Source organism: Methylogaea oryzae, from assembly GCF_019669985.1.
In the GTDB taxonomy this organism is placed as follows: domain Bacteria; phylum Pseudomonadota; class Gammaproteobacteria; order Methylococcales; family Methylococcaceae; genus Methylogaea; species Methylogaea oryzae.
In genome coordinates this window covers 636275-693580 of sequence record NZ_AP019782.1, presented here as the reverse complement: position 1 = coordinate 693580, position 57306 = coordinate 636275, and the positions used below count along the sequence as shown (strand labels likewise).

The 57306-nt window shown below is 63.8% G+C and carries 54 protein-coding genes (2 of these 54 only partly in view); 8 read left to right on the top strand and 46 right to left on the bottom strand.

Annotation, left to right across the window (positions count from 1 at the left end):
* Nucleotides 1-83, bottom strand: the start of a protein-coding gene (gene amrS, locus K5607_RS03470) for an AmmeMemoRadiSam system radical SAM enzyme (RefSeq protein WP_054772877.1). The gene continues 1036 nt to the left of window position 1, outside the view; the window shows 83 of its 1119 coding nt (coding positions 1-83); its start codon is at nt 81-83; the stop codon falls past the left edge of the window.
* 91 nt (nt 84-174) lie between these two features.
* Here amrS and amrB point away from each other — a divergent pair, with 91 nt between their 5' ends.
* Together amrB and amrA are read left to right on the top strand one after the other, a co-directional pair.
* Nucleotides 175-963 carry an AmmeMemoRadiSam system protein B gene (gene amrB / locus K5607_RS03465; RefSeq protein ID WP_054772876.1) on the top strand — a complete coding sequence of 263 codons (789 nt, stop codon included), beginning with the start codon at nt 175-177 and terminating at the stop codon, nt 961-963.
* A 17-nt stretch (nt 964-980) separates the two neighbouring features.
* Entirely contained in the window at nt 981-1535 is a 555-nt protein-coding gene (amrA, locus tag K5607_RS03460) for an AmmeMemoRadiSam system protein A (protein ID WP_054772875.1), read from the top strand.
* Between the two features lie 2 nt (nt 1536-1537).
* On the opposite strand, the gene K5607_RS03455 is transcribed toward amrA, so the two are convergent.
* The 13 genes from K5607_RS03455 to rpoE all read right to left on the bottom strand — a co-directional run bounded on the left by K5607_RS03455 (nt 1538) and on the right by rpoE (nt 12602).
* Nucleotides 1538-2227 carry a hypothetical protein gene (locus K5607_RS03455; RefSeq protein ID WP_221048201.1) on the bottom strand — a complete coding sequence of 230 codons (690 nt, stop codon included), beginning with the start codon at nt 2225-2227 and terminating at the stop codon, nt 1538-1540.
* 69 nt (nt 2228-2296) lie between these two features.
* Nucleotides 2297-3055: a pyridoxine 5'-phosphate synthase gene (gene pdxJ, locus K5607_RS03450; RefSeq protein WP_221048200.1), complete on the bottom strand. Its 759-nt coding sequence runs from the start codon at nt 3053-3055 to the stop codon at nt 2297-2299.
* Nucleotides 3042-3770 carry a DNA repair protein RecO gene (gene recO / locus K5607_RS03445; protein ID WP_054772873.1) on the bottom strand — a complete coding sequence of 243 codons (729 nt, stop codon included), beginning with the start codon at nt 3768-3770 and terminating at the stop codon, nt 3042-3044. Before recO ends, pdxJ begins: the two co-directional genes overlap by 14 nt.
* A 16-nt stretch (nt 3771-3786) precedes the next feature.
* The gene (gene era, locus K5607_RS03440) at nt 3787-4668 is read right to left on the bottom strand and encodes a GTPase Era (protein ID WP_054772872.1); all 882 of its coding nucleotides are present in this window, start codon (nt 4666-4668) and stop codon (nt 3787-3789) included.
* Nucleotides 4669-4800: 132 nt separating this feature from the next.
* Nucleotides 4801-5493: a ribonuclease III gene (rnc, locus tag K5607_RS03435; RefSeq protein WP_054772871.1), complete on the bottom strand. Its 693-nt coding sequence runs from the start codon at nt 5491-5493 to the stop codon at nt 4801-4803.
* Between the two features lie 4 nt (nt 5494-5497).
* Nucleotides 5498-5875, bottom strand: a complete 378-nt coding sequence (locus K5607_RS03430) for a DUF4845 domain-containing protein (RefSeq protein ID WP_162232288.1) — start codon at nt 5873-5875, stop codon at nt 5498-5500.
* 48 nt (nt 5876-5923) lie between these two features.
* Nucleotides 5924-6715, bottom strand: coding sequence for a signal peptidase I (gene lepB, locus K5607_RS03425; protein ID WP_221048199.1), 792 nt, complete (start codon nt 6713-6715; stop codon nt 5924-5926).
* A 16-nt stretch (nt 6716-6731) separates the two neighbouring features.
* On the bottom strand, nt 6732-8534 hold the full coding sequence (gene lepA / locus K5607_RS03420; RefSeq protein ID WP_054772869.1) for a translation elongation factor 4: 1803 nt from the start codon (nt 8532-8534) through the stop codon (nt 6732-6734).
* Nucleotides 8535-8552: 18 nt separating this feature from the next.
* Complete coding sequence (locus K5607_RS03415) at nt 8553-9953, bottom strand: DegQ family serine endoprotease (protein WP_054772868.1); 1401 nt, start codon at nt 9951-9953, stop codon at nt 8553-8555.
* A gap of 58 nt (nt 9954-10011) precedes the next feature.
* Entirely contained in the window at nt 10012-10446 is a 435-nt protein-coding gene (locus K5607_RS03410) for a SoxR reducing system RseC family protein (RefSeq protein WP_054772867.1), read from the bottom strand.
* Nucleotides 10446-11411, bottom strand: coding sequence for a MucB/RseB C-terminal domain-containing protein (locus K5607_RS03405; protein WP_221048198.1), 966 nt, complete (start codon nt 11409-11411; stop codon nt 10446-10448). Before K5607_RS03405 ends, K5607_RS03410 begins: the two co-directional genes overlap by 1 nt.
* A gap of 20 nt (nt 11412-11431) precedes the next feature.
* On the bottom strand, nt 11432-11977 hold the full coding sequence (locus K5607_RS03400; RefSeq protein ID WP_221048197.1) for a sigma-E factor negative regulatory protein: 546 nt from the start codon (nt 11975-11977) through the stop codon (nt 11432-11434).
* 25 nt (nt 11978-12002) lie between these two features.
* Entirely contained in the window at nt 12003-12602 is a 600-nt protein-coding gene (gene rpoE, locus K5607_RS03395; RefSeq protein ID WP_054772864.1) for an RNA polymerase sigma factor RpoE, read from the bottom strand.
* Between the two features lie 185 nt (nt 12603-12787).
* Here rpoE and nadB point away from each other — a divergent pair, with 185 nt between their 5' ends.
* Nucleotides 12788-14410 (top strand): L-aspartate oxidase, encoded by a 1623-nt coding sequence (gene nadB, locus K5607_RS03390; RefSeq protein WP_221048196.1) that lies wholly within the window; start codon nt 12788-12790, stop codon nt 14408-14410.
* A 96-nt stretch (nt 14411-14506) separates the two neighbouring features.
* Here the strand turns inward: nadB and hxlAB are convergent, their stop codons facing one another.
* From hxlAB to K5607_RS03305, 17 genes are all read right to left on the bottom strand, one after another.
* Nucleotides 14507-15676: a bifunctional 3-hexulose-6-phosphate synthase/6-phospho-3-hexuloisomerase gene (gene hxlAB / locus K5607_RS03385; RefSeq protein WP_221048195.1), complete on the bottom strand. Its 1170-nt coding sequence runs from the start codon at nt 15674-15676 to the stop codon at nt 14507-14509.
* Between the two features lie 99 nt (nt 15677-15775).
* A complete protein-coding gene (locus K5607_RS03380; RefSeq protein WP_221048194.1) occupies nt 15776-16879 on the bottom strand; it encodes a DUF3530 family protein in 1104 nt (367 codons plus the stop codon).
* Nucleotides 16880-16886: 7 nt separating this feature from the next.
* Nucleotides 16887-18305, bottom strand: coding sequence for a dihydrolipoyl dehydrogenase (lpdA, locus tag K5607_RS03375; RefSeq protein WP_054774461.1), 1419 nt, complete (start codon nt 18303-18305; stop codon nt 16887-16889).
* A 37-nt stretch (nt 18306-18342) separates the two neighbouring features.
* Complete coding sequence (locus tag K5607_RS03370; RefSeq protein ID WP_221048192.1) at nt 18343-19632, bottom strand: 2-oxo acid dehydrogenase subunit E2; 1290 nt, start codon at nt 19630-19632, stop codon at nt 18343-18345.
* 9 nt (nt 19633-19641) lie between these two features.
* Entirely contained in the window at nt 19642-22323 is a 2682-nt protein-coding gene (gene aceE / locus K5607_RS03365; RefSeq protein WP_343222965.1) for a pyruvate dehydrogenase (acetyl-transferring), homodimeric type, read from the bottom strand.
* A 10-nt stretch (nt 22324-22333) separates the two neighbouring features.
* Nucleotides 22334-23338, bottom strand: coding sequence for a GTP 3',8-cyclase MoaA (moaA, locus tag K5607_RS03360; protein WP_054773180.1), 1005 nt, complete (start codon nt 23336-23338; stop codon nt 22334-22336).
* 74 nt (nt 23339-23412) lie between these two features.
* Entirely contained in the window at nt 23413-23766 is a 354-nt protein-coding gene (locus K5607_RS03355) for a YqcC family protein (protein ID WP_054773179.1), read from the bottom strand.
* Complete coding sequence (locus tag K5607_RS03350; RefSeq protein WP_054773178.1) at nt 23766-24737, bottom strand: YVTN family beta-propeller repeat protein; 972 nt, start codon at nt 24735-24737, stop codon at nt 23766-23768. Before K5607_RS03350 ends, K5607_RS03355 begins: the two co-directional genes overlap by 1 nt.
* Nucleotides 24738-24761: 24 nt before the next feature.
* Nucleotides 24762-25298 carry an SRPBCC family protein gene (locus K5607_RS03345; protein WP_221048191.1) on the bottom strand — a complete coding sequence of 179 codons (537 nt, stop codon included), beginning with the start codon at nt 25296-25298 and terminating at the stop codon, nt 24762-24764.
* A 70-nt stretch (nt 25299-25368) separates the two neighbouring features.
* Entirely contained in the window at nt 25369-26790 is a 1422-nt protein-coding gene (gene sbcB / locus K5607_RS03340) for an exodeoxyribonuclease I (RefSeq protein ID WP_221048190.1), read from the bottom strand.
* Nucleotides 26791-26798: 8 nt separating this feature from the next.
* Nucleotides 26799-27008 carry a (Na+)-NQR maturation NqrM gene (nqrM, locus tag K5607_RS03335; protein WP_221048189.1) on the bottom strand — a complete coding sequence of 70 codons (210 nt, stop codon included), beginning with the start codon at nt 27006-27008 and terminating at the stop codon, nt 26799-26801.
* Between the two features lie 80 nt (nt 27009-27088).
* Nucleotides 27089-28312 (bottom strand): NADH:ubiquinone reductase (Na(+)-transporting) subunit F, encoded by a 1224-nt coding sequence (nqrF, locus tag K5607_RS03330; RefSeq protein WP_221048188.1) that lies wholly within the window; start codon nt 28310-28312, stop codon nt 27089-27091.
* Nucleotides 28313-28322: 10 nt separating this feature from the next.
* Entirely contained in the window at nt 28323-28931 is a 609-nt protein-coding gene (gene nqrE / locus K5607_RS03325) for an NADH:ubiquinone reductase (Na(+)-transporting) subunit E (RefSeq protein ID WP_054773177.1), read from the bottom strand.
* Nucleotides 28931-29617 (bottom strand): NADH:ubiquinone reductase (Na(+)-transporting) subunit D, encoded by a 687-nt coding sequence (locus K5607_RS03320; protein WP_054773176.1) that lies wholly within the window; start codon nt 29615-29617, stop codon nt 28931-28933. The genes nqrE and K5607_RS03320 overlap by 1 nt, the downstream gene beginning before the upstream one ends.
* A gap of 3 nt (nt 29618-29620) precedes the next feature.
* Complete coding sequence (locus tag K5607_RS03315) at nt 29621-30529, bottom strand: Na(+)-translocating NADH-quinone reductase subunit C (protein ID WP_054773175.1); 909 nt, start codon at nt 30527-30529, stop codon at nt 29621-29623.
* Nucleotides 30522-31727 (bottom strand): NADH:ubiquinone reductase (Na(+)-transporting) subunit B, encoded by a 1206-nt coding sequence (locus tag K5607_RS03310; protein WP_221048187.1) that lies wholly within the window; start codon nt 31725-31727, stop codon nt 30522-30524. Before K5607_RS03310 ends, K5607_RS03315 begins: the two co-directional genes overlap by 8 nt.
* A complete protein-coding gene (locus K5607_RS03305) occupies nt 31727-33082 on the bottom strand; it encodes a Na(+)-translocating NADH-quinone reductase subunit A (protein WP_221048186.1) in 1356 nt (451 codons plus the stop codon). The genes K5607_RS03310 and K5607_RS03305 overlap by 1 nt, the downstream gene beginning before the upstream one ends.
* A gap of 420 nt (nt 33083-33502) precedes the next feature.
* Here K5607_RS03305 and K5607_RS03300 point away from each other — a divergent pair, with 420 nt between their 5' ends.
* Nucleotides 33503-34336 carry a hypothetical protein gene (locus K5607_RS03300; RefSeq protein WP_054774939.1) on the top strand — a complete coding sequence of 278 codons (834 nt, stop codon included), beginning with the start codon at nt 33503-33505 and terminating at the stop codon, nt 34334-34336.
* Nucleotides 34337-34363: 27 nt separating this feature from the next.
* On the opposite strand, the gene K5607_RS03295 is transcribed toward K5607_RS03300, so the two are convergent.
* The 7 genes from K5607_RS03295 to K5607_RS03265 all read right to left on the bottom strand — a co-directional run bounded on the left by K5607_RS03295 (nt 34364) and on the right by K5607_RS03265 (nt 46246).
* Complete coding sequence (locus tag K5607_RS03295) at nt 34364-35350, bottom strand: response regulator (protein ID WP_221048185.1); 987 nt, start codon at nt 35348-35350, stop codon at nt 34364-34366.
* Nucleotide 35351: 1 nt separating this feature from the next.
* The gene (locus K5607_RS03290; protein WP_217995128.1) at nt 35352-36542 is read right to left on the bottom strand and encodes an EAL domain-containing response regulator; all 1191 of its coding nucleotides are present in this window, start codon (nt 36540-36542) and stop codon (nt 35352-35354) included.
* Nucleotides 36543-36615: 73 nt separating this feature from the next.
* A complete protein-coding gene (locus K5607_RS03285) occupies nt 36616-40107 on the bottom strand; it encodes a response regulator (RefSeq protein WP_221048184.1) in 3492 nt (1163 codons plus the stop codon).
* Between the two features lie 65 nt (nt 40108-40172).
* Nucleotides 40173-41591 (bottom strand): vWA domain-containing protein, encoded by a 1419-nt coding sequence (locus tag K5607_RS03280; protein ID WP_221048183.1) that lies wholly within the window; start codon nt 41589-41591, stop codon nt 40173-40175.
* Nucleotides 41592-41722: 131 nt separating this feature from the next.
* Nucleotides 41723-42772, bottom strand: a complete 1050-nt coding sequence (locus K5607_RS03275) for a hypothetical protein (protein WP_054773917.1) — start codon at nt 42770-42772, stop codon at nt 41723-41725.
* A gap of 4 nt (nt 42773-42776) precedes the next feature.
* Nucleotides 42777-43253: a DUF2914 domain-containing protein gene (locus tag K5607_RS03270; RefSeq protein WP_221048182.1), complete on the bottom strand. Its 477-nt coding sequence runs from the start codon at nt 43251-43253 to the stop codon at nt 42777-42779.
* Between the two features lie 272 nt (nt 43254-43525).
* Entirely contained in the window at nt 43526-46246 is a 2721-nt protein-coding gene (locus K5607_RS03265; protein WP_221048181.1) for an ABC transporter substrate-binding protein, read from the bottom strand.
* A 119-nt stretch (nt 46247-46365) separates the two neighbouring features.
* Between K5607_RS03265 and K5607_RS03260 the strand changes: the two genes are divergently transcribed.
* The gene (locus tag K5607_RS03260) at nt 46366-47253 is read left to right on the top strand and encodes a CPBP family intramembrane glutamic endopeptidase (RefSeq protein ID WP_221048180.1); all 888 of its coding nucleotides are present in this window, start codon (nt 46366-46368) and stop codon (nt 47251-47253) included.
* Here K5607_RS03260 and K5607_RS03255 read toward each other — a convergent pair.
* The 8 genes from K5607_RS03255 to arsS form a co-directional block, all read right to left on the bottom strand.
* Complete coding sequence (locus K5607_RS03255) at nt 47207-47881, bottom strand: TIGR04282 family arsenosugar biosynthesis glycosyltransferase (protein ID WP_221048179.1); 675 nt, start codon at nt 47879-47881, stop codon at nt 47207-47209. The genes K5607_RS03260 and K5607_RS03255 overlap by 47 nt on opposite strands.
* Complete coding sequence (locus K5607_RS03250; protein ID WP_221048178.1) at nt 47862-48557, bottom strand: TIGR04283 family arsenosugar biosynthesis glycosyltransferase; 696 nt, start codon at nt 48555-48557, stop codon at nt 47862-47864. The genes K5607_RS03255 and K5607_RS03250 overlap by 20 nt, the downstream gene beginning before the upstream one ends.
* Before the next feature lie 3 nt (nt 48558-48560).
* On the bottom strand, nt 48561-50081 hold the full coding sequence (locus K5607_RS03245) for a dihydrolipoyl dehydrogenase family protein (protein ID WP_221048177.1): 1521 nt from the start codon (nt 50079-50081) through the stop codon (nt 48561-48563).
* An 80-nt stretch (nt 50082-50161) separates the two neighbouring features.
* On the bottom strand, nt 50162-52087 hold the full coding sequence (locus K5607_RS03240) for an HD domain-containing phosphohydrolase (RefSeq protein ID WP_221048176.1): 1926 nt from the start codon (nt 52085-52087) through the stop codon (nt 50162-50164).
* 7 nt (nt 52088-52094) lie between these two features.
* Nucleotides 52095-52544, bottom strand: a complete 450-nt coding sequence (locus tag K5607_RS03235) for a response regulator (protein WP_054774724.1) — start codon at nt 52542-52544, stop codon at nt 52095-52097.
* Nucleotide 52545: 1 nt separating this feature from the next.
* The gene (locus tag K5607_RS03230; protein WP_221048175.1) at nt 52546-53718 is read right to left on the bottom strand and encodes a sensor histidine kinase; all 1173 of its coding nucleotides are present in this window, start codon (nt 53716-53718) and stop codon (nt 52546-52548) included.
* Nucleotide 53719: 1 nt separating this feature from the next.
* A complete protein-coding gene (locus K5607_RS03225) occupies nt 53720-55615 on the bottom strand; it encodes an ATP-binding protein (protein WP_221048174.1) in 1896 nt (631 codons plus the stop codon).
* Nucleotides 55612-56586, bottom strand: coding sequence for an arsenosugar biosynthesis radical SAM (seleno)protein ArsS (gene arsS / locus K5607_RS03220; RefSeq protein WP_221048173.1), 975 nt, complete (start codon nt 56584-56586; stop codon nt 55612-55614). The genes K5607_RS03225 and arsS overlap by 4 nt, the downstream gene beginning before the upstream one ends.
* Nucleotides 56587-56765: 179 nt before the next feature.
* Here arsS and K5607_RS03215 point away from each other — a divergent pair, with 179 nt between their 5' ends.
* The 3 genes in view from K5607_RS03215 to K5607_RS03205 are tightly spaced (at most 42 nt apart) and all read left to right on the top strand, a layout consistent with a single transcriptional unit that may run on beyond the window.
* Nucleotides 56766-57047 (top strand): hypothetical protein, encoded by a 282-nt coding sequence (locus K5607_RS03215; RefSeq protein WP_054774576.1) that lies wholly within the window; start codon nt 56766-56768, stop codon nt 57045-57047.
* Between the two features lie 42 nt (nt 57048-57089).
* On the top strand, nt 57090-57302 hold the full coding sequence (locus K5607_RS03210) for a hypothetical protein (RefSeq protein WP_054774577.1): 213 nt from the start codon (nt 57090-57092) through the stop codon (nt 57300-57302).
* On the top strand, nt 57299-57306 hold the 5' end (the start) of the coding sequence (locus tag K5607_RS03205) for an SPFH domain-containing protein (protein ID WP_054774578.1). Its footprint extends 1216 nt past the window's final position; the window shows 8 of its 1224 coding nt (coding positions 1-8); its start codon is at nt 57299-57301; its stop codon lies beyond the right edge, outside the window. Before K5607_RS03210 ends, K5607_RS03205 begins: the two co-directional genes overlap by 4 nt.

Sequence of the window (57306 nt, the reverse complement as noted above, 5' to 3'; positions counted from 1 at the left end):
TCGCACTGCACGCGGCCGTCGTCCAGCGCGTGCCAGTAATGGGTAGGAAAGGTTTCCGGCGGTTGGTAAAGCGTTTCGGCCATGGATGGTTCCCCCGATGGGTTTTATGCTGACCACTGCTATGCTGTGTAGGACAGCATAGCGGCTTTTGCCGGTTTTACCCTGGAGGCCTCCATGACCAGCACCCGCCATCCCGCCGTCGCCGGCAGCTTTTATCCGGCCGACGCAGCAGAACTCCACCGCATGTTGCAAGGCTTTCTCGCCGTTGCGCCGACCGACCCGCTGGGACCGCCCAAAGCCATCATCGCGCCCCACGCCGGCTACGTCTACTCCGGCCCGGTGGCCGCCAGCGTTTATGCCCAGCTGAGGGCCGCCGCGGATCGCATCAGCCGGGTGGTGCTGCTGGGGCCATCGCACCGGGTGGCTTTTCGCGGCATCGCCGCCAGCAGCGCCGATTATTTCGCCACGCCGCTGGGCTCGGTGCCGCTGGATCGCGCGGCGCTGGACACCCTGTCCGACCTGCCCTTCGTGCACATCCTCGATCAAGCCCACGGCCAGGAACACAGCCTGGAAGTGCACCTGCCGTTTTTGCAGGAAGTGCTGAAGTGCTTTTCCCTGGTGCCGCTGGTCGCGGGCGACGCCCCGCCCGAACAAATCGCCGCGGTACTGGAACGGCTGTGGGGCGGCGAGGAAACCCTTATCGTCGTCAGCTCCGATCTCAGCCATTACCACAGCTATACGGAGGCACAGCACATGGACAGCGCCACCTCCGCCGCCATCGCCCAATTGCGCTACCAAGACCTGGACTACCAAGACGCCTGCGGCCGCGTGCCGGTGAGCGGCTTGCTCTATGCCGCGCAACGCCGGGGGTTGCGCTGTAAAGTCCTGGACTTGCGCAACTCCGGGGACACCGCCGGGCCCCGCGACCAAGTGGTCGGCTACGGCGCCTATGCCTTTCACTGAAACGGAAGGAACGCCCCATGCTGAATAACGAGCACCGCCGCTATCTGCTGGATCTGGCGCGCCGTTCCATCGCTTACGGCCTGTCCCACCACACGCCGTTGCCGGTGGACTTGGCGAACCTGCCCCCGGAATTGCGGCGGCTGGCCGCTTGTTTCGTCACCCTGGAAAAAGACGGCGATTTGCGCGGCTGCGTCGGCATGCTGCAGGCGGAGCGCCCCTTGGCGGAAGACGTGGCGGACAACGCCTATGCGGCGGCTTTCGCCGACCATCGTTTCGCGCCGCTAGCGGCGGACGAGTTGGACCGGCTGGACATCCACATTTCCATCCTGGGCGAACCCAGCGCCATGGCGGTGGCGTCGCAGCAGGAACTGATCGCCCAGTTGCGGCCCGGCGTGGACGGTTTGATATTGCAGGAAGGCGGACGACGCGCCACGTTTCTACCGTCGGTGTGGGAGTCATTGCCCGACCCGCGCCAATTCGTGGAGCGATTGCAGCAGAAAGGGGGATGGCCGAGGGACTATTGGTCGCCGCAGTTCAAGGCGTACCGCTACGAAACGGAACAATTCCCGTAAGCTTAGCGATCGTCCACCGTGAACGAACGCCCCCGGGTGATGAGGGGACGCGTACCGACGAAGCCCGGCGGCAACCGGCGCTGGCGCCGAGCGCAATAGAGCCAATAACTGCCCACCAGCAAGCCGGCCACGCTGACGGAAGCGATGCTGAAATAGAACAGATTCTTAGCGAAAGCCAATCCATCGAAGCCGCCGCTCTCTTCCGGAGCCGCCGCAGCCGCCGTGGGGATACCGCCGCGGATCATCATGGGATCGGCAACCACCGCCTGGGAATTGGCGCCGTAGCTGGCCAATATGCGCAATTCCTGGCGCAATTCGTCCAACGCCTGCAAATCGGCGGCCGTTACCTGACCGTGTTGGATGCTGCTTTCGATGGCCTGCAACTTGCCTTCGATGGAACCGGAAACCAGGTCCACCACTTTCTTTTGCAGCTGTTCGGCTTCCTGATTGAGCACGGCGACGCGCGGCTTGGCCGCCGGCGCGGCAGCCGCGGCTTGCGCCTCGTAATGGGACAGCAGCAAACGGGCGAACAGCGCGAGCAATACGGAAACGACAACCAACGCCACCAGGAACGTCACTACCAAAGTGGCGCCGGTATTCTGGTCGCGGTTGTTCATGGGCACGGAAAATATCCACTCCCGCCGCACTAAGCCGCCCATCTGCGTCGTCTTTTCGTTACCCGATCGCCGCATCCTGTCTCTGCCTGCCCTACGCGCCGTTAATGGCTGGGTTGCCAACTATGACAAACCGTCGGCCCCAGGTCAACGATTGTCGATTCTCGCGCCGCGCATCAATCGCTTCATGTCGCGCACGGCGAGATCCAAGCCGGAAAAAACCGCCTGGGCGATGATGGCGTGGCCGATATTCAATTCCACCATTTGCGGGATGCGGGCGATGGCTTCCACGTTGGCGTAATTCAAGCCGTGGCCGGCGTTGACCGACAAGCCCGAACCTTCGGCCTGCTCCGCCGCCGCCTTGATGCGCAGCAATTCCGCCCCGCGCGCGGTGTCGCTTGCCGCGTCGGCGTAATGGCCCGTGTGCAGTTCGATCACCGGCGCGCCGGTTTTGGCGGCGGCGTCGATCTGGACGGGATCGGCGTCGATGAACAGGGAAACCTCGATACCGGCACCACCCAGCCGTTCCACCGCCGCCCTGACCCGGTCGAACTGGCCGGCCACGTCCAAGCCGCCTTCGGTGGTCAGCTCCTCGCGTTTTTCCGGCACCAGGCAGCAGGCGTGTGGCCTGACGCGGCAGGCGATGTCCACCATGGCTTCGGTCACCGCCATTTCCAGGTTCAACTTGGTCTGCAGCGTTTCCCGCAGCAGGTCGATGTCCCGGTCCTGGATATGGCGGCGGTCTTCGCGCAAATGGGCGGTGATGCCGTCGGCGCCGGCCTGTTCGGCCGTCAGCGCCGCTTGCAGCACTTGCGGATAGAGGGTACGGCGCGCTTGGCGCAGGGTAGCGACGTGGTCGATATTGACGCCGAGGCGAATCAGGGGACGAGGTTCAAGTCGATTCATGTTTTTGGCTGTAACGGAATAATTCTCGGCTTTTCAACGGCCGGCCGGCCAGGTGATGGTGGATGACGCGCCGCAACAGGCCCTTGGCTTCGCGGCGGCAATCCGCGTCGTCCAGGCGGCCTTCGCGCAGGGCGATAAGGGTAGCGCCCCTCAGGGTCGCGCCGGTCCCGCCCGCCGCCAGCGGCCCTTGCTCGGGATCGTAGCGGTAAAGGCGATCCGGCTCGATGTCGAGCCCACGGTCCGCGTCGCAGTGCAATTGTAGCCCGTAGCCCAGCTCCTGGAGCAGCTCCAGCTCGAAGCTGCGCAAAGCGTATTCCTTGTCGTCGCCCCCGGCCAGCTCCGCCAACGCCGCGCCATAACACTGGAACAGCCGGGCGTGGGGATCGTGCTTATGCAAAAAGGCTTGCAGCAGCTCGTTGAGGTACAACCCGCAATAGAGCGCGATGCCTTGCAAGGGAGCGGTCGGTTCCGGCGATTCCACCCCGGTCAGCAACGGCATATCGCTCTTGCCGCTCCACGACAACAGCACGGCGCGGAACGGCGGCATGGCGTCGATCCGCGCGCTCTTGCCGCCGCGCACTCCCTTGGCCAGCAAAGACACTTTGCCGTAGTCCCTGCTGAAGGCGTCCAGTATCAGGCTGGTTTCCCGGTACGGGCGGCGATGCAGTACGTAAGCCGGTTGCAGTTGAACGCGGCTGGACTGGAACGCGGACACTGCCGGCCGCCGTCGGTCAGGATTGGTAGCCCAGGCTGGCCAGGGCCCGTTCGTCGTCGGCCCAGCCCTTGCGTACCTTGACCCACAACTGAAGGAACACTTTGTGCTCGAGGAACGGCTCCAAATCGTGGCGGGCGCGTTCGCCGATTTTTTTCAGCATGGCGCCGTCCTTGCCGATGACGATGGCTTTCTGGCCGTCGCGCTCCACCCAGATCAGGGCGGAAATACGCACCAACTTGCCCTCCACCTTGTATTGCTCGATCTCCACCGTGGCGGCGTGGGGCAGTTCCTGGCCCAGGCAGCGAATGAGCTTCTCGCGGATGATTTCGGCGACGAAGAAGCGCTCCGGCCGGTCGGTGATTTGGTCCTCCGGGTAAAACGGCTCGCGTTCGGGCAGCAGGGCCAACAGGCGCTGTTCCAGAGCGTCCAGGTTGTCGCCCTGCAGCGCGGACAGGGGAACGATATCGGCGAAGTCGAAACGCGACGCCACCTCCTCCAGGAACGGCAGCAGCAAGGCCTTGTCCGCCAGTTTGTCCACCTTGTTCACCACCAGTATCACCGGCGCTTCGACGCCCTTGAGCAAACCGAGGATATGATCCTCCTCCTCGCCCCAAGCCAGAGCCCCCACCAGCCACACCACCACGTCCACGCCGGCCAACGCGCTGGCCGCCGCCCGGTTCAGATAGCGGTTCATGGCCTTCTTGCCGTAGCTGTGCAAACCGGGGGTGTCGACGAAAATCATCTGCCCCTGCTCGACGGTTTTCACGCCCTGGATCAGGTGCCGGGTGGTCTGCGGCTTGCGCGAGGTGATGCTGAGCTTTTGCCCCAGCACATGGTTGAGCAAGGTGGACTTGCCCACATTGGGTTGGCCGATGAGGGCCACGTATCCGCATTTCATGATTGTAAAACCTGATTGTCGATAAAGCCGGGAAGGTGATGGTCGAGCACGGAAACGCGCGGCGCCATCGACGCCGCTCCCGTCGCCGTTTCGGAGCGGCCGGCCACCGCCCCGGCCCCTGCCGGGAAAACGTTATAGAGGCTTTCCCGCCTCGTCGGCCAACCGATCAAGAATTTTCTGCGCCGCCTGCTGCTCGGCATTCTTGCAGGAAGGGCCGCTGGCAACCGCCGGCTCGCTGCAGGCGGCGACCCGGCACTCCACGGTGAAAACCCGCCGGTGCGGCGGCCCCTCGGCGGACAACTGACGGTATTCCGGCAAGGCCATGGCCCGTGCTTGCAGCCATTCCTGCAGGCGGGTTTTCGGGTCCTTGCGCCAACTGTCCAAGGACAAGCCGGCCAGCTTGTCGGCGTATAGGCGCAACACCCACTGCCGGCAAGCATCCATGCCTTGATCCAAATAGAGAGCCCCCAGCATGGCCTCGAGGGCATCGGACAACACGGAATCCAGGCGATAGCCGCCGCTTTTCAGCTCGCCGGCCCCCAGGACCAAATAATCGCCGAGGTCGAAGTCGCGCGCCAAGCCGGCCAGGGACGACTGGTTGACCAAACCGGCGCGCAATCGCGTCAGCACGCCTTCGTCGGCCTGGGGAAAACGCTGGTACAAAGCCTCCGCGATGAGGAAGCCGAGGATGGAATCGCCCAGAAACTCCAAGCGCTCGTTATTCGCGCCGCGGGCGCTGCGGTGGGTGAGCGCCTGCTGCAGCAGGCGCTGGTCGTGAAAGCGCAGATCCAGCTGCTTGCACAGCCGCTCCGGGCTCTGAATCACGGGCTTACTCCGCGCCGACCTCGAAGGCATCGTTGAAATGCGCCACCACGTCCAAATTGCCGAACAAATGCACGGTTTGATCGTAGGTGATTTCCACTTTCACGTAACCGCCGTGCTTGGTGACGGAGATATTCTCCGGCACCAGTATCCTGACGTTGTTGACTTCCAGCCGCTTCTGCAGCAGCGAGATGATCATGTCGCGGGTATTGTTGGTGAGATCGGGCTGGGCTTTCACCGACTCCATGGCGGTCTTGATGGTGGCGTGCTCGGTATAAATCGGGCCGATCTTAAACGCCAGCGTCAGAAAGAAGACCCCCAGGCCCAGGGTCAGCACCATGCCCGGAAAGGTCATGCCTTGTTGCTTATACGGTGAATTCTTCATGCGTCCTCCCTCGTTTAATGGACCCCACATGCCCTGGGGCTAGCGGATTCAGTGCAGCACATTGCCCAGGCGCTCGAAAGCGATGCCGTGGTTGTCCCAATCCCAGTTCATCCAAATCAGGAAGGCCTTCCCCACCAGATTCTCCTCCGGCACCGTGCCCCAATAACGGCTGTCGTTGCTGTTGTCGCGGTTATCGCCCATAACGAAGTACCGCCCGGCCGGCACCACGAACTCCCCTTCCACCGTGGGCTGCTCTTCCCGGATCAGTATATCGTGGCTGACGCCGATTAAATCTTCTTCCAAGCGCAAATTGCCGGTCATGCTCTGGCCGCTGCCCACCCCGGTGTAGGTGCCCAGGGGCGTCTGCCGCACCGCTTGGCCGTTGACGTACAGTTGCTTGTGGAAGTAAGCGATACGGTCGCCCGGCAAGCCGATAACGCGCTTAATGTAATCCATGCGCGGGTCCTTGGGATAACGGAACACCACAATGTCGCCCCGCTGCGGCTCACCCACCTCGTAAACCTTGGTTCGCAGCACCGGCAAGCGGATGCCGTAAGCGAATTTGTTCACCAGGATGAAATCACCGATCAACAAGGTCGGCATCATGGAAGCGGAGGGAATGCGGAACGGCTCCACCAGGAAGGAGCGCAGCAACAACACGATCAAAATGACGGGGAAAAACGAACGGGCATAGTCCACCGGCCACGGCTCCGCGATCTCCTCTCCCGTAGCGGAGGACGACGGCGCCCAGCCCAAGCGGAGCATCAGCTCGTAGCCCCCCCAAACCAATCCGGTCACGGCCGTGGCCAGCACCAGAAACAAGGAAAAGTCGACATGCATCTCTAAACCCAACCCCTTAGTCTTTATTGACCCGCAGCACGGCCAAAAACGCTTCTTGCGGAATCTCCACCCTGCCAACCTGCTTCATGCGTTTTTTGCCTTCCTTTTGCTTTTCCAACAGCTTTTTCTTGCGCGACGTATCGCCGCCGTAACATTTGGCCGTCACGTTCTTGCGCATGGCGCTGACGGTGGAGCGGGCGATGATCTTGGCGCCGATGGCGGCCTGGATGGCCACCTCGAACATCTGCCGCGGGATCAGCTCCTTCATCTTCTCCACCAGGTCGCGGCCGCGCGGCTGGCTGATGTCCCGATGCACGATGAGGGACAAGGCGTCCACTTTCTCGCCGTTGATCATGATGTCCAGTTTCACCAGGGGCGCGGACTGGAAGCGCAGGAATTCGTAGTCGAAAGAGGCATAGCCGCGGCTCACCGACTTGAGCCGGTCGAAGAAGTCCAGCACCACCTCGCTCAGGGGCAGCTCATAGGACAAGGCCACCTGCCCGCCGGTATACGCGAGCTTGCTCTGCACGCCGCGCTTCTCGATGCACAGGTTGATGACCGCGCCCAGATAATCCTGCGGCACCAGGATATTGGCCATGATGATGGGCTCGCGGATATCGGCCATGACGTTGGGCGGCGGCAGCTTGGCCGGGTTGTCGATATGGATCACCTCGCCGGCGGTGGTTTCCACCTCGTAGATCACCGTGGGCGCGGTGGTGATCAAGTCCAGGTCGTATTCCCGCTCCAACCGCTCCTGGATGATCTCCATGTGCAGCATGCCGAGGAAACCGCAGCGGAAACCGAAGCCCAAGGCCTGGGAGGTTTCCGGTTCGAAGTTAAGGGCGGCGTCGTTCAGGCGCAGCTTGTTGAGCGCCTCGCGCAGGTTTTCATAATCGTCGGAGCTGACCGGGAACAGGCCGGCGAAAACCCGCGGCTGCACCGTCTGGAACCCGGGCAGGGGCTCGGCGGCGGGATTATCGGTGGCGGTGAGGGTATCACCCACCGGCGCGCCGAAAATGTCCTTGATGCCGGCCACCACGAAGCCCACCTCGCCGGTGCCCAAGCCTTCCTTCTCCAGGCGCTTGGGGGTGAACACGCCGACTTTTTCCACCTGGTGGCTGCGTCCGGTGGACATGACGGTGATCTTCTGTTTGCGGGCGATGCGGCCCTGCATCACCCGCACCAGGGACACTACCCCCAGGTAATTATCGAACCAGGAGTCGATGATCAGCGCTTGCAGCGGCGCCTCGGCATCGCCTTCGGGCGCCGGCACTTTCGCAACGATCTGTTCCAGCACGTCCTCCACGTTGAGGCCGGTCTTGGCGCTGATGCGCGGCGCCTCGTCGGCGGGGATGCCGATGATTTCCTCGATTTCCTTGATGACCTTGTCCGGGTCCGCGCTCGGCAGGTCGACTTTGTTCAGCACCGGCAAAACTTCCAGGCCGTGCTCCAGCGCCGTGTAGCAATTGGCCACGCTCTGCGCTTCCACACCCTGAGCGGCGTCCACCACCAGCAGGGCGCCTTCGCAGGCAGCCAGGGAGCGGGAAACTTCGTAGGAAAAGTCCACGTGGCCCGGCGTGTCGATGAAGTTGAGCTGGTAGGTCTCGCCGTCCTTGGCCTTGTAATCCAGCGTGACGCTCTGGGCCTTGATGGTGATGCCGCGCTCCCGCTCGATGTCCATGGAGTCCAGCACCTGGGCGGACATTTCCCTGGCACTCAACCCCCCGCACATCTGGATGAAACGGTCGGCCAGGGTGGACTTGCCGTGGTCGATATGGGCGATGATGGAAAAATTGCGGATGTGGCGCAAATCGGTCACGTTACCTGCCTGTGCGGATTAATCGGGAAGTTTAAGGGCCAGGAACAAAGAGCCGCCGCGCCGCTGCACCAGCACCGCGATGGATTTCTTCTTCGGCAAGTCCTTGAGCACTTGGTTGAAGTGCTTCATGTCGCGGATCGTATCGTTCTGGATGCGTAGAATCACGTCGCCCTTGCGGATGCCGGCATCGTAAGCCGGGCCGTCCTTGACCGACTGCACCAGCACGCCGTTTTTCTCCACTTCCAGCTGCGCGCGCTGCTCCGCGCTCAAGTCCGACACCGCCATGCCCAGGGCGTTGGTCACAACGTCGGGGGCTTTGTGCATGCCGACCACCGGGTGGTCCTCGTCGGGCAACATGCCGATCTTGATCTTCAGTTGTTTGGTTTCGCCTTGGCGTATCACTTTGAGGTTCGCCGTGTCGCCCACCGCGGTCATGCCCACCAGGGGCGGCAGGGAAGCCGAGGTGGCGATCTCGCGGCCGTTGAACTCGACGATGATGTCGCCGATTTGCAGACCGGCCTCTTGCGCCGGGCTCTTGGGCAACAGCTTGGACACCAGCGCGCCCTTGGGGCGGTTCATACCGAATGATTCGGCCAACTCCCGCGTCACGTCTTGAATCTGCACACCGATCCAGCCGCGCGAGACATAGCCTTGGGACTTGAGCTGGTCCACCACTTTCATGGCCACTTCGATGGGAATGGCGAAAGACAGTCCCATGAAACCGCCGGTGCGGCTGTAAATCTGCGAATTGACGCCCACCACGCGACCGTCAAGGCCGAACAACGGCCCGCCGGAATTGCCCGGATTGATGGCCACGTCGGTTTGGATGAAGGGCACGTAATTGTCGCTGGGCAGGCTGCGGCCCTTGGCGCTGACGATACCGGCCGTGACGGAATGGTCGAAGCCGAAAGGCGAACCGATAGCCAGCACCCATTCCCCCACCTTCAGGCTTTCCGACACCCCCATGCGCACCACCGGCAGGTTGTCGGCGTCGATCTTGAGCAAGGCGATATCGCTGCGCTTGTCGGCGCCGATCAATTTGGCGACCAACTCGCGCCGATCCGACAGGCGCACGACGATTTCGTCGGCGTCCTTCACCACGTGCTGGTTGGTGATGACGTAACCGTCCTGGGAAATGACGAAGCCGGAGCCCAAGGACTGCACTTCGCTGGGTTCGCCGCCGCCGTCGCCGAAAAAGTGACGGAACAGCTCGTCGTTGGGAATGCCATCCGGCAGTTCCATGCCGTCCGGCAACTCACGCTCGGCCGAAGACATCTTTTGCGTGGTGCTGATGTTGACCACCGCCGCGCTGTTCTTTTCCACCAATCCGGTGAAATCCGGCAATTGGGCACGGGCCGGGCCAGCCGCCAGCAATCCCAGGACGAGTATCCCGGCAACGATTCCGAAACCTTTACGCATAATGAGCCCTAAAGTCCGCACCGGCTGCCCGAGGAGCCCGGCCGGCAGGAAGAAGTATCTAAAGAGAAATTTTACGGAGAACCACGGGCTGCAGGGCAGCCGCCCCCAGCTTAGGTAATTTTTTGACGGCAACCACGCTGACAGCGAAACCGAACACGCCGCCCAAAGGCGCCGGCCAATCCGCTATGCCGCCCCAGCCGACCGCCAGCGATTCCGCGAGGACAGCCCCCGCCAGCAAGCCGCACAATGGTAGCACATAGACCAGCAAGGAGCCCCACAACAGTGCCCTTTCGTCAATACCGATCACCACCCGATCGCCCGGCTTAAGCAGCAACGGCGAACGGACCGCCAGCGGCGCACGATTCTTTCCCAAATGTTTTTGCAGCAAAGCGGAGGAACAGACCTGCGAACATCCGCCGCAAGGGGACACGGCGGCTTCCACCCAGGCCGTCGCCCCGTCCACCGCGGTCACCGTCACTTGCTCTTCCAACATCACCGTTGCTCCGCGCGTTCAACACCGTCACCCACCAGGCCCACCGCCGCCAGCGGCGCCTCGCCCATCACCGTAATCTGATAGCCGTTCATGGCCCGAGAATAAAAATGCATGGCGCCGAAATGCCGTACCTGCTTTTTCAAGCCGGCGGCGCCGTCACTTTCTTCGATATAAAGGGACAAGGCCGACAGGCCGTCGCTAAGCAAGAGATGCTCCACCGGTTTTTTGCCCGGCGCGCTGTGACGCATATAGGAAACCAGCCGGTATCCGGGCGGCACCCGCTCCAATCGCCATTGCAGCGACTCCAGCGGCAGGGCTTCCTGCACATAGGGCGCCGCTTTGTGTTCCGGAAACGTTCCCACCGCAGCCTTGTTCAGGCTCAGCTCGGAAAACACCAGCTGCTCCAGCACCCGCTCGCCATTGAGCGCTTGGTATTTAAGGGGCAGCTTGCTGTCCACGTCGATCCAATAACGCCGGCCGTAGCGGTATTCGTCCAGCGGCTCAATAAGCACTTCCTGCACCGAGCGGCCGATCAACTGCTCTCTCGCGCCCAAGTTGAAACGATAAAAGCGCTGATAACTGGCCAAATCCTCCGGCAACGTTCCGAGACCGTCCACCCGCAGCGGCTTGCCGCCAGCCACGGAACGCTGCGCCTCGGGAAGAAAGTAGGTGGCACTGCCGGCCTGCCGCACGATCTCGTGGCCGGGCTGATCCAAGGAGTGCATGCACTCCCGTTCGGTGCCGTTGACGACGGCGTGCTCCACGGCGACGATTTGCACTTGGCTGTCGCGCAGCAAAGCCGCCTTACCGGTAAAATCGAGGTTTTTGCGCGCATCGCGCATCGCCGTCAACCAGCCCAGAGCGTCCTGCGGCGCCTCGGCTGCGGCAACGAAAGCCGAGCAGGAGCAACAGACCAACAGCATCAAGCGGATGACGAAAAAGATGCTCCGGGACGGCGAAGCCATATCGGCGGACACGTTCGGGCTCAAGGATTTACGATGCTCACCACACGCGATTGCGGCAGCATTTCACCCGCTCCCGCCGAATAAACGCCCTCATTGTGCATAATCAGGTACTCGTTCAGCTTCTCCGGCGAGAGCAGCCCGTTGCCGGCTTGCTGAACGCCGCCGACACCGCCGGCCGCCACCCAACGATCCGACGAATAAGGCAGGGAGCCGACGCCGTATTCCTTCATGCCCAATACCGCCAGAGCGGAAATCGCCGCCGCCAAAGCCAGGCCGCCGGCCGGCTTGAGCCACTCGCGCCGCTTACGTTGCGAACCGAGGAAAACCGGCTCCGCGGCCATGCGCTGGCTCAACCGCTGCGCGAAATCCTCGTCGGCCAAGAGCGCCGTGCCGCCACGCAAACCCTGGCGAATCAGGTGATAACGCTGCCAGGAAGCACGCAACGCCTCGTCGTCGCCCATGCGCGACAACAACTGGCCGGCCTCGAACGATCCCAATTCGTCGTCCATCAACAGGGAAAGCCGCTGCAACGCGGGATCACTAACTTTTTCGTCTTGGTTTTCCATCTTCCACCACGTTCAATGAATCAAACTAATCCAACAGCGGACGCAACCGCTTATCGATGAACTCGCGGGCTCGAAATATACGCGAACGCACAGTCCCCACCGGGCATTGCATCACCTCGGCGATTTCCTCGTAGCTGAGTCCTTCCAGCTCCCGCAGGCTGATGGCCGTGCGCAAATCCTCCGGCAAATCCTCTATGGCGGAGCGCACCGCCTCGCCCAATTCTTCTGTGAGAGCCAATCCTTCGGGCGTTTCGTTGTCTCTTAGACGGACGGCGGACTCCATTTGTTCCGCATCTTCCACACCCACGTCGTCATCGGCCGGGCGACGCCCGCGCATGGCGAGATGGTTCTTGGCCGTATTGATGGCGATACGGTACAGCCAAGTGAAAAAAGCGCTCTCGCCGCGAAAACCGGGCAACGCCCTATAGGCCTTGATAAAGGCGTCCTGGGCCACATCCAGGGACTCGGACGGATCCTTGATATAGCGGTTGACGACCTGAACGATGCGATGCTGGTATTTGAGCACCAACAAATCGAAGGCCTTCTTGTCGCCCGCCTGAACTCGAGCGACCAGTTCGCCGTCCAGGGCCTCTCCGGCATCCTCCGCTTCCAGGGGCCGATTCATTGGAAATGCGCGCCGACCAACCGATTACGCCTCGCCGAAGTAAAACAGCAATTATTTCGCAACCGGCACAATAGCGTTTTCCTCGGCATTAGTTTTTGCGATACATTACATTATCATCGTTTGGCCAGCGCCATTCAACGCGCCACCCGCAATCACCCCAGCCCAACTGTCAGCATATACCCAGAGTGTCCGCCCATCCTTATTATGATGTACTAATCATCGGCAGCGGCGCCGCGGGCCTCAGCCTGGCGCTGCGCTTACCCCCATCCATGCGCATCGCCGTGCTGGCCAAGGCGTCGCTGCAAGACAGCAATACCTACCACGCCCAAGGCGGCATTTCCGCGGTGCTGGACGCGCACGACTCCATCGACTCCCACATCCACGATACCCTGGTCGCCGGCGCCGGCCTGTGCGACGAGGACACCGTCAAACTGGTGGTATCGCAAGGCCGCCAGTGCATCGACTGGCTGATCCAGCAAGGCATGCCCTTCACCGAGGAACGGGACACCCAGGGAGCCAGCCACTTGCACCTTACGCGGGAAGGCGGCCACTCGCACCGAAGGGTGGCGCACGCCGCCGACGCCACCGGTCAAGCGTTGTCCACCACCCTGCAGCATCGGGTGCAGGCCCAACCCCACATCGACTTGCTGGAAAACCACAACGTCATCGACCTGATAACCGCCGCCAAGCTAGGGCTTCCCAACGACCGGGTGCTGGGAGCGTACGTACTGGACACGGCTAGCCACCGGATAACCACCTTCCGCGCCAAAATGGTGGTGCTGGCCACCGGCGGGGCCAGCAAAGTGTACCTTTACACCAGCAACCCGGACGTCGCCACCGGCGACGGCATCGCCCTGGCCTGGCGCGCCGGCTGCCAGGTGGCGAACATGGAATTCATCCAATTCCATCCCACTTGCTTATACCACCCGCAAGCCCGCTCCTTCCTCATCAGCGAAGCGGTACGCGGCGAAGGCGGCCATCTGCTGCTGCAGGACGGCACGCCCTTCATGCAGAATTTCGACCCGCGCGGCGAACTGGCGCCGCGCGACATCGTGGCGCGGGCCATCGACCACGAAATCAAGCGCCTGGGCATCGACTGCGTGTATTTGGACATCAGCCACAAGCCGGCTGAATTCGTGCAAAGCCACTTCCCTACCATCTACCGCCGTTGCCTGGACTTCAACATCGACATCACCCGGCAGCCCATTCCCGTGGTGCCTGCGGCCCATTACACCTGCGGCGGCGTGGTGACCGACCGGCAAGCCCGCACCGGCCTGCCCGGACTCTACGCCATCGGCGAAACCGCCTGCACCGGCCTGCACGGCGCCAACCGCCTGGCCAGCAACTCCCTGCAGGAATGCTTGGTTTTCGCCAAGCAAGCCGCCGACGACATTACCGCCCGGCTGGCGGACACCCCGCCGCCGCCGGAACTTCCGGATTGGGACGAATCCCAGGTGACCGATTCGGACGAAGAAGTGGTGGTCGCCCACAACTGGCACGAAATCCGTCAATTCATGTGGGATTACGTCGGCATCGTGCGCAGCGACAAGCGGCTGGAGCGCGCCCTGCACCGCGCCGAACTGCTGAAAAAAGAAATCGCCGAATACTACGGCCATTTCAAGGTGACCAGCGACCTGCTGGAGCTGCGCAACCTGGTTATCGTAGCCGAGCTCATCATCCGCAGCGCCATGCGGCGCAAGGAAAGCCGCGGCCTGCATTTCACCTTGGATTATCCGCACCCCGACGACAGCCAGCCTCCGCGCAACACGGTGCTCACGCCCGGCGAGCGCCATGTCCCGCTTCCCTGAACGCGCCAAACCGACGCCCATAAAACAAAAGCCGGGGGCAATGCCCCCGGCTTTTTCACGCCGACGCCGGACCCGGTCCGACGGCGCGGTACGCGCTTATTCCAGATTGGCGTGGCGCGTGCGCATTTTTTCCTCGGGGATGCCTTTGTTGTGGATGATATGCGCGACAGTGCCTTCGAGGAACAACAGGGTGGACAACTCAAAAGTGGTACCCATGGGCATGCCCACCACCTTTTTGTATTGATCGGCGTTGCCGATCTGGAACGTCACGTCGGCCAAGTCGCCGATGGTGGAACTGGCCTTGGTGCAAATCAACGCGATGGTGGCGCCCTGCTCTTTGGCTTTTTTGGTATAGGCCAAAATCGTCTCCGTTTCGCCGGAGCCGGAAATGACGATCAGCAAATCGCCGCGCTGAATGCTGGGAGTCACCACCTCGCCCACCACGTAGGCGCCGAAGCCGCCGTGCATCAACCGCATGGCGAAGAACTTGGCGACCAACCCGGAACGGCCCGCCCCGGCGACAAACGTGCGGGAGGACTGGTCGAGCAGCCTGGACAATCTGGAGCTATAGCTACGATCCGTGGCGCCGAGGACCCCGGAAATCTTCTGCAAAATCAACTGCCGATGCTTACCGTCCACGGTATCGCGAATCTCCCGCGCCGCCTCGGCCGGGGACGGGGCGCCGTAAATGGCCGCGCCGACGACGACGATATCCGCGCCGACTTTCGCCACCTGTTGCACCGTGGATTGATTGATGCCGCCAGCAACGGACAACCGCATATTCAGTCCCAAGCGAGCGATGGCCTGCAAGTCGGCGAACGGCGTCTGGCCCGCCGCTTGGGCGTCCAACCCGGTATGCACGCCGATGATATGCGCCCCCAAGCGGGCGGCTTCCCGTGCGCAGGCGACTTTGTCCGGCACGTTGATCAAATCGACCTGAACTTCGCCGCCATGGACTTTGGCGGCCTTGATGACGCCGGCAATGGTGGCGGAGCCGGACATGCCCAACACCGTACAGATATCGGCTCCGGCGGCGTAAAACGGCGCCGCCTCGTATTCGCCGGCATCCATGGTTTTTAAATCGACCAGGACGAGCTTGTTGGGGAAGCGCCGCTTCAATTCGGTCACCAAGCCGATGCCGTTATGCTTGATGCAGGGCGTACCGATTTCGAAGATGTCCACATAATGCGCGGTAAGGGCGGCCAGCCTCAGGGTCTGCTCGACGTCGAGGGAATCCAGCGCCATTTGAATCAACGGTTTTGTCATGATGCGTGCTCCAACTTGTTATGGTTGCCGACCGGCCTGCGATGCAGCCATTTCAATGCGTTTGCCCTTTCCAACTCTAAGATAGAGCCGCCGCGCCTGTCAACGCGGTACGGCGGCGGGAGGGGAGCCGACCGGCGGCTGCGCGGCCACCGGCGCGGGAGGCGCCGATTTGGGGTCGGAGACCGGCGGCATGGGCGGGGAAACGGGCGCATTCTCCCCGGCCGGCGGCAAATCGGATTCCGGCGCAACCGGGCCGGGACGCGTCGAACCGGAAGCCTTGCGCTCGGCTTCGGCCTTATCCTCTTCCTCCAGCTTTTTCAGCTGCTTATCCATGGCATTGCCCAGCCATCCGGTCAAGCGTTTGGCCAGCATATTCGGCTCCGACCAAGCCCACGGATCCAGGTTGGCGAAACGCAGTTGCCGATAATCCTCGTTGCCCTTGGCGGCGATGCGGCGCTGCATGGCCGCTTCATCCGGCTTGCCGTCGCCTTCCGCCAAATAATAGTCGGCGACGGGCATGCGGATCCGTTGCAGCCAGTCGGCCAGCGGCGCCTTGCCCCCCTGATCGTCCCAGGGCAACCCCACCGCCGCCGCCAACCGCACCGCCGGCGCGGGAGGCCGCAAAGGAATTCCCCGCTGTTGCAGCGCGGCGATTTCCTCCGGCGTGTGAGGCTCGGGCGGATCGTGGCGCACGGCGTAATCCAGCGCGGCCACGGCGCCATCGCCCATCCCCACCAAAGCCATGTGTTTCTGTTTTTTTCCCGCAAGGAAAGCGACGGCCGACGACACGCGGGCGTCGGCCTCCCGGGAGAAGGACAGCCCGCCCGGCCTGGGCGGTTGCAATATCAACACCTGCCAACCGGCTTGGCGCAAAGCGTCCGCCAAAGGCCGCACAAAGCGGGCGGATACCGGCCGGGAAAAAGAATCGGGCAGGATAATGACGCCGCCGCGCGGCTCCTTGCGCGCCGGCTCACGGTACGCGGCCCAGAACTTGTCCGCGCCGGCTTGCAGCCAAACCTGCTCGCCCTGCAATAAATACGGCGCGGCGTCGTCAGCCGTGCTCCATTCATCGAGCAGGTCGGCCCAGGCCGTCGCCGAAAACAACAGCAGGCAACCGCAAAGGAAAAGCCGCCCCGCCCCGGGCCGGATGGTTCCGGCCGGCGGGGCTGCGAGCGGCTTAACCCTGGTCAGGGGACCGGGCACGGCGGTGCTATTTCTTGACGTACAAATCGGTGATGGAGCCGTGCACCATTTCCGCCGCGAAAGCGAAGGTCTCCGACAGGGTCGGATGGGGATGGATGGTGAGGCCGATGTCCTCCACGTCCGCGCCCATTTCCAAGGCCAGCATGGCTTCCGAGATCAGATCGCCGGCATTGACGCCGGTGATGCCCGCGCCCAACACCCGCTGGGTGTTCTTGTCGCAGAGGATCTTGGTCAGGCCTTCCTTGCGGTTCATGCCGGCCGCGCGGCCGCTGGCGGCCCAGGGGAACACGGCTTTTTCGTACTCGACGCCCTGCGCCTGCGCCTCGGTTTCCGTCAGCCCCATCCACGCCACTTCCGGATCGGTGTAGGCCACCGACGGAATCGCCAGGGCCTGGAACGCCACTTTGTGGCCGGCGATCACTTCCGCCGCCACCTTGCCCTGGTGGGTGGCCTTGTGGGCCAGCATGGGATTGCCCACCACGTCGCCGATGGCGAAGATGTGGGACACGGCGGTGCGCTGCTGGTTGTCCACGGCTATGAAGCCGCGCTCGTCCGCCTTGAGCCCCAAGGCTTCCAGGCCCAAGTCGGCGCTGTTGGGCTTGCGGCCCACCGCCACCAACACCCGATCGAACAGGGACGGGGCTGGAGCGCCCTCGCCTTCGAAGGTCACTTCCAAACCTTCCGGCTTGGCTTCGATCTTGGCCACCTTGGTGCTTAGCAGCACGTTCTCGTATTCCTTTTTCACCTTGAGCGTCAAAGGACGCACCAGGTCCGGGTCGCAGCCGGGGATCAGCTGGCTCGCCAGCTCCACCACGGATACCTTGGACCCCAAGGCGTGATAGACGCTGGCCATTTCCATGCCGATGACGCCGCCGCCGACGATGAGCAGCCGCTTAGGGATATCGGCCAGGGCCAGGGCGTCGGTGGAATCCATCAGGCGCGGGTCGCCCCAGGGCATGCCCGGCAGCTTCACCGGCTTGGAACCGCTGGCGATGATGGCGTTTTCGAAAACGATGCGCTGCACGCCCTCGGCGGTCTGCACTTCCATCTGATTGGGCGCGACGAAGCGGCCCACGCCCTGCACATGCTGCACTTGGCGCTGCTTGGCCAGGCCTTTCAGGCCGGTGGCCAGGCCCGCCACCACTTTGTCCTTCCAGGCGCGGACTTTGTCCACATCGATCTGCGGCTCGCCGAAGGAGACGCCGTGAGCGGCGGCCTCTTTGGCGTTGTGGATGGTGTGGGCTAGGTGCAGCAGCGCCTTGGACGGTATGCAGCCGACGTTGCTGCACACCCCGCCCAGTACGCCGTAGCGTTCCACGATGACGACCTTCTTGCCCAGGTCGGCGGCGCGGAAAGCGGCCGTATAGCCGCCGGGCCCGCCGCCCAGCACCAGCACTTCGGTATTGATAGAAGCGGATTCCGTCACTTTCGTCCCCTTATTGTTCGTTGATCGCCCGGGCGGATTACAGCAACAGGCGGCGGATGTCGGCCAGCGACGCTTTCACGTGATTGACGAAGCGCGCGGCGACGGCGCCATCAATGACGCGGTGGTCGTAGGACAGGGACAGGGGCAGCAGCAAACGCGGCTCCAACTGGCCTTTGCGGTAGACCGGCGTCAACTGCGTACGGCACAGGCCCAGGATCGCCACTTCCGGCGCGTTGATGATGGGCGTGAAGAAGCGTCCGCCCACGCCGCCCAGGCTGGACAGGGTGAAGCTGCCGCCTTCGATTTCCTGGCGCTTCAACTGGCGCTTGCGGGCGCGCTCGGAAAGGTCGGCCATTGCCGCGCCGATCTCCAGGGTGCGCATCTTGTCCGCATCGCGCAGCACCGGGACCACCAGGCCTTCTTCCGTATCCACCGCCATGCCGATGTTGTAGTAGCGCTTCAGCACCAGGTTGTCGCCGTCCAGGGAGGCGTTGAACTGCGGGAATTCCTTCAGCGCCGCCACCACCGCTTCCGCCACGAAGGGCAGCAGGGTCAGCTTGACGCCCTTCTTGGCCGCTTCGTCCTTGAGGGACACGCGGAAGGCTTCCAGATCGGTGACATCCGCCTCGTCGTGGTGGGTGACGTGGGGAATGGTCTGCCAGGCGCGCTGCAAATACGCCGCCGACAGCTTCTGGATGCGGGTCTGCTGGTGCAGCTCCACCGGCCCGAAAGCGGAGAAGTCGATGGACGGCATGGACGCCACGGCGATGCCGCCGGCCGGCTGTTGCAAGCGGGCCTTGATATAGGCCTGCACGTCCTCCTTGAGGATGCGGCCCTTGGGGCCGGTGCCGGTGATCTGCGCCACGTCGGCGCCCAGTTCGCGGGCGAAGCGGCGCACGGCGGGGCTGGCGTGGGGCAGGCCCTGCGCCGACGAAGGCGCGGCTGGCACGGGGGCAGGAGCGGCCGGCGTCGCTACCGGAGCGCTGGTTTGCACCGGCGCGGCAGCAGCAGCGGCCGGCGCTGCCGGAGCCGGCGGCGGACTGGCCGGGGCCGGCTTGGCCTCTTCGGCGGCGGGAGCGGCGCCCTCTTCGGCCACTTGCAAAGTCAAAATCGGCGCGCCTTCGCTCACCTTGTCGCCCTGCTTCACCTGCATGGCGACGACCACGCCGGCCATGGGGCACGGCACCTCCATGCTGGCTTTGTCGCTTTCCAGGGTGATGAGGGACTGGTCCACCTCGACCCGGTCACCGGGCTTTACCAAAACCTCGATGATTTCCATCGGCTTGGAATCGCCGACGCTGGGCACCCGTATCAGTTGTTCTGTCATGGCGGCTCCTTATACCGTCATCGGATTGGCTTTTTCCGGGTCCAGCCCGTAACGGGCGATGGCCTCGGCGACCTTGGCGGCCGGCACCGTGCCTTCGTCGGCCAGCGCCTTGAGGGCGGCCACGGCGACGTAGTGGCGATCCACTTCGAAGAAATGGCGCAGGGCTTTGCGGCAATCGCTGCGGCCGAAGCCGTCGGTGCCCAAAGCCACGTAACGGCGCGGCACGTAGGGACGGATCTGGTCCATATACAGGCGCACGTAGTCGGTGGCCGCCACGACGGGGCCTTTAGTGCCGCCCAGGCATTGCTCCACATAGCTGGTGCGGGGCTTCTGCTCGGGGTGCATGCGGTTCCAGCGCTCCGCGTCGGCGCCGTCGCGGGCCAGTTCGTTGAAGCTGGTGACGCTCCACACGCTGGCGGCGACGCCGAAGTCCTGCTTCAACAGGTCCGCCGCCGCGATCACTTCGCGCAGGATGGAGCCGCTGCCCAACAGCTGGACTTGCGCCTTCTTGCCGGCGTCTTGCAGGCTGTACATGCCCTTGACGATGCCTTCCGCGCTGCCTTCCGGCATGGCCGGGTGGGCATAGTTCTCGTTGGCGATGGTGATGTAATAGAACACCTTGTCGCCGCGCACGTACATGCGCTCCAGGCCGTCCTGGATGATGACCGCCAGCTCGTAAGCGAAAGCCGGGTCGTAGGAAAGGCAGTTCGGCACGTTGGCCGCCAGCACTTGGCTGTGGCCGTCCTGGTGCTGCAAGCCTTCGCCGGCCAGGGTGGTGCGGCCGGCGGTGGCGCCCATGAGGAAGCCGCGCGCCTGAATGTCGCCCGCCAGCCAGATGAGGTCGCCCACGCGCTGGAAGCCGAACATGGAGTAATTGATGAAGAACGGCACCATGGACAGAGCATGGTTGGTGTAAGCCGTACCGGCGGCGATCCAGGAGCTGAGGGCGCCGGCCTCGCAAATGCCCTCTTCCAGCATCTGGCCTTTGCGGTCTTCCCGGTAATAGTTGATGGTGCCGGCGTCTTCCGGCTCGAACAATTGGCCGGTCGGCGCGTAGATGCCGAACTGGCGGAACAGGCCCTCCATGCCGAAAGTGCGCGCCTCGTCCGGCACGATGGGCACGACCCGCTTGCCCATGGCTTCGTCCTTGAGCAGCACGCTGAGCATGCGCACGAAAGCCATGGTGGTGGACAGTTCGCGCCCTTCGCTGCCCTTGAGCAAGGCTTCGAAAGCCGACAACGGCGGCACCGACAGCGGCGGCACATCCGGCCGGCGCGCCGGGAAATGCCCCCCCAGGGCCTTGCGGCGCTCGTGCAGGTAAACCATCTCCGGGCTGTCGGCGGGCGGCCGGTAAAACGGCAGTTCGGCCAATTGGTCGTCGGCGATGGGCAGGCGGAAGCGGTCGCGGAACGCCTTGATGGCGTCGGCGTCGAGCTTTTTCTGCTGGTGGCTGGTGTTCAACGCTTCGCCAGCCTTGCCCATGCCGTAACCTTTCACGGTCTTAGCCAGGATCACCGTCGGCTGGCCGCTGTGGGCCGTGGCGGCAGCATAGGCGGCGTAAACCTTGTGCGGGTCGTGGCCGCCGCGGTTGAGGTGCCAGATTTCGTCGTCGGACATGTGGGCGACCAACTCCAGCAGTTCCGGGTACTTGCCGAAGAAGTGCTTGCGCACGTAGGCGCCGTCTTTGGATTTGAAGGTCTGGTATTCGCCGTCCAGCGTTTCGTCCATGCGCTTTTGCAGCAAGCCGGTGGTATCGCGCGCCAGCAGAGCGTCCCATTGGGAACCCCACACGACTTTGATGACGTTCCAACCGGAGCCGCGGAACTGCCCTTCCAGTTCCTGGATGATCTTGCCGTCGCCGCGCACCGGGCCGTCCAAGCGCTGCAGGTTGCAGTTGATGACGAAAATCAGGTTGTCCAATTGCTCGCGGGCAGCCAAGCCAATGGCGCCCAAGGACTCCGGCTCATCCATTTCGCCGTCGCCGCAGAAACACCAGACTTTGCGGCCTTCCGACTCCACCAAGCCGCGGTTATGCAGGTACTTCATGAAGCGGGCCTGGTAAATGGCCTGGATCGGCCCCAAGCCCATGGACACGGTGGGGAACTGCCAAAAGTCCGGCATCAACCAGGGATGGGGATAGGACGACAAGCCCTGGCCCGGCCCCCCGCACTCGCGACGGAAGTTGATCAGCTGCTCCTCGGTCAAGCGACCTTCCAGGAAAGCGCGGGCGTAGATGCCCGGCGCCGCGTGGCCCTGGAAAAACACCAGATCGCCGCCGTGGCTTTCGCTGGGGGCGTGGAAGAAGTGGTTGAACGCCACCTCGTACAGGGTGGCGATGGAAGCGAAGCTGGCGATATGACCGCCGAACTCGGTGTTCTCCCGGTTGGCCCGTACCACCATGGCCATGGCGTTCCAGCGCATGTAGGCGCGCAGGCGGTTTTCCAGGGCCGGGTCGCCGGGGGAACGGGCTTGGCGTTCCACCGGAATGGTGTTGACGTAAGCCGTGGTGGCTTTGTAAGGCAGGTCGGCACCGGCCCGCCGGGCGGCGTCCACCAGTTGCTCGAGGAGGCCGTGGGCGCGCTCGACGCCCTCCCGCTCGATCAGCGCTTGCAGCGCATCCAACCATTCGCGGGTTTCCTGGGGATCGATGTCGCCCCCCTGACCGCCGGCCTGCATGTTTTGATTTGTCATACCTCTATCCTCAACCACCGGTAACGCTCATATGTCGAAAAATCACTGGCTGCTCCGTTAAATCGAAATGGTGCCTTTCGGGCTTGACGGCCATGGCGTCAACGATGGCCCGCTTCAACTTGCCGCTGTCGCCCGGATTGGCGCGCAGCACCCGTTTCAAATCCACGGAGTGTTCATTGCCCAAGCACAACAACAACCGCCCCTCCACCGTCAACCGCACGCGGTTGCAGGCATGGCAGAAATTGTGGCTGTGGGGCGAAATAAAACCGATACGGCTGTCGCTGCCGGCCACCCGGTAATAGCGGGACGGCCCGCCGCTATCCTCGTCCGTCGACTCCAGGACGTAGCGGGCTTCCAAATCGCGGCGGATTTCGTCGCTGGAGTAATACGCCTCGGCCCTGTCGCGGCCGTCCACCGAGCCTAGCGGCATTTCCTCGATGTAGCTGATATCCAAACCGTGCCGCAGGGCAAAGCCGGCCAAATCCGCCACTTCATCGTGGTTGCGGTGTTTCAGGATCACGGCGTTAAGTTTGATACGCTCGAATCCGGCCGCGCGGGCCGCCTCGATGCCGCGCAGCACCCGAGCCAGATCGCCGACACGGGTGATCTGGCGGAATTTGTCGCCGTCCAAGGTGTCCAGGCTGATATTGAGGCGCTTGACTCCCGCCGCCTTGAGCCTTGCCGCCGAGGACTCCAACTGCGATCCGTTAGTGGTGAGCACCAGCTCCCGCAACCCCGGCAACCGCCCCAATCCTTCCAGCAACTCCATCGCCCCCTTGCGCACCAGGGGCTCGCCGCCGGTAACGCGGATTTTGTCCACGCCCAGCTCGACGAAGGCTTGGGCCAGCGTCTGCAACTCTTCCAAGGTGAGAATTTGCGCCCGGGGCAGAAACCGCATGTCCTCCGACATGCAATAGACGCAACGGAAGTCGCAACGATCGGTGATGGACAGGCGCAAGTAGTTCACGCGCCGGCCGAAACGGTCGATCAAGCTGCTGGGCGGTTGCGAACTCATGGTTGCCGGTCAAAATGCAAGGCGATTAATTCAAACTGCTGCGGCTCGAAGCAGCGAGTCTCGGCCGTATCGCGTCAATGGGAGGAACAGTTTTCCGCCCCCGCCGTCAGCGTATCGTCCACTTGGCGCAACAGGGCCGATATTTTAACGGTATTTATCTCCACGAAACGAAAGCTTTCTTCCGCCATGGGCGCCAACCCGCACTGGCTGGGCAACGCGGCCCCCGCCTCCAACAGGATTTTCATGCGCGGCAGGAAAACAAATTGCAGCCACTGGGCGAAATTCAAGGTATCGCAGCAAAACGGCAAAGGGCTCGCCAAGTCCGCGGCGCTGGGCGCCTCTTGCGCCCACAGACCGATACGGCGCATTTCCGCTTCGATTTCCAGCAATAACTCGGCACTCCTTGCCTGGCACTGGGACAGCTCCATCAGTGTCCCGCGATGAACTGGCCGAAGGCGCGGCTGCCCTCGCCGGTTTTTATGGTCCGAACCACTTTCAAAGTTTCCGCGTCGATCACCGACACGGAGTTGTCCATCCAGTTGGCCACGTACACGTGGCGATCGTCGGGATGGGTGGCGATGCCTTCCGGGTATTGGCCGACCTCCACCGAACCGACCATGCTCAAACTGTCGCCGTCGATGACCGCCACGGCGTTGTCGTACTGGTCGGTGACAAAAATCCTCTTGCCGCCCAGGGCCAAGGCGATGGCATAAGGCCGTTCGCCGACCTTGACGGTTTTCACCACGCGCATGTCCGCCGTATCGATCACCGACACGTCGTTGCTTTCCACGTTGGCGGAATAAAGGCGCTTGCCGTCGGCGCTGAGAGTGATGCCGAACGGATGGCGACCGACCGCAACGGTGCGCTTGACTTCCAGGCCGGCGGCATCGATGAGCGCCACGGAGTTGTCGTCCCGGTTCGCCACATAAACCTTGTTTCCATCGCCGCTCACCGCAATCCCGGACGGGGACTTGCCCACCGGAATGCGTTTAAGCACCTGCCCGCCCACGGTGTCGAAGACGGAAACATAGTGACCATACCAATCCGCCACGTACACCCTGCCGCCGTTAGACGGCATGGCCACGCCCACCGGACCGTCGCCCATGGGCAAAGTCTGGCGGATGACGCGGCGATGCCCGTCGATCAGGGTGAGGGTTTTGCCCTCGGCGTTGGTGACGGCCGCCAAGCCGCCGTCGCGGCTTACCGCCACGCCGGCCGGGCGCGAGCCCTTCGGCAAGCCGAGCGTCTCCACCACGTGGTTGGACAAGGTATCGATCAGCGAAACGCTGTCGCCGCCCTGGTTCGTGATATACGCCAGCGGCTCGGCCTGGGCGGCCGCGCCAAACAAAACGGCGGCGACACAGGCCGCCGCCGTCAAGTGGATTCCCGTTCTAACCATGGGAAACGCAGCCCGCTTACAGGCTTACTTCTTTTCCGCCAGGCTCTTCAGGTTGGCCAGGCTCTCTTTGTAGAGCTTGGTCACCGCTTCCGCGGCGGCTTCGTCGGTCTGGTCCGGCGGGCACGGGCAGTTGTTCATATAACCGCGATAAAACGCGCCTGCCCATTCCACCTTGGCGCCGGCGCCTTCGGCCGTCACGGTGATCTTCGCGGAGTAGTCGTTAACCGGCAGGACTTTCATGTCCACGCCGTCTTTGACGATTTTGTAGGAGAAGCTCTTTTCGGCGTCGTCGTATTTTTTCAGCTCTTCCTTCACCACGCCGCCGGCTTTCAGCGTCAGCTCGCGGGTAGCGCCGGCGTCATTACCGCCTTGGCCTGCAGTGCCGGCGACCATGGGCATCCAGCTGGCGTCGTGGAAATTCTTAATCTTGGCCCAAACTGCATCGGCGGAAGCGTTGATGACGATGCTTTCGGACACTTTCTGGCGGGACGGGCCGTGCGCATTGGCGGCGGACGTCCAGGTCAGGATCAGTGCGGAAACGAACAAAACGGCTCTATTCATGAGTCCTCCGAGGGTGAATTTGAACGAAAAAGAATGGCAGGCCGGCCGGACAATTGCAATCCAAAAATCCCTAAGCCGACAAGCCGCGGCCGTAATCGTCGAGCGCGTCGAGCAAGACTTGCCTGGCGCTATCGCCGGCATACTCGCGCCGCATAGCGTCCAGTTTTTGGCGGTAATCGGCATATGCCAGCCAGCCTGACCCGGCTTCCGTCAACCGTTTGCGGCGAAAATCTTCCCAGCGGGGGACCTCGTCCTCGTCCAAGGTTTCCGGCCAATTGCGCGCGCGATACCGAAACAACAATTCGGGCAAACGGGGGTCGTTAAACGCCGGCCGCGCTTCCGCCAACTCCCAGGGATCCATGGCGCGCAGGCGATTCAACAAAGCCTTGTCGCCGTCGCCGATAAATCCGTCATACAACGCCACGTCCACATCGTTGGCCGGCAGCTCGCGCGGGGCGAACACCTCCCGCAGCTTCTCGGCCAGCCCCACGGCGTTCTGCAGGGCGTGCAGGTGCTCGCCGCAGCGCACCGGATCGATGCCCCAGCGCTCGGCGTCCTGCGGCCTCAGCACATTCATGGGCGCAAGCACCGGGCTTTTATTGATATGCACGGTTTTCAGCGCAATCCGCTCGACGCCCTCGGGCAGGTCGGCGCTGGCGGTATACAGACGCTGGCGGATCGCTTCGGCCGACAGGGTCAGCAACGGCTCCGGATCGGCGCTCAGGTCGAACACCACGACGCCGTTGTTGTTGACCGGATCGGCCGCCAGCGCCACCACCACGGCCAAGTTGCCCCGCGCACTGGGATACATGCCGGAAACGTGCAGCAACGGCTGGTAGGTGCCCAGCCCCAACAGCCCGGCGGCGGCTTGTTTGCCGTGGTTTTTCCAGATGAACTCGAACAACTTGGGCTGCTTTTCCCTTAACAGCTTCGCCAAGGCGATGGTGGCATACACGTCGGATAAGGCATCGTGGGCGGCCTCGTGGGCCAAGCCGTTGGCAGCGGTCAAATGCTCCAATTTGAGGCTGGGCTGGCCGTCCACCTCAGGCCACAGCACGCCGTCCGGCCGCAACGCCCGCGCCGCCCGCGCCAAATCGATCAAATCCCAGCGGGAATTGCCGTTTTGCCACTCGCGCGCGTAGGGGTCGTACAGATTGCGGTACAACAGGTGACGAGTGACCTCGTCGTCGAAGCGGATGGTGTTGTAACCCAGGGCGCAGGTTTGCGGCCGCGACAATTCGCCATGGATCAGCGCGGCGAAATCCGCCTCTCCCAAGCCTTTCTCCAAAGCCACCTGCGGCGTGATACCGGTGATGAGGCAGGCGATAGGATCGGGCAGATAGTCGGGAGCGGGCCGGCAATAGGCCATGACCGGCTCGCCGACGGGATTGAAGTTTTCGTCCGTGCGCGCCCCGGCGAACTGGGACGGCCGATCGCGGCGCGGGTCGACCCCGAAGGTTTCGTAATCGTGAAAAAAGAACGTATGGGCCACGCGACGCCTTAGTGCTCGGTATGGCCCTCGGCCGCCGCCAAACGCCGCTTGCGGTTCTCGCAAGCCTCCTGCTTGGCCTGGGAACAAACGCACTCGTTGCCCGCGCCGTGTCCGCCGCAGGAGCCCTTGATGGGGTTGCGGCCGAAAATGACGCCCACCGACATGATGAGGAACACTACGGCGATGAGGGCGAAACTGATTAAAAACAAAGTACCCATGGTCGACTCTCCAACGCTAGAAAAACATGCGGGGAGCCCGAAGGCTCCCCGCAGTTTGCTTTTACCGTCCGATTTTGCGCTTAGCCGCCGAAATCGTCCAGCATGATGTTTTCCCTTTCAACACCGATGCTCAACAGCATGTTGATGACGGCGTTGTTCATCATGGGCGGACCGCACATGTAGTATTCGCAGTCCTCCGGCGCCGGATGGCCTTTCAGGTACTGCTCGTACAGGATGTTGTGGATGAACCCCGTATAGCCGGTCCAGTTATCCTCCGGCTGCGGCTCGGACAGACCCAAATGCCACTGGAAGTTGGGGTTTTCCTTGGCCAGCTGGTCGAACTCTTCCGCATAGAACGTTTCCCGCAGGGAACGCGCGCCGTACCAGAAGCTCATCTTGCGCTTGGATTTCAGACGTTTCAGCTGATCGAAGATGTGCGAACGCATGGGCGCCATACCGGCGCCGCCGCCGATGAACACCATTTCGTTTTCCGTTTCGCGGGCGAAGAATTCGCCGAACGGGCCGGAAATGGTCACTTTGTCGCCCGGCTTCAAGTTGAAGATGAAGGACGACATGATGCCCGGCGGAATGCTGTCGAACTTGCCGAAGGGCGGCGTGGCGATACGCACGTTGAGCATGATGATGCCCTTTTCGCCCGGGTAGTTCGCCATGGAATAAGCGCGGATGGTCGGTTCCTTGACGTGGGATTCGATGTCCCACAGCTTGAACTTATCCCAATCGCCGCGGTATTCCGGCTGCACAGCGAAATCCGAGAACTTCAGGTCGTAAGGCGGACATTCGATCTGGATGTAGCCGCCGGCGCGGAAATTGACGTTTTCGCCCGCCGGCAATTCCAACACCAGTTCCTTGATGAAGGTCGCCACGTTGTTGTTGGACTTGACCGTACACTGCCACTTTTTCACGCCGAACACTTCGTCGTGCACGTGGATCTTCATGTTTTGCTTGACCGCCACCTGGCAGGACAAGCGGTCGCCGCAAGCCGCTTCGCGCTTGGTGATGTGGGACAGCTCGGTGGGGAGGATTTCGCCGCCGCCTTCCAGCACCTGCACTTTGCACTGGCCGCAGGTACCGCCGCCGCCACAAGCCGACGAGACGAACAGGTTGTTTTCCGCCAGCGCCGTCAGCAATTTGGAGCCGATCGGCACGTGAATGGTTTTTTCATCGTTGATGACGATGTCCACGTTGCCGGACGACACCAGCTTCGATTTCGCGCCCAGGATCAAGAACACCAGGGCGATCACGATCACCGTGAAAAACAATACGCCTAGAATGATTTCCAACATTGTGCGGCCCTTACAATTGAATGCCCGAGAACGCCATGAAGCCCAGCGCCATCAGACCCGCCGTGATGAACGTGATGCCCAGCCCTTGCAGGCCGGCCGGCACGTCGCTGTATTTCAGCTTTTCGCGCACGCCGGCCATCAGGGTGATGGCCAAGGCCCAGCCGAAGCCGGAACCGATACCGTAGACCGTGCTTTCGGCAAAGTTGTAGTCGCGCTCGATCATGAACAAGGAACCGGCCAGAATGGCGCAGTTCACCGTGATCAAGGGCAGGAAGATGCCCAGCGCGTTGTACAAAGCCGGGAAGAACTTATCCAGCACCATTTCCAGGATCTGCACCATGGCGGCGATCACGCCGATGCAGGCCATCAGGGCCAGGAAGCTCAGGTCCACGTCGCGCAGACCGATCCAGGACAGCGCCCCTTCCTTCAGCAGATAGCTGTAGATCAGGTTGTTGGCCGGCACGGTCAGGATCTGCACGATGGTCACAGCGATGCCGAGACCGACGGCGGTTTCGATCTTCTTGGACACGGCGATGAAGGTGCACATGCCCAGGAAGAACGACAAAGCCATGTTTTCGATGAAAACCGACTTTATAAAGAGGTTGATATAGGCTTCCATCAGTGTGCCCCCCCTTCACCGTGCGCCAGCGCATTGATGCGGAAATCCGCCTTCTCCGCCTGCTTCGGTTTCCAGGAACGCACGCCCCAGATGATCAGGCCGATGAGGAAGAAAGCGCTGGGCGGCAGCAGCAGCAGGCCGTTGGGCACGTACCAGCCGCCGTCCTTCACCAGGGGCAGCACTTCGTGGCCCAGCCACTTGCCAGCGCCGAGGATTTCGCGGATGGTGGCGACGGTGATGAGGATCAAGCTGTAGCCGGCGCCGTTGCCGATGCCGTCCAGGAAGCTTTCCCAGGGCGGGTTCTTCATGGCGTAGGCTTCGGCGCGGCCCATCACGATGCAGTTGGTGATGATGAGGCCGACGAACACCGACAGCTGCTTGCTGACGCCGTAGGCGAAAGCTTTCAGCAGCTGATCCACCACGATCACCAGGGAAGCAATGATCACCATCTGGGCGATGATGCGCACGCTGCTGGGCACGTGGTTGCGGATGGCTGCGATGCCGGCGCTGGAGAAGGCGGTCACGGTGGTGAGCGCCAAGCTCATGATGAGCGCCGTACCTAGGTTGGACGTAACCGCCAAGGCCGAACAAATGCCCAGCACCTGCAAGGTGATGGGATTGTTGTCCACCAGGGGATCGACCAGAACTTTTTTGGACTCAGCGTCCAGATTCAGATTGATGCTCATGATTTAGCCCTTTCCAGCTCTAACCTTTGCCAAGTAAGGACCGTAACCGTCCTTACTCATCCAGTAGCGCACCAGGTTGCTCACGCCGCGGCTGGTCAGCGTCGCGCCGGCCAGGCTGTCCACTTGGAACTCGGCACCCGGCTTGGACGGATCCACGCCACCCTTGACCAAACCTAAAGCCACTTCGCCGATCTCGACGGTTTGGCCTTTTTCCGACAGGTTCGATTCGTGCACCGCCACGCTGGATTCGTTGTAGACCTTTTTACCCTTCCACAACGCTTTCCACTTGGGGTTCACCACTTCGCCGCCCAGACCCGGCGTTTCCGCCTGGTCGTAGAGGTTCAGGCCGACCACGGTGTTGCCGTCCGCTTCCAGGGCCATGAAACCGTACATGGTGGACCACAGGCCGTAACCATTCACCGGCAGGATCACCGACTTCAGCTTGCCCGCCTCTTTCACCAGGTAAACCTTGGCGTATTTGGCTTTGCGCTTGATGCTGGCGATATCCTCTTCGGCCGGGATCGACACGCCCATCACCGGATCCTTGGCCGCTTTGCGCTGGTCGTAGGTCTTCGGGTCGATGCCGTTGTCGTAGTCGCCGGTGGACAGGTCGACGATCTTCACTTCGAACTGCTTGAAGGCCTCGTCCACGTCGGTGTCCTCGTCCAGCATGCCCACCACCTCGAGGATGTTGAGCTTTTCGTCCTTGGACTTATTGGATACCTGCAACGGGTGCAGGATCACCGCCGAAGCGGACACCAGCACGGCGCCGCCCAAGCACAGGGCGAAGGCCACCGCTACGGTTTTTTCGAAGCTGTCGTTGGACAGGGTCAGCACGTAGCGCCAGTAGCGCTCCAACTGCTCCCGCCAGACCGCCAACTTGGCTTTGAAGTCTTGGTCTTGGTTAGGCATAGCGTTTCGCCCTTCTTCTGATGTTCGCCTTGATCACGACGTAGTCGATGAGCGGCGCGAATATGTTGGAGAACAGGATGGCCAGCATGATGCCTTCCGGGAAGGCCGGGTTGACCACGCGGATCAGCACCGTCATGAAGCCGACCAAAGCGCCGAATACCCAACGGCCGGGATTGGTCATCGCCGCGCTGACCGGGTCGGTGGCCATATAGACCATGCCGAAGGCGAAACCGCCCAGGGTCAGATGCCAATAGAACGGCATGGAGTACATAGCGTTGCTGTCGCTGCCGATGATGTTCAGCAGGGTCGAGGTTCCGACCATGCCGACCATGACGCCGGCCATGACGCGCCAGTTGGCCACGCGGGTGTAGATGAGGAACGCAGCGCCCAGGGCGCAAGCGAGCACGGAGGTTTCGCCCATGGAACCCTGTTCGAAGCCGATCAAGGTCTGGAACCAGCCGATGCCTGCGGCCGTGATGCCGTCCACACCGCCCATGGCCGCCAGGCCCAGGGCGGTGGCGCCGGTATAACCGTCCACCGCCGTCCACACCGCGTCGCCGGACATGGAAGCCGGATAAGCGAAGTAGAGGAAGGCGCGGCCGGTCAGGGCCGGGTTGAGGAAGTTCTTGCCGGTGCCGCCGAACACTTCCTTGCCCAGCACCACGCCGAAGGAAATGCCGATGGCCACCTGCCACAGCGGAATGCTGGGCGGCAGGGACAGGGCGAACAGCATGGAGGACACGAAGAAGCCTTCGTTCACGTCGTGCTTGCGCACGGTGGCGAACAGCACTTCCCAGATGCCGCCCGCCACCAGGGTGACGATGTAAACCGGCAGGAAGTACATCAGGCCGTGCATCACCACCGACAGCGGGTTGTACGGGCTGTAGCCGAACATGTTGAGGATCAGGCCGCGCCAGTTGTCCACCGAGGTCTTGCCCAGGGCTTCCATGGCCAGGTTGGCCTGGTAGCCGGTGTTGAGGATGGCCATCAACACGCAGGGCAAGCTCGCCAGCACCACGTAGGTCATGACGCGCTTCAGGTCCACGGCGTCGCGCACGTGGGTGTTGCCCGTGGTCACGTCGGCGGGCGAATACAGGAAGGTATCCACCATTTCGAACACGGGGTACAGAACTTCAAACTTCCCGCCCTTGGCGAAGTGCGGGTGCAGTTTGTCGAGGAATTCTCTTGTGCGAGACATCAGCCTTCCTTCTCAATCTGGGTTAGGTTCTGCCGGAGTACCGGGCCGAAGTCGTGCTTGCCGGGATCGACGAAGGTGCACAGCGCCAGGTCCTCCTCGTCCAGCTCCAGGCAGCCCAAAGCCTGGGCCATGTCGGTATCGCCGACCACCAGGGAGCGCAGCAGCTGAGCCGGCAGGATGTCCAGCGGCATCACCGTCTCGTAAACGCCCACCGGCACGATGGCGCGGGCGCTGCCGTTCTTGTTGGTATTGAAGGCGAACTTCTTGCCGGCGAACTTCGGCAGGCTGCTCAGCATCACGTTGAGGGCGGAGAACTTCTTCTCGCCCGGCTCCAGCCAGCCGATGAACTCGCGCTCGCGGCCTTCTTCGACGACCGACACCTGGTTGTGATACGGACCGAGGAAGTCGGCCCAGCCTTCCGCCTTGCGGCCGTGCAGCACGGAGCCGGAGATCACCCGAGCTTCCTTGCCGGCGGCCAACTGGCCGGCGGTGAGCTCGCTCAAGCAAGCGCCGACGCGGGTGCGCACCAAGCGCGGCTTGTTGACGATGGGGCCGGCCAGGGACACCACGCGCTCGACGTTGAGCTTGCCGGTGGTGAACAGCGCGCCGATGGCCATGACTGCCTGGTAATCCAGGCTCCACGCCGTACGGTCAGTGCTGACCGGATCCAGGAAATGAATATGGGTACCCGCCAAGCCCGCCGGGTGGGGGCCGGAAAATTCCGCCACCGTCACGCGGTCGCTGGCCGGAAGCTTGGCGCCCGGCGCCTTGCTCAGGTATACCTTGCCTTCCGTCAAGCGGCCGATCACGGCCAGCCCGTTGACGAAATCCGCCGCGCGGGCGTTGATCACCACTTCCGGATTGCCCGCCAAGGGATTGGTATCCATGGCGTTAACGAAAATGGCGTGGGGAACCGTATCGGGATCGGGCACCTTGCTGTAGGGACGGGTACGCAGACTGGTCCACAAGCCGGAGTTGAGCAAGTTGTCCTTGACCTTGTCCGCCGCCAGGCTGGACAGCTCTTCGGCGCGGTAGCTCTTGAACTTGATTTCGTCCCGCTTGCCGTCCAGGGCGACCACCACGGATTGCAGCACGCGCCGGTCGCCGCGATGGATGGCTTTGACCACACCGGAACCCGGCGAGGTGAACAAAATGCGGGGATTTTTCTTGTGGGCGAAGAGAGGCTGGCCCAGCTTAACCTGGTCACCCTCTTGCACCAGCATGGTCGGCTTGAGGTCCACATAGTCCTGGCCGACGACGGCCACGGTGGCGACCCTGCCGCCATCGTCGCGGATCGCTTGCTCGGGTCCGCCCGTAATGGGCAAATCCAAGCCTTTGTCTATCTTGATTAGCATACGGTTGAGCCTGTTGGTCAGACGGTTTACGCACAAAATTCCCCGGACCGTCATCCGTGGTGGAGGCGACGCTCAACAGGGGGGAACCACCCAAGATTCTTTCAAACCCGTGAATGGTATCACGACAAGGCCGCCAGCGTCACCACTCGCAGCACGTCTTAGCCGAGGAGAAAAGCGCTCCGCGACCGCTTTTGCAGCCGCCTACCGCACACCTCCTCGCCCGTCAGCCCCGGGACGCTCGGCTCGTTTCGCCGCGCCAGGCGGCCGCGTCGATTTTCGCGCGCCGCCCGGGCCCCGCTTCCCGGCGATTCGACCTGCGACTTTCCCTACGGCCGCTAGATTCTTTATGATGCTGGGCGCCGGAGAGCCCGCCCTTTTTCTCCCTCGCCGCCGACATGGCCACCACCCCGGAAGATGCACATGAGCCAAAACCCCCTGCTGTTTTACGGTTTGCTGGAAGTGCTGGTCATTGTGCTGCCGCTGGCCGGTTTTTGGTTCTGGCGCCTGCGCCAGCTTCGCAGGCAACTGAACCGGGCGTGGGAAACGTTCGAAGAGATCGTCGAATACCATCGATACAACCTGGCCCACTGCGGCAACGACGCCTTCGTCAACGACGCAAGCTGCTACCTGGACGCGCTCGAGCAGCTCGCCGAAGAAGAGCCGCCCGGAACGGCCGAAAGCTGGCAGGCCTTGTGGAAGGAATTGGTCAGGCCGGCGACTAAGCCGGAGGATAAAACGCCGCCCGCCGAGCTGGCCCAGCCTAGCCAGGAACTGCAGGACGTGGAGGCGGTGCTGGATCAGCAAAGCCGGCAAATCGCCGAATTGACGGCCTATAAAAACCATCTCGTGCAACTGCTGCGCGGCAAATTCGAGCACATACAGCACTCCAACCAGGAGCTGCTGTCCAGTGTGCGGCACCTGATGGGCGGCGAATCCGACGTGAGGGGCTTGCTGGAAATCATCGCCCGCCTGGAGGAAAACAGCGAAAACCTGCAAGCCATGGTCGGCGAACTGGAGAAAGCCAAAATGCTGGTGGAACCGCACCTGGACGCCCTGACCCGGGACAATCACCGCTTGCGGGCGGAAACCGCGCGAAAACACGCCCAGATACGCGACCTGACGGAAGAAAAGCAGCTCTGCGACGCGAAAATCGCCGAGCTATCGAAGAAAATCGAGCAACGCACGCAGATGTACAACCAAATCCAGCGCCGCTACGAGGATCTGCAGCGTGACTATCTGCAACTGCTGAAATAACCGGCCGGCGCGAAGCGGCGACCGGGTTTAAGCCAAATGCAGCACTTGCGCCACCTTGTTGCGCAGCGTGTCCCGGTCGAAGGGCTTGACGACGAAGCCGGTGGCCCCGGCCTTCAAACTGTCGATAACGATGTTTTTCTCCCTTTTGCCGGTGATGATGACGATAGGAATACCGGAAAAGCGGGAGGCGGCCCGAATCTGCCTCGTCACCGCCAAACCATCCATATCCGGCATCATGACATCCATCAGAATCAAGTCGGGCCGCACCTTGCGCAGCAGATTCAGCGCGTCGACTCCGCCGGTGGCGAACACCAACCGGTAGTTGTCGTCCTTCAGGATCGTGCTGACGATTTTGTGCTGAAATTCGTCGTCGTCCACCACCAGTATCGTGGCCGGCTGGCGTTTCGCCGGAGACTCGGGCGAGCGCCCCTCGCCTCCCGCCCCGCTCTCGTCGACGGCGACGCCCCCGCCGCCGGCCGGTTCGACAGCGGCGCCGGCTTCGCGGCCCGCCTCCCCCGGCGGATGCAGCAACAGCTCCAACTGTCGCGCCAAACGATGGTTGTGAACGGCGAGATCCTGCGCCGCCGGCCAACCGGCGCGAACGGCCGCCAGCGACCGTAACGCATTATGTGCCGCCATGGGCAAACGCAAGGCGTCGTCCGCCATAGGCCAGAACAGGACATAGTCGTTGAAAACCCCGTCGCGGCACAACTCGTAAGCCTGCGGAACCTCCTCCTTGCCGCACAGGACAACGGTGCGGTGCGGCTGCGACTGGACTGCGCCCCCCAGATGGAGCAACTCCAGGTAATGGCGCACGCTTTTTTCCAGCGCCCTGAACGCCAGCACCAACACGTCCGGCTTCCGATGATCGAAGTCTTCCGTCATCCGGACCGGATCGATGGACAACAACACCTTCCCGAAGTCGACGTCCAGAAGCTTTTTCGCCAACGCCGCATCGTGGACGTTATCCGATGCGACCAAAACGGTGGAAACGGAGGAGCTATAAACGGCCATTTCAATCCCCAACGACAAGGCGGCTGAAGCCCCCCGACTGCCAGTCGGCTATCCAGCCGGCGACGTCGGCGGCCGGCATGGGCCGAGCGATCAAATAACCCTGGGCGATGTCGCAGCCGGTTCGGCGCAACAGCTCCCAATCCTCGCGGTCCTCGATCCCTTCCGCCACGACCTCCATGCCCAACTGCCGGGCCAGGTTCAGGCTGGCGTCATACATCACGCGCAACGTCTCGTTGCTCCAGGCGCCATGCACGAATCCCTGGTCGATTTTAAGCTCGTCGAACGGAATATCGCGCAATTGGGCCAACGAAGAATGCCCGGTGCCGAAATCGTCGATCGACAGGCGAAAGCGCTTCAAGCGCAAGCGCGCCAGGACTTCCAACGGAGTGCGCGCATCCTGCATCAACCGGCTTTCCGTCACCTCCAACACCACTTGTTGCGGCGGCACGCCGGCCGCCAGGGTCTGGGCGGCGACGAAGTCGGTGAAATCCAGCGACTCCAGGTTGTCCATGGAAATGTTGACGGCCACCCGCAGCGCCAACCCCGCTTCTTGCCAGCCTTTGGCGTCGGCCAAGGCATTGGTGAACACCACCTGCGTCAAGCCGTCGATCAGGCCGTGCGCTTCGGCGACGCCGATAAACTGATCGGGCGCGACCACGCCATCCTCGTGATGGTGCCATCGCACCAGCGTTTCCACCCCGACCACCTCGGAGGTGGAAACCGATACTTTGGGCTGGTAATAATTGATCAGCCGGCCTCCCTCAATGGCGGCGCGCACCTCGTCCGCATCGTAGGCCTTCTTTGCCACCCTGACTTTGCCTGCCGGCGGCGGCGTCCATTGGCCGAGCAGTTCCGCCAGCTTCTCCGGCGAAGCGGGTTTGCAAAGGTGGCCGAGTATGGAGATTTTGTGCGCCCGCACCAATTTTTCGACCGACTGCTGCATGCGCTCGTCCTCGCCGCTGACCAAAACCAGGCTGCCGACGTAGCGGCGTTCGACCAAATACCGCACGAACTCCACCCCATCCATCTCCGGCATATTCAGATCCAACAGGATCAGGTCCGGCGGCGTGTCGGGACCGTCGAACAAAGCCAGGGCGGCGCGGCCGCTGTCGCAAGTGGTGATCGAAGCGAACCCCAGGCTTGCCAACATATGCGCCAGCAATTTGAGCATGAACGGCTCGTCATCAAGCACCAGGACTCTGACATCGGACCTTTTAACCACAAACTTGTCTCCCACTTCCCCGCGGACGTATCCGCAACCATCGCTACAATGCCGCCAGATATTGCTCAACGGCGGATATCTCAGCCTCGAAACGCGGCAACAAGTCGGACAAGGCCTCCATCCGTCCCGCTTTGCCGGCCTGTTCCAGCTCGGCGCACAACTCGCCCAACGCCATCGCGCCAACGGAGCGGGACGAGGATTTGAGCTTATGAGCCGCCGCGCCGGCCCGCTCCGCTTGCCCGTCAAGGCAGGCGGCCCTTAACTCCGCCGCGATTTTGGCCGCGCTGAGGCGAAAGTCGCGCAAGAATTCGTTAATTATTGCAGGATCATCGCCAACCAGCTGCTGTAGTACGCTCACATCCACCGGCTTTATCGCCGGGGCGGGGATTTCGTCGGCGTTAGGCAGCCATTTTTCCAGCATGGCCTTTAGATCCGACAGCCGGGCCGGCTTGCTCAAATAATCGTCCATTCCCACGGCGCGGCAATGCTCCGCCTCGCCCCGCAAGGCATTGGCCGTCAACGCAACGATGGGCATACGCCGGGAGTCCTGCTCCGCGGCGCGGATAGCCCCGGTCAGTTCGTAACCGTCCATTTCCGGCATGTGAAGATCGGTAAGCAACAAGGCGTAATCGCCGCTTTGCCAGCGTTCCAGCGCCTCGCCGCCGTTGGCGGCGACATCGGCGGCGTAACCGAGCAGCGCCAACTGCTGCAGAATGACTTTCTGGTTGGTGTCGTTGTCTTCGGCGATGAGAATCAAGCGTCCTTGCCGCAGGGCCTCCTCCCGCGACGGCGGCTGGAAAGACGTCTCTTCGCCGCCGGTTGTCGCGGCGTCGCTGTCCTCCCACAGACGGCCGGCAGCGATCGCGACCGCGCGGAGGAATGTCCGGCGGTTAAGCACGTTGCCGTCCACCATCACCCGCTCCGGGTCCTTCAGGCGGCGTATCCGCCGGCGCTGCCCGCGCTCGATGACCACCAGGCGGCAATCGACGTCCGGCCGCGCCCGGCTGGCCGCGCGCAAATCCTCCGGCCGTCCGTGCTCGCTGCCGAAGTCGATCACCCATACCCAGACGCCCGGCGGACAGGTTTCGGCCCATCGCATGGCCGCAGCCAAATCGGGCGTCCACTCCACCCGCGCCTCGGTGGCCTTGAGATAGGCGGCGAAATCGCCGGCCAAACCGTCCGGGCCGCCCACCAGCAGGCAGGACAGACCGGCGACCGGCGGCCCGTCATCGGCGGCTTCGGCCTGATCCGCCGGCAGCGCGAACGGCAGGCGCACGCTGAACACGCTGCCTTGGCCCGGTTCGCTTTGCACGGCGATTTCGCCACCCTTCAAGGCCACCAGATGGCGAACGATAGCCAGCCCCAGGCCGGTGCCGCCGAAACGGCGGGTGGTCGAGGCGTCGGCCTGGACGAAAGGGGCGAACAGCCGCGCCTGGACCTCCCGGTCCATGCCGATGCCGTTATCGGCCACCCGCACTTCGATCACGATCCGCTCCGGGTCCTGCTCGGCCAGCAGAGCCCGAATCGAGACTTTGCCCTGTTGCTCCTGTCCGCTGGAGAATTTGATGGCGTTGTTGACCAGATTGACCAAAATCTGCCGCAAGCGGCCGGGATCGCCCAGCACTTGCCCAGGCAACGCCGGATCGGTGAACAGCGTCAACTCCACGCCTTTCTTTTCCGCCAGGCGATCCAACATATCGCAGGCTTTTTCCACCACCTCCACCGGCGACATCAGAACGTGCTCGATTTCCAGCTTGCCGGCCTCGATCTTGGAGAAGTCCAGGATGTCGTCGATGATGCCCAGCAAGGCGTAAGCCGAATCGCGGATGAGTTCGACCATTTCCACTTGATGGCCTTTGAGGCTGGTCTGGTGCAGCACGTCCACCATGCCGATCACGCCGTTCATGGGCGTCCGGATCTCGTGGCTCATGCTGGCGAGAAAAGCCGACTTGGCGCGGTTGGCCTCCTCCGCCGCGCGGCGCGCCAACTCCAGATCGGCGGTGCGCGCCGCCACTTTGCTCTCCAGCTCTTCGTTGAGCTGCAAAAGCGCGGCTTCGGTCTGCTTGCGCTTGCCGATGTCCCGAGCGATGGTCGACAAGTACCCCACGGTTCCATCGTGGCTCCGGTGGGCGATAATCACCTGCAACATGGGAATTTCCTGGCCGTCGCGCCCCAGCAGCGCCGTTTCGCCGCTCCAGGTACCGTGCTCTAGCGCGTAAGGAATCGCCTCCTGCCGTATCAACTGAGAGGCCCAGGCGGGATGGGTATCGAACAGGTTCACCGCGAACGGAACGAACTCGGCGTCGAATCCCAGCAGTTGCCGGGCGGCCGGGTTGAAATACAGCACGCGGCCGTCCAGCCCCACCGTCGCCACCAGATCCGGCGTGGCTTCGACGATGGCCGCCAGCCGCGACTGCTCCTCCTGGACCAGCCGGCGTTGCGCCACTTCCGCCGCCAATTTGGCGGTTCGCTCCTCGACCAAGCGCTCCAGGCGCTCGTGCAGCCGGGCGCGTTCCAGCGCCACGGCGACCTGGTTACCGATGCCGAACAGCATTTTCAGCATCATTTCATTGAACAGCCCGTCTCCCGATCCGACCAAGTTCATGATGCCCAGCGCGCTGCGGCCGGGCGTCCACAGGGGAATGCTGGCGTGATGGCACGAAGACGGCGCGGCGCCCTTGGCCATCACCAGGCGCTCGCATTCGATGATATTGACGGCGCGATCCAGTTCGCCGCTGAGCAGCTTGTGCTGGCATGCGCAAACGCCTTCGAAGGTGTCCTGCCCCTGCGGCAGCGACAGGTTGCACGACGCGGCCAAGCGAAAGCCGGATTCGCCCTCCCTCAACCAGATGCACCCGCCCTGGATGCCGGGCAGCTCCAGCGCGCGGGTCAACACCGTTTCCGCCACCGCCAGCTCGGTGTCCGCATGGTTGAGTCCGTCGGCGACGCGATACAAGCCGCTCAGCACCTGGTTGCAATCCACCAGGTCCCTGTCCCGCTGCATCAATTCGTTGTTGAAGCGAACGGCCTGCTCGTAGGTGGAGATCAACAAATCGAGTATCTGTTGCCGTTCGGCGGTAATCAGATGCTTGCCGCCGCCGATGTCGACTTCCACGCCGTGCTGGGTGTCCCGGCTGTTGCGCAGCTCGACGTTCATCAGCAAAGACCGGATGCGCGACAGCAGATAGTCCCCGTCGTAAGGCTTGCGGATGAAGTTGTCCGCCCCGCACTCCAGCCCGCGGATCACATCGTGCGGATCGGCCAGGGAAGTCAGCAGGATCACCGGGACGTCTTTCAGCTTGTCGTCGGATTTGATCGCGCGGCACAAGCCGTATCCGTCCAGCTCCGGGATGACGATGTCGCTGACGAGCAATGCCGGCTTGCGCGACAGGGCCGCCGCCAGCGCCTGTTTGCCGTTCGCCGTCGCGGTGACCCGATAGCCCTGCCCTTCCAGCAGCAAACGCAGCGGCTCCACCTGCGCGCGGTTGTCGTCGACGATGAGGATTTCGGCGCCGGCGTCTCTTGCGGCTTGCATATCAGGCTCCTTCAGAGCGGTTTATCGGCATGGCTGGCGATCTATTCGGCGCAGGCGCAAGGGGTCTATTCATCAGCGGGAGCGCCGCGCCGGACGCGACGCCGCTTTTTCCGGCCGCGCATGCGGAGGTAAACCGCCGCGCCGACCATCGGCAACAAGGCAAGGTTGATCCATGCCAGCATGATTAACGAATCCGTCTCCGAATCGCCGGCGGCGGGTTCGCGCGGCGGCGGCGCGGCGGCGACGGTCAAGCCGTGTTCTTTTATGCGCTGCAGATTGCCGACGCTCGCCTGCACCGTGATGCGATACGCGCCGGGCGCCAGCTTCGGCAGGGTCTGCGAAAAGCGTCCGTCGCCGTCGTCGTCCGCCAACGCCAGCGCCACGTCAGGCGCGGCGGAATCGTTAAGCGCGGTGACGCCGGCCTGAATCCGCACCCCCGGCGTATTCATCACGCCGCCGCCGGCCTGTTCCAGCCACGCGTTGATCGGCGGCATGGCGTCGCCGCCGCCGACCAGGTCGGGAGCCTCCACCCGCAGGGCGACGTCGGTCACGATGTAGGCTTTGCGGGAACCGTCGCTGTCCGGTTGCAACTGCCAATCCCCCTGCTGCGGATGATCCATGGTCACCAGGCTGTAGCCGCGGCCGCTGGTCCAATGGATGTCGGGACGAGCGCTCGTCGCGTCGATGGCATCCCCCTGCGGAGAAATCAGCACCGTGCCGTCCGCTTCTTCCGGCTTGCGATTGACCAGCAGCGACAAGGAGCCGACGTGATCGTCCACATGGACCACCCGGTCGACCGGCAGCATGTCGGGCTGTTCGATAATCTCGAAAATGGTCGTGAACAACTCGGACAACTGCTCGGTGCGCTCCGCCACCATCGTCAGCCCGCTGGTGCCCGCCGCGATGTCCTGCAAGAAGGGGGCATCCACATGCTCGCTGAAAGCGATGGCGAACACCCGTATTCCGGCCGCGTGCAAACGCGCGACGGTTTGCCGCAACACCGCCTCTTTCTGGCGCTGGTTTTCGTCGTTGCTGCCGACATTGGTGATGCCGTCGGAGAACAAAAGGACGATGGGGCGGGCATTCTCGCGGCGATCCTGGGCCAGGCTTTGCAGGGCCGCTTCCAAAGGCGGACGAAAATCGCTGCCGACATGGGGAGAGGCGACGACGTTCTGCACCAGCCAGTTCAGGTCACGCCGACCGTCAGCGTCCAACAGGCGAAGTTCGCTGCGGGTGTGCACGTCCCGATCGAAGCCGAACACCTGCACGCGGGATTGGGCCGGCAGCAGGTTGAGCAACAACTCCACCGCCGAAGGCGCCAGCCGGCGAGGATCGCTGACGGCCATGCTCACCGCGGTATCCAGCACCAACACCAGATCCAGCGGCCTGGTCTCGTACGCCGCCGCCGGCCGCGCCGCCGAGAGCAGCGCCAGCGAGATCAAAGCCGCCCTGCCGGCGCTCAATGCATTCCACGGTTTATTCACGTCCCCCCCTCTGTAACCGGCAATTCTCAAAAATCATCGACAGCCGCGCCGCCGTTGCGCCCCGATTGATGATAGCGCTTCGCCGCCGATTGTTGGCGCACCCGGAGCCCGCCGGGCGGGCCGTGGGGCAGTCACTTGCCGGAAAAGGTGCCGATCAGCCGGTCCAGCAGGGCGAACAGCAGGTCCACACTATAGCCGGCGAGAAAAGCCAAAGCGAAGGGAGTGAGGGATTTCACCCCCGGTTCGGTATCGACGGCGGGCAGGAACCAGATGACGATCAGCCCGGCCAGCATCCCCATGTAAACGCGCAAGCGATACAGCGTATTCAAGTCCGGCGTATAGGCCTGCGTCTTGATATCGCTGGCCAGCGTGCGCAGCACGTACAGGCAAGCGCCGAGAAACCCGTACAACAGCGGCAGGATGTAGCGTTCCAAGCCCTGGGAGGTATAGCTCGCCACCAGCACGGCTTTTTTCAACGCTTCGTAGGCCGACTCGCGGTCGTTTTCCAATACCGGGCCGAGGATGCCGACGGCCGTCAGCGGCGAACGCCATACGTTGTTCCATTTGCGCAGGATGTCAAAGCGAAAAGCCATCTCCTTTTCCCGCACGATCGCCTCCGCCTCCAGGGCCTGCAGCTCCGGGGCGTCGGCCCCCTTGCCTCCGGCTCGCAACGCATCCTGCTGCTTGTTGCTCTCCTGGACCTGGTCCAGCAGCGGCGTGATGCCATGGCTGAGATTTTCTCCCACCACCCAGTAAACCTGCGTGACCAACAGCAGCAACAGCGCCCAGAACGCCCAGCGGCGGAACAGGTGCACCGCCAAATCGGCGCGGGTGTAGTGCGCCTCGCCGAAATAGCGGTCGACCAGGTTGCCCATGCGGCCACGGCGGCTCAGGCTCTGCGTGGTGGCTTTCAGGCTGGCGATGGTGACGGGGCGAACGGCTTCGGCCAATTTCTGGCGGGCGTCCCAAAACGCCACCTGCCGGTCGAAAGTGTCCGGCGAATTCACGTCGTCGGTCAGCAGCGTTTTCGAATTCACCAGCGCCGTCAGCACTTCCGTCGGCAGCGCGATGCCGCGGGAAGACGCGTAATCCAACAGGATCTCCGTATCCTCCACCGCGCCGCGCAGGGTGATCTCGCTTTTTTTCGCGGCTTGCGCCGCTTCTTTGCTTGCCCGTTCCATGGAACTACCTCACTTCCAAGCTGTATTCGCAGGGACGCCGCTCGCCGCCATCGCCGCACAGCACCGGGGCGTTGTCCGCATACACCACCCGCACCCGCCAGACGCCGGGCAGCAAGTTGTCCTTGCTGCTCCAGGTGCGCCAATCGAAATAGCCCTGATCGCGCAACTCCCGCCGCAGCCCGGGCAACAATTCGCGGTGGGCAACGGGAACATCGATTTGGTCGGTCATCGCCGTGACGCCTTCCGGCCGGACGCGGGAAATGGTTTCCCTGAACCACTTGTGGCGGATCGGCAGCTTGCCTTCGGCGGCGAGCTTGTCCAGCGCGGCGGCCGAGCCTTTCACCTGCATCCACAGGAACACGCCCTGGCGCGCGCGCCCGACGGCCAGCGGGTTTATGGGCTGCCGACGGCTTTTGTCCACTTCCGCGGCCCAAGCCGTCGCGGCGATTTCGATGAAACCCTCCTCGTCGGCGCGACCCATGCCGGGTCGGACGGCAAGCGTCAAGCCGAGTAAAGCGGGTAAAACAAACCGGAGAAATCCGGTCGGACGGGCGGGCCGGAAACGGCCAGCGCATAGAGTAAGGCCAGCGAACATAACGAACTCCCTGTTTATCCCTGTTATTGCTGAAAATCGGCCGAGGCATCGGCCCCGGTCTCGGCCACAACCGATGCGCCTAGCATTACCGCCGCGCGGCGCGGAATCAATACCCCGGCGACGCCCGACCCATTTGGCGGGCGGTTCGGGCAAACCGGTTAAAGCGGGGACGCCGCCAACCAGCGCCGCACGGTATCCACCAATAACCCGGTGTCCACGGGCTTGGTCAAAAAGTCGTTCATGCCGGCCTCCATGCTTTTGCCTCGCTCGGAACCCAACGCATGGGCGGTGATGGCGATAATGGGCAGGTCGGTGACGCCCAAGCCGCGCCGGATCAAGCGGGTGGCGTCGAAACCGTCCATTTCCGGCATTTGCAGGTCCATCAGCACCGCCCCGTAATCGCGGGAGAAACGCGCCACCCGCTCCACCGCTTCCCGGCCGTTGACCGCCACGTCGACCACGAAACCGGCCTCTTGCAGCACTTCCAGCATCAAGCTCCGGTTAACGTCGTGATCCTCCACCAGCAACAAGCGGATGCCGGCTTGCGCCGCCGCGGGCAACGGCGGCCGCGCGGGCGGAATCGCGGGCACCACTTGAGCGGCCAAACCGAAATCGGCGACGAAGCTAAACTGGCTGCCCTGGCCGTACGCGCTGCGCACCTCGATCACCCCGCCCATCAGCTTCACCAAACGCTGGCTGATGGCCAGTCCCAGGCCGCTGCCGCCGAAGCGGCGGGTGGTGGAGCTGTCCTCCTGGGTGAACGGCTCGAACAAATAGGGCAGGACTTCCTCGCGGATCCCCGAGCCGGTGTCCCGCACGGTAAAGAGCAATCTGGCCTGGCCCTTCCTCTCGCGGCGCTTCGCCACCAGCAGCGACACTTCACCGGCCGCGGTGAACTTCACCGCGTTGCTCACCAGGTTGATAAGCACCTGGCTCAAGCGCAGCGGATCTCCCACCAGGATGGCCGGCACGTCCGGCGCCACGTTGAAACGCAGGAGCAGGCCCTTTTGCTCCGCGGCCACGGCGTTCAAGCTGTACACGCTGTCCAAGGCGGCGTCCAGCCGGAAAGCGATCCGCTCCAAATCCATGCGGCCGGCTTCGATCTTGGAAAAATCCAGCACGTCGTTGATGACGCCCAACAGGGCTTTCGAAGCCCGGTCAATGCGCTCCACGTAATCGTGCTGGCGCGGATTCAATTCGGTTTTCAAGGCCAACTGGGCAAACCCCATGACGGCGTTCATGGGCGTGCGGATTTCGTGGCTCATATTGGCGAGAAACTCCGACTTGGCGCGATTGGCCCGGTCCGCCTCGTCCTTGGCCGCCACCAGGGCCGCCTCCGCCTCTTTGCGGGCGCTGATGTCGATCCAGGTGCCGATGATTTCCACCGGCCGGCCTTCTTCGTCGCAAATCACCGTCAGGCTGTCGTGCACCCAGAAATAATGGCCGTCGGCATGGCGGAAGCGGTATTCGTGCACCAAGGTGCCCCGCTCCCGCAGCAAGCGCCGGTTCAAGCCGGAAACGCCCTGGCGGTCGTCGGGGTGGACGTGCTCCGACCAAAACGCCGGCTCGTGCCACTGGGCCGGAGGATAACCGGCCAGGCGCACCAGGGCGGCGCTCACGTAGTCCATGGCGAAGCCTCCCTCGGCTTGCAGGCTCGGCAGCAGGGAGTACACCACCGCCGGCCCCCCGTCGATCAAATGGCGCAAGCGCGCTCCCGTCTGGCGCAACTGGTCTTCGGCTTGCTTGCGCTCGCGCACCTCCCGCTGCAAACGCCGGTTGAAGATCCCCTGGCACAGGGCCGTGCCGGCCAATAGGATCAATATGCCTCCGGCGGCGCCCCCCAGCCATTTGACGCGGGAATAGCCCACCTTGGGATCGGGATCGTAGAGAAACCCGTCCAGCCGGTAATCCGCCTTCACCATGCCCAGCTGGACGAACGAATCCGCCATGCGGCGCCAGCGCCCCGGATTCATGTGGCCCAGCTCGACCAGCTCCGGCAGGATCAGCCGGCGCATGGCGTCCGCCTCGTAGCGCAAATGCTCACGGCTTTTGCCCGAGCCGTAACGGCGCAGGATCAGCTCGATGATCTCGTCCGGGTGGCGCATGGCATAGTCCCATCCCCTGAGGCTGGCGTCGCGGAACGCTTTGACGCGATCCGGACGCTCGGCCAGCTCCTGCTCGCTGGTGAAAAGAATGTCGCTGTAAAAATCGATGCCGTAGGTAATGGGACTGATGACGGCGGGCAAAACGCCGCGCTGTTCCAACAGATACGGCTCGTTGGTGACGTAAGCGTTGAAAGCGTCGGTGCGGCCGTCCAGCAAATCGCCAACGTCGTAACTGCTGTTCAAGCGCGCCAAGCGCGACACGTCGACGCCCTCGTTGCGCAGCATGGCGAGAAAATCCGCGTCGGTATCGTCGCCGATCATCATCACCCGCTTCCCCACCAGGTCCTGGGGACTGCGTATGCCGGAATCGGCGCGGACCAGCAAAACGGAGGGGGAATGCTGAAAAACGGCGGCCAAGGCCACCAGGGGCCGCCCCAGCAAACGCTGGTGCAGCAACTCGCTGTTGGCCACGCCGAATTGAGCGCGGCCGGCCAAGACCTCGCCGATGGGCTGCAGTCCCGGCCGCCCCGGCGAAATCGTCACATCCAGCCCCGCCTCCCGGTAATACCCCTTTTCCTGGGCGGCGTAATAGCCGGCGAACTGAAACTGGTGCAGCCAGCGCAATTGCAGGGTCACGGCTTCCAGCGGCGGCTCGGCCGTTACCGCCGGCCGGCACCATAGCAACAGGCACAGCAGCGGAAAAATACGGCGCCGGGCGGCTGGACGGCTGAAAAAAAAGGCCGGCATCGACATGAACGAGAAGGAACGGTCCATTGATAAAGAAGCTCACTATAGAACACACCCGCGCATCCCCCTACGACGGGGTATATCGCCGACGCCTAGGGTAAACTGTCCGGGTCTACAGACTAGCCGCCACCGTTTGCAACTTCGCCATGCCGCTGGGTCCGATCACCACCGCCTTACTCCCCCTGGGTTATTTGCTGACCGCGCTGTTGAGCGCCGGCCTGCTGGCCTACCCCCTTTACCTGGCTTTGCATGGCGCCATGTCGCTTCGGGCCGTGGTCAGCCGACTGACGCTGGCGCTGATCGTGCTGAGCCTGCCCTGGCTCATCGCCAAACTGCGCCTGGGCCGCGGCGGCCTGGGCCTGCCGGCGCGGCCGATCGCCTGGCTGCGGGGATTGGCCGCCGGCCTGCTGGCCGGCATAGCCATCATGGCCCTGCTGGTGTTGCTGGAAACAGCCCTGGGCCTGCGCACCGGCGCTTGGCCGCCGGGACAATTCGCCTCCAGCCTGCTGCGGGCGTCGGCCAAGCCGTTATTGGTCGGCGTGCTGGTGGGCTGCATCGAGGAGCTGCTGTTCCGCGGCGTGCTGCTGGGCGCGCTGGCCCAACGGCGAGGCGCCGTCTACGCCGTCGCGGTCAGCGCTTTTTATTACGCCATCCTGCATTTTTTTCACAGCGATCTCAAATTGCCGGAAGACGGCCTCGGCTGGCAAAGCAGCTTCACCTACATCGGCGACGGCTTCCGCCACCTGCTGCGCTGGAACAACGCGGACTCTTTCGCCGCCCTGTACTGCGCCGGCCTGCTGTTGGGCTGCGCGCGCCTGTTGGTCGGTCCAGGCCTGGCGCTGTGCATCGGCATCCACGCCGGCTGGGTCTATACCCTGCGCACCACGCTGGCCCTCACCGATCTCGTGCCCGCCTCCCCCTTGGGCTTCCTGGTGGGCGACTACGACCACATCATCGGCTGGCTGGCCGCCGGCTGGCTGACGTTGCTTACCCTGCCCCTGCTGCGGACGCTGCATCGACGCCGCCCGGCGTGACGGCCATCAGTCCTGCCCGCTCCAGCCGTCGCCAATCCTCCGGCCGGTCCACATCCCACAACAACGCCGGCTCCGCCCAACGCCAGCCGGCTTGGCGCATGCGCCGGCGGGTTTCCGCCATGACGGCCGATCCGCCCCAGGGCATGTCGCCGAACAACCACGGCTCGGCGCGGCGCACCCCGACCAGGACATAGCCGCCATCCTCCGCGGGCAGGAACACCGCGTCGCTCCCCTGGCGCAAAGCGGCGGCGGCGGCGCGGAGGTGGGCCGGGGCCATGGCCGGGCAGTCGGTGCCGATCAGCAGCGCCGGCCCTTGCCGGCACAGCTCCGCCAGGGCGGCGCGCATGCGCTGCCCCAGATCGCCGCTGGTCTGCGGCCGCAAGGCCGCGCCGAAACGCTCGCGGCAGTGGCCGAACAGCTCGTGGGAGCAATCCGGCGCGCACCACAGGGACACCGGCCCCACGGCCGCCGCCACAGCGGTTTCCAGGGTGCGCAGGACGAAAGCCCGTTGCAAATCGGCGGCGCCTTGCGAGCCGAGGACGGGAATCAGCCGGGTCTTGGCATGGCCGGGCAGCGGCGCCTTGGCGAACACGGCGATGGCGACGGCTTCAGGATTGCCGCGGTTCATAGCCGTAAGCTCTGGCCAGGTGCGCCGGATCGGCGCCGCAAAAATACGCCAGCCGCAGCCGCCACATGAGCAGCACGGTGCGCAGCACGCCGCGTTTCTCCCAGCGGCGGCCGGAGGTGGCGACCCGGGCCGCCAGGCACAGCGGCGGGCCGAAGCTTTTCAGGATGCGGCTATAGGCGATGTCCTCCATGAGGGGAATATCGGGAAAGCCGCCGCTGGCCTCGAACGCCTCGCGCCGCACGAACAAGGCCTGGTCGCCGGTGGCAATGCCGGTCCAGCGCGAGCGGCGGTTCATGCACCAGGCGATCGCCTTCAACCAGGGATGGCGGCCGTCGATGGACACGTCGAAACGCCCCCATGCCCGGCCGCCGGCAGCGAGTCCATCCAGCACCAGCCGATCGGCCTCCTCCGGCAAACGCGTATCGGCGTGCAGGAACAGCAGCACCTCGCCTCGCGCCAAGGCGGCGCCGGCGTTCATTTGCGCCGCACGGCCGCGCGGCGCCCGGACGACCGCATCGCTCAGCCCGGCGGCCAAGGCGGCGGTACCGTCGGCGCTGCCGCCGTCCGCCACGATCACTTCATGGCCGCGCCGGCGCAAGGGCTGCAGGGCGGCCAAGTGGGCGACGATACCGGCCGCTTCGTTCAAGACGGGAACGACGATGGACACACGCGGCATGGATCAGCCCCGCCGCCAGGCGTGGTAGCGCGCCAGCCAGCGCAACACCCCTTGCGGCGCGTGGGAACGCTTCCATGCCCCGGCCACCTGCTTGTTGGCCTCGGCCAGGGTCGGGTAGACGTGGATGGTGCCCAGCAGCCGGTTCAGGCCGATGCCGTGCTTCATCGCCAGCACGAATTCGGCCAGCAGGTCGGCGGCGTGCTCTCCGACGATGGTCGCCCCCAAAATCTTGTCCCGGCCCGGCGCCGTCAGCACTTTGACGAAGCCGTGGGCCTCCCCGTCGACGATGGCCCGGTCCAGGTCGCGCAAGTCGTAGCGGCAGACTTCGAACGGCACGGCGCGTTCGCGCGCTTCCTGTTCGTTGAGCCCCACCCGCGCCACTTCCGGATCGGTGAACGTGGCCCAGGGAATCACCGAATAATCGACGCGGAACTTGCGCACGCCGCCGAACAGGCTGTTGACCGCGGCGTACCACGCCTGGTGGGCGGCGGTGTGGGTGAACTGGAACGGTCCGGCCACGTCGCCGCAGGCGTAGATGTTGGGATACAGGGTTTGCAGGCATTCGTCGACGGCCACCGTGCGCGCCGGCGTGGTGGGGATGCCCAGCTCCTCCAGGCCGTAGCCCTGGGTGTTGGCGACGCGGCCGACGGCCACCAGCACCTGATCGAAAGCCAGGCGCACCTCCTCGCCTCGGCATTCCGCGACCAGCGCCTTTTCGCCGTCTTCCGCCAGGCAGCGCAGCGCTTTGTGCTCCAGGCGCAGGTCCACGCCCTCCTGGCGGAAGCGGCCGGCGACCCGGTCCGACACGTCCGCGTCCTCGCGCATCAGCAAGCGCGGCGCCATTTCCACCAGGGTCACTCGGCTGCCGAAGCGGGCGAAACACTGCGCCAGCTCGCAACCGATGGGGCCGCCCCCCAGCACCAGCAAGCGCCGCGGCAATTCCCGCAAATCCCATAGGTTGTCGGAAGTGAGATAACCGGCCTCGGCCAGCCCCGGTATGGGCGGCACGAACGGACGCGCGCCGGCGGCGATGACGATGGCCCGAGTGGTGAGGGTTTGCGTACCCTGGGCGGTGCGGACTTCCACCGCCCAAGGCGAAACGATGCGGGCCTCGCCTTGCAGCACCTCGACGCCCAGGCCGGCGTAGCGCTCGACCGAGTCGTGGGGCGCCACCTCCCGTATCACGGCCCGCACCCGCGCCATGGCGGCGGCGAAATCGAACTCCGCCGTGGCCCGTGCGATGCCGTAATGGGGAGCGTTGCGGATTTGCGCCAGCAGCCGGGCGGTGCGGATCAGCGCCTTGGACGGCACGCAGCCGCTGTTGAGGCAATCGCCCCCCATGGCGCCCCGCTCCACCAGGGTCACCTTGGCCCGCACCGCCGCCGCGATATAAGCCGTCACCAAACCCGCCGCGCCGGCACCGATCACCACCAGGTTGCGGTCGAAACGGCGCGGCTTGGGCCAGCGCCGCAAGCGCCGGCGCGCCGCGAGATGCCTGAATAGGGACGGGAGAAGTCGGTGCATGGCGGAGTTTTCCTCACGGGGCGCGGGCGCGACGACGCCGGGCCGGTCCCCGAGCCCGGATCATAGCGCCGGCAGGCCGTTCAAGCGAAGGAGAAGCCTTGCCGGCGAAACAGGCTGATACAGGCGTCCACCACCGCGCCGTCGTACAACTCGCCCCGGTGCCGCTCGATTTCCTCCAGCGCGGCGTCCACCCCCAGGGCCGCCCGGTAAGGACGGTGCGACGCCATGGCGTCCACCACGTCGGCAACGGCGAGAATCCGGGCCTCCAGCACGATCTCGTCGCCTTTCAGGCCGCGCGGATAGCCCTCGCCGTTCAACCGCTCGTGGTGCTGCAAAATCATGTCGGCCACCGGCCAGGGAAAATCGATGTCCTTGACGATGTCGTAGCCGACTTCCGGGTGCATCTTGATCAGCTTGAATTCCACGTCGTTCAAACGGCCGGGGCGGCTGAGGATTTCCGCCGGGATGTAGATCTTGCCGATGTCGTGGATTTCCGCGCCGTGCCGCACGCCGCCCACGCGCTCCTCCGGCATGGCCAGCGCGCGGGCGATCGCCTCGGCGAGTTGCGACACGCGCTTCTGGTGTCCCGCCGTGTAGGGATCGCGCGCCTCGATGGTGGTGGCGATGGCTTGTATGGTGCCTTCCAGCGCCCGTTCCAGCTGGCGCGCGCTTTCCTCCCGGGCCCCGCGCTCGCGCAGGGTCGTGATGCCGAAAGCCAGGTCGGCGGCCAATTCGGCCAGGATGGCGTACTCGTCGCGGCCGAACGCGTCCGTTTCCCGCGCGTAGATGGCCAAGGCGCCGACCACCGTTCCGCCCGCCCCTTTCAACGGCAGGAAAATGCTCGAGCAATACCCGAACAGCCGCGCGCGAACCTGGCACGGGGCGCAACCGCCATAGGCGGAAATGTCCTTCACGGTTTGGATATCGCCGGTGTTCAGCGTCACGCACATGGGGCAGCCCAGCCGCTCCTCCTCCGGCCAACTCGCTTTATGGTCGGCGACGAACTCCTCGGCGTGTTCGCCAAACCAAGCCATGGGAGCGATGGACTGGGGCTGGCCGCTGTCGACATAGCCCACCCAGGCCAGGGGAAACTCGCCCACTTCGACGATCAAGCGGCACATGTCCCGCAACAGCTGGAACTCGTCGGTGGCGTGAATCAGGGTTTCGTTGCAACGGCTGAGCGTCCGCAAAAAGCGGTTGCTGCGCTGCAGCGCCCGCTCGCCCCGTTTGCGCTCGCTGATGTCGCGGATGATGCCGATGGCATGCCAGCGCCCCTGGATCGGCGCGGCGGAAATGGACAGTTCCACGGGAAATTCGCCGCCGTCGCGGCGCAGCCCGGCGGCTTCGATGGTCGTGCCGATCACGGCTCCCCGCCCGCTCGTCCGGAAGTTCGGCCAGTGTTGCCGGTAGTCATCGAGATAACGGGGCGGCGCGGCGAGGGCATGCATGTCCTTGCCCAGCACCTCCTGCCGGCGGTAGCCGAACATGCGCTCCGCCGCGCTGTTCCAGTCGGTGATCAGGCCGTTGTCGTCGATAATGACGATGCCGTCCTGGGCCGACTCGGTCATGTTGCGGAACCGCTCCGCGCTGTCCCGCAGCGCGGCGTCGGCTTCCTTGCGGGCGCGGCGCTCCTCGGCGTTTTGCAGGGCGCGCTCCACCGCCGGCACCAGCTTGCTGAGGCGGCCTTTCAGCACGTAATCGGCGGCGCCCTGGTGCAGCGTTTCGATGGCGAACTCCTCCCCCATGGCGCCGGACAGGAAAATGAACGGCACGTCCGGCAGCTTTTCTTGGGCCAGCCGCAAGGCCTCCAAGCCGTCGAAAGCCGGCAGCCGATAATCGGCCAGGATCAGGTCGGGGCGGAACTCCTCCAGCGCGGCCACGAACGCGTCCCGCGTCAACACGCGCCGGCTGACGAAGGCGATGCCCGCCTTGCGCAGCTCGCGCTCGGTCAGCTCCGCGTCGGCGGGCTCGTCCTCCAGTTGCAGGATATGTAAAGCGTCGCGCATCGAGGACTCACATTTGCGGTGGGCAATTGATCAACAGCCAGTACAGGCCCAACTCGCCGACCACCTGGCTGAACTCGTCGAAGTTGACCGGCTTGGCGATGTAGCTGTTCACGCCCAGGGCATAACATTCGTCCAGGTCGATTTCCTCCTTGGAGGACGTGAGCACCACCACCGGGATTTTCCGGGTCCGCTCGTCGCCCTTGATGCGCCGCAGCACTTCGATGCCGCTCAATTTCGGCAAGCGCAGGTCGAGCAACACCACTTTGGGCCCGCGCTCCACCTGGCGCCGGTCGTAAGCGCCCTGGGCGAAAATGAAATCCACCGCCTCGGCGCCGTCCTTCACCCAAGCCAGGTGATTGGCCAAGCCGCGCTTGCGCAAGGCGCGCATGGTCAACTCCGCATCGGCGGCGGTGTCCTCCACCAGCAGAATCTCCACGGCATTGTCGCCTTCGCTCATCTCACGCCCCTTGCTGCGGCAAGCTGAAATAGAAAACCGCCCCCTGGCCGACGTTGCCTTCGGCCCATACGGCGCCGCCGTGGCGTTCGACGACCCGTTTGACGATGGCCAGCCCGATGCCCGTGCCGGTGTATTGATCCGGCGAGTGCAGGCGCTCGAACACCCGGAACAGTTTGTCAGCATAGCGCATGTCGAACCCGACGCCGGCATCCTTGACGTAGTAAGCCGGCCCGTGCGGACTGGGCACGCTCCCCACTTCGATTTCGATGTCGCCGGTCGGCGCCGCGAATTTCACCGCGTTGGACAACAAATTGCCCCACACCTGGCGCACCATCTCGCCGTCGCCCCAGGCGGCCGGGATGTCCTGGACAACCACGTGGGCGCGGCGCGCGGAACCCGCCGCCCGCACGACGGCGTCGGCGGCCGCTTTCGCCGCGGCCGCCATGTCCACCGTCTCCCATTTCATGCCGCGCCGCCCCATTTGCAGGAACAAGGTGATGTCGTCGACCAGCTTGGCCATGCGCAGGGCGTTGCCGCGCAATGCGTTCAGCAGCCGCTTGCCTTCGTCGTCCAAGCCGCCGGCGTGCTCCTCCAGCAAAATGCGCGAATACCCGTCGATGGCCCGCAAGGGCGCCGCCATGTCGTGGGACATGGAATAGGAAAACTCCTCCAGCTCCCGATTGGCGGCCTGCAATTGCTCCGTCCGGTCCCGCACCCGCCGCTCCAGCTCCACGTTGAGGTTTCTGGCTTCCGCTTCCGCCCGTTTGCGTTCGGCGATGCTGTTGTACAACCGGAGGAAGGTATTCACCTTGCCCAGCAAAATGCTGTCGTCCACCGGCTTTTCGATGTAGTCCACCGCCCCCAGGTCATAGCCTTTCAACTGGTGGGCGTGGTCCTTGTAGGCAGCGGTGACGAAAATGATCGGCAGATTCTTGGTGTATTCGACGCTTTTCAGCATCTCCGCCACTTCATAGCCATCCATATCCGGCATGTCCACGTCCAGCAGCAGCAAGGCGAATTCGTTCTCCAGCACCAGGGCCAAGGCCTCTTCGCCGGAGGCGGCGAGCACGCATTCGGCCGGCGTGCCCGCCGCCGCGAACAACCGCTTCACGGCTTGCAAATTGGCCGGGTTGTCGTCGACCACCAGGATTTTCGGCAAGGGGAGTTCGCCCATGTCACGCCCCCTCGCCGCAAACCGCGCACGGCAGGGCGAAATACACCGCCGTTCCCACGCCGAGTTGCGACTCAGCCCACACCCTGCCGCCATGCCTTTCGACAACGCGTTTGACGATGGCCAAGCCGATGCCGGTGCCTTCGAATTCCTCCTGGGTGTGCAGCCGCTGGAACACGCCGAACAGCTTGCCGGCATAAGCCGTGTCAAAACCGACGCCGTTGTCTTTCACCCAATAGACGTGTTCCTCCGCCCCGGCCTCGCCGCCCACCTCGATCACCGCTTCCTCCCGCGGGCCGGTGAACTTGACGGCGTTGGACAACAGGTTCAGCAGCACTTGCCGCAGCAAGACGCGGTCGCCCCGCGCCGGCGGCAACTCGCCGGCCACGAAGCGGACGTTGCGCCCGGCGCAACCGGCTTGCAGCTCGGCCCACACCTCGTTGACCAGCGTCGCCATGTCGAACGCCATGGACTCCATTTCGTGTCGGCCCATGCGCGAAAAACCGAGGATGTCGTCGATCAGTTGCCCCATGCGCAAGGCGCTGTCGCGCAGCACTTGCAGATAGTGGCGGCCGGTATCGTCCAACCGGTCCCGGTAATCCTCCAGCAACAGGTTGGAAAAGCCGTCGATGGCCCGTAAAGGCGCCCGCAAATCGTGGGACACCGAATAGGCGAAAGCTTCCAGCTCGCGGTTGGCGGCCTCCAGTTGCGCCGTTCGCTCCTCCACCCGCCGTTCCAGCCCGGCGTTCAATTGGCGGATTTCGCCCTCGGCCCGCTTGAGATCGCTGATGTCGTATAGCGTGGCGCGACTCATCAAGTAACCGCCCTGGGCATCCTGGACGGCCGTGGAGCTGAGCAGCACCTGCAAGGTCGAACCGTCCCGGCGATACACCTCGAACTCCAGGTTGTTGACCCAGCCACGCGCTTTGAGCGACGGAAAACTCTGCCGGAAAGTCTCCCGGCTGTGCGGGGTCAACCAATCGGCGAACTTCAACTTGCCGACCACATCCTCGCGCCGATGGCCCAGCCACGCCAGCTCGGTGTCGTTGATGCGGATGATCGTGCCTTCGGCATCCAGGGAGTGGTAGCCGCAAGGCGCGTGGTTGTAGAGATCCTCGATTTCGTCGGCGGCGCTTTCCCTGACCGCCTCAGCCTGCCGCCGCTCTTTTTCGCGACGGACGCTCTGGCGGGTGAACAAGCCGATCCCGGCCAGGCCCAACAACCAGACCGCGCCGTGGCCGATTTCCAGGTCGCGCGCCGTCAGCGCTTCCGCCTCGAGGAACGACGCCAAGGACAAGGACACGGCGATGCCGCCACGGATATCGCCGATTTTGTAACCCTGCTCGCCGTGGCATTTGAGGCAAGCCTGCTCCACCGCAAACGGCTTGAGCATGCGCAGGCGCGAATCGTCCGCGCCGTCGACCACCGCCCACACTTCCCGCTCACCCCGTTCCAAGCGCTCCAACGCCTGACGCTCCCAATCGTCCGGCGCATTGGCGGGGTTGAGCGGCTTGAGGCTGGTGATATGGCCTTTTTCGCCGAAAGGGCCGAGGAACCGGGTCTGCATTTCCCGCAGCATGTAGGCGGGGTTCATCAAGGTCAGTTTTTTACCGGAGGTGGTTTCCACATCCCGGTCCGGCACATGGACGAGATAGGGATTGGGCGGCGTAGTCTCGCTGGGCGGAACGTAAACGCCGCCGTGGGAGGAGGCCCAGTTGCGGAAAGTGATGTCCTTGGCGATATAGGCCGCCGCCTCGTGGCGGGCGATCTCCACGCTCTGTTCGTGGCTGCTGCGCAGAGCGGCGCCCAGGGACAGCACCACTACCAAGGTCCAACCGGCCACCGCCGCGGCGGTGGTGCGGATGATGTGGCGAAACACGTTCAACGGCAGCGTCTTCACGGCTGAGCTTCCGCCGTTTTCAACGCGCCCTGGCAACTGCTGCCCTGTCCCGCCGTGCAGCCGTAGCAATGGCCGGCCACCCCGATGGGCCGGCCGGCCAGGTCCTCGCGCAGCAAATCGGCCAGGCGCGGCGGCTCGCCGCCGCCGCCCAAGGGAATCCCCAGCATCTGGTTGAAATCGCAGTCGTACGCATAGCCCTGCCAGTCCACGCTGAGGGTGGAGCGGCACATGACGCCTTCCAGGTTGGCGTCGCGGTGGGCGCCCTGCAGCAAGGCCAGGTAAGCGTCGAACCGGCCCTGGGACAGCAACTGGCTGCCGAAGCGCTGGATGGGCATGTTGGCCAGGGTATAGAGCCGGTTGAAAACGATGCCGTAACGGGCGGCGAATTCCCGCTTGTAGGCCGCTTCCAGCGCCCTCTGGGGCGGCGGCAGCACCGGCCCCTGTGGATTGAACACCAAATGCAAAGACAGGCCGCCCTCCCGTCCATAGCCCAAGGCATTGAGCCGCCGGAGGGCGCGGATGCTGGCGGCGAACACGCCCTGGCCGCGTTGGCGGTCCACGTTGTCCTCCAGGTAACAGGGCAAGGAGGCGACGATTTCCACGCCGTGGCCGGCGAGGAAATCGGCCAAATCCTCCTGGCCCGGCTCCTCCAGGACGGTCAGGTTGCAGCGGTCGATCACCCGCGCGCCCAGCCCCCGGGCCGACTCCAGCAAATAACGGAAATGCGGATTCAACTCCGGCGCGCCGCCGGTCAAGTCGAGACAGGCGATGTCCTGCGCCCGCATGAAGGCCAACACCGTCTCGACCATGGCCCGCGACATTTCCTCGGTACGCTTGGGGCTCGCCGCCACATGGCAATGGACGCAAGCCTGGTTGCAGCGATAGCCCAGGTTCACCTGCAACGTCTCCAGGCGACCGCGGCGCAGGGGGAAAAACGGGGTGGCTGCCAGCAAGGGCAAGGTCGGATGCATAATGCGGCTCGTGGAACTCAAGGTTTGAACTATAGCCGGATGGACGGATTCCAGGGTTATCGTTTGGCGATAAGCGCCTTATGCCCGCTCCGGCTTTCACCGGGGCATGCCTTGCGCAGCCCGCCGCCCGTCGCCTAAACTCAAACCCGCCTCCCTTCGTCGCTACCCTAGGAAACACCATGCCCCAGCGATCGATCCCCCTGCTGTTCACGGCCATCGCCCTCCTCGCCGGCGCGGCCATGCCCGCCCTCGCCGGAGAAGACAACGACCATGCGGTCTACAAGGAACTGCTGGAAAGCAGCCTGAAGGACAAACGCGGCCTGAAATTTTTCATCAACGGCAACACCGTCGGCGGCGCGGTGACGCGCTTGATCGGCGACGAGGCCGTGGAAGTGCGGAACCAGGAATTCGGCCGCATCGTCATCCGCCTGGACCGCGTCGATGCCATCGCCGGGCAATGATCCGGCGGCCCGCCGCGGCGCCGTTCGAGCGGGAGCCTGCGCATGTTGTTGACGGTGTTGGAAGTCGCTTTCGGCCTAGTGTTCGTGCTCGGCGTCATCACGCAGCTGATCTGGCCGTTGCTGACGGACAAACCGCTGTTTCCCGGGCTCGGCCAACGGCATAAACGCCGCCGCCCGGCAGCGCGCCAAGCGGAAAAAACCGTCGACGGCCAAGTCGTCGCCATCGAAAAGCCCCGACAGGAAACCGAATCATGAGCGA

Excerpts from the sequence above, each read along its gene's own strand:
- amrB (WP_054772876.1), top strand. The coding sequence starts at position 175 with ATGACCAGCACCCGCCATCCCGCCGTCGCCGGCAGCTTTTATCCGGCC.
- amrA (WP_054772875.1), top strand. The coding sequence starts at position 981 with ATGCTGAATAACGAGCACCGCCGCTATCTGCTGGATCTGGCGCGCCGT.
- K5607_RS03455 (WP_221048201.1), bottom strand. The coding sequence starts at position 2,227 with ATGCGGCGATCGGGTAACGAAAAGACGACGCAGATGGGCGGCTTAGTG.
- pdxJ (WP_221048200.1), bottom strand. The coding sequence starts at position 3,055 with ATGAATCGACTTGAACCTCGTCCCCTGATTCGCCTCGGCGTCAATATC.
- era (WP_054772872.1), bottom strand. The coding sequence starts at position 4,668 with ATGAAATGCGGATACGTGGCCCTCATCGGCCAACCCAATGTGGGCAAG.
- K5607_RS03430 (WP_162232288.1), bottom strand. The coding sequence starts at position 5,875 with ATGAAGAATTCACCGTATAAGCAACAAGGCATGACCTTTCCGGGCATG.
- lepB (WP_221048199.1), bottom strand. The coding sequence starts at position 6,715 with ATGCATGTCGACTTTTCCTTGTTTCTGGTGCTGGCCACGGCCGTGACC.
- K5607_RS03415 (WP_054772868.1), bottom strand. The coding sequence starts at position 9,953 with ATGCGTAAAGGTTTCGGAATCGTTGCCGGGATACTCGTCCTGGGATTG.
- K5607_RS03410 (WP_054772867.1), bottom strand. The coding sequence starts at position 10,446 with ATGTTGGAAGAGCAAGTGACGGTGACCGCGGTGGACGGGGCGACGGCC.
- K5607_RS03405 (WP_221048198.1), bottom strand. The coding sequence starts at position 11,411 with ATGGCTTCGCCGTCCCGGAGCATCTTTTTCGTCATCCGCTTGATGCTG.
- K5607_RS03400 (WP_221048197.1), bottom strand. The coding sequence starts at position 11,977 with ATGGAAAACCAAGACGAAAAAGTTAGTGATCCCGCGTTGCAGCGGCTT.
- rpoE (WP_054772864.1), bottom strand. The coding sequence starts at position 12,602 with ATGAATCGGCCCCTGGAAGCGGAGGATGCCGGAGAGGCCCTGGACGGC.
- hxlAB (WP_221048195.1), bottom strand. The coding sequence starts at position 15,676 with ATGACAAAACCGTTGATTCAAATGGCGCTGGATTCCCTCGACGTCGAG.
- K5607_RS03370 (WP_221048192.1), bottom strand. The coding sequence starts at position 19,632 with ATGACAGAACAACTGATACGGGTGCCCAGCGTCGGCGATTCCAAGCCG.
- aceE (WP_343222965.1), bottom strand. The coding sequence starts at position 22,323 with ATGACAAATCAAAACATGCAGGCCGGCGGTCAGGGGGGCGACATCGAT.
- moaA (WP_054773180.1), bottom strand. The coding sequence starts at position 23,338 with ATGAGTTCGCAACCGCCCAGCAGCTTGATCGACCGTTTCGGCCGGCGC.
- K5607_RS03355 (WP_054773179.1), bottom strand. The coding sequence starts at position 23,766 with ATGGAGCTGTCCCAGTGCCAGGCAAGGAGTGCCGAGTTATTGCTGGAA.
- K5607_RS03350 (WP_054773178.1), bottom strand. The coding sequence starts at position 24,737 with ATGGTTAGAACGGGAATCCACTTGACGGCGGCGGCCTGTGTCGCCGCC.
- K5607_RS03345 (WP_221048191.1), bottom strand. The coding sequence starts at position 25,298 with ATGAATAGAGCCGTTTTGTTCGTTTCCGCACTGATCCTGACCTGGACG.
- nqrM (WP_221048189.1), bottom strand. The coding sequence starts at position 27,008 with ATGGGTACTTTGTTTTTAATCAGTTTCGCCCTCATCGCCGTAGTGTTC.
- nqrF (WP_221048188.1), bottom strand. The coding sequence starts at position 28,312 with ATGTTGGAAATCATTCTAGGCGTATTGTTTTTCACGGTGATCGTGATC.
- nqrE (WP_054773177.1), bottom strand. The coding sequence starts at position 28,931 with ATGGAAGCCTATATCAACCTCTTTATAAAGTCGGTTTTCATCGAAAAC.
- K5607_RS03320 (WP_054773176.1), bottom strand. The coding sequence starts at position 29,617 with ATGAGCATCAATCTGAATCTGGACGCTGAGTCCAAAAAAGTTCTGGTC.
- K5607_RS03315 (WP_054773175.1), bottom strand. The coding sequence starts at position 30,529 with ATGCCTAACCAAGACCAAGACTTCAAAGCCAAGTTGGCGGTCTGGCGG.
- K5607_RS03310 (WP_221048187.1), bottom strand. The coding sequence starts at position 31,727 with ATGTCTCGCACAAGAGAATTCCTCGACAAACTGCACCCGCACTTCGCC.
- K5607_RS03305 (WP_221048186.1), bottom strand. The coding sequence starts at position 33,082 with ATGCTAATCAAGATAGACAAAGGCTTGGATTTGCCCATTACGGGCGGA.
- K5607_RS03300 (WP_054774939.1), top strand. The coding sequence starts at position 33,503 with ATGAGCCAAAACCCCCTGCTGTTTTACGGTTTGCTGGAAGTGCTGGTC.
- K5607_RS03295 (WP_221048185.1), bottom strand. The coding sequence starts at position 35,350 with ATGGCCGTTTATAGCTCCTCCGTTTCCACCGTTTTGGTCGCATCGGAT.
- K5607_RS03285 (WP_221048184.1), bottom strand. The coding sequence starts at position 40,107 with ATGCAAGCCGCAAGAGACGCCGGCGCCGAAATCCTCATCGTCGACGAC.
- K5607_RS03275 (WP_054773917.1), bottom strand. The coding sequence starts at position 42,772 with ATGGAACGGGCAAGCAAAGAAGCGGCGCAAGCCGCGAAAAAAAGCGAG.
- K5607_RS03270 (WP_221048182.1), bottom strand. The coding sequence starts at position 43,253 with ATGGGTCGCGCCGACGAGGAGGGTTTCATCGAAATCGCCGCGACGGCT.
- K5607_RS03265 (WP_221048181.1), bottom strand. The coding sequence starts at position 46,246 with ATGGACCGTTCCTTCTCGTTCATGTCGATGCCGGCCTTTTTTTTCAGC.
- K5607_RS03260 (WP_221048180.1), top strand. The coding sequence starts at position 46,366 with ATGCCGCTGGGTCCGATCACCACCGCCTTACTCCCCCTGGGTTATTTG.
- K5607_RS03255 (WP_221048179.1), bottom strand. The coding sequence starts at position 47,881 with ATGAACCGCGGCAATCCTGAAGCCGTCGCCATCGCCGTGTTCGCCAAG.
- K5607_RS03250 (WP_221048178.1), bottom strand. The coding sequence starts at position 48,557 with ATGCCGCGTGTGTCCATCGTCGTTCCCGTCTTGAACGAAGCGGCCGGT.
- K5607_RS03245 (WP_221048177.1), bottom strand. The coding sequence starts at position 50,081 with ATGCACCGACTTCTCCCGTCCCTATTCAGGCATCTCGCGGCGCGCCGG.
- K5607_RS03240 (WP_221048176.1), bottom strand. The coding sequence starts at position 52,087 with ATGCGCGACGCTTTACATATCCTGCAACTGGAGGACGAGCCCGCCGAC.
- K5607_RS03235 (WP_054774724.1), bottom strand. The coding sequence starts at position 52,544 with ATGAGCGAAGGCGACAATGCCGTGGAGATTCTGCTGGTGGAGGACACC.
- K5607_RS03230 (WP_221048175.1), bottom strand. The coding sequence starts at position 53,718 with ATGGGCGAACTCCCCTTGCCGAAAATCCTGGTGGTCGACGACAACCCG.
- arsS (WP_221048173.1), bottom strand. The coding sequence starts at position 56,586 with ATGCATCCGACCTTGCCCTTGCTGGCAGCCACCCCGTTTTTCCCCCTG.
- K5607_RS03215 (WP_054774576.1), top strand. The coding sequence starts at position 56,766 with ATGCCCCAGCGATCGATCCCCCTGCTGTTCACGGCCATCGCCCTCCTC.
- K5607_RS03210 (WP_054774577.1), top strand. The coding sequence starts at position 57,090 with ATGTTGTTGACGGTGTTGGAAGTCGCTTTCGGCCTAGTGTTCGTGCTC.